This window comes from Acinetobacter sp. ACZLY 512 (genome assembly GCF_023614015.1).
GTDB lineage: Bacteria > Pseudomonadota > Gammaproteobacteria > Pseudomonadales > Moraxellaceae > Acinetobacter > Acinetobacter soli.
This window is the reverse complement of record NZ_JAKIVI010000007.1, coordinates 1-57,671: the sequence shown is the minus strand read 5'-3', so window position 1 is coordinate 57,671 and position 57,671 is coordinate 1. Positions and strand designations below refer to the sequence as shown.

The 57,671-nt window shown below is 43.4% G+C and carries 53 protein-coding genes (1 of these 53 running past the window's edge); 36 read left to right on the top strand and 17 right to left on the bottom strand.

What is annotated here, in order from left to right; genetic code table 11:
* The 3 genes from L2096_RS09270 to L2096_RS09260 form a co-directional block, all read left to right on the top strand.
* A protein-coding gene (locus L2096_RS09270) for a PhzF family phenazine biosynthesis protein (protein WP_250365276.1) crosses the window boundary here: on the top strand, positions 1 to 209 show its 3' portion. Its footprint begins 634 nt before the window's first position; 209 of the gene's 843 nt are visible here — the last part of the coding sequence; its start codon lies off the left edge, out of view; its stop codon occupies positions 207 to 209.
* Between the two features lie 132 nt (positions 210 to 341).
* Positions 342 to 1,571 carry a voltage-gated chloride channel family protein gene (locus L2096_RS09265; RefSeq protein WP_048765113.1) on the top strand — a complete coding sequence of 410 codons (1,230 nt, stop codon included), beginning with the start codon at positions 342 to 344 and terminating at the stop codon, positions 1,569 to 1,571.
* 107 nt (positions 1,572 to 1,678) lie between these two features.
* Complete coding sequence (locus L2096_RS09260; protein ID WP_250365275.1) at positions 1,679 to 4,456, top strand: M16 family metallopeptidase; 2,778 nt, start codon at positions 1,679 to 1,681, stop codon at positions 4,454 to 4,456.
* 39 nt (positions 4,457 to 4,495) lie between these two features.
* Here L2096_RS09260 and L2096_RS09255 read toward each other — a convergent pair whose 3' ends face one another.
* Entirely contained in the window at positions 4,496 to 4,879 is a 384-nt protein-coding gene (locus L2096_RS09255; protein WP_076033579.1) for a DUF3144 domain-containing protein, read from the bottom strand.
* Between the two features lie 104 nt (positions 4,880 to 4,983).
* Here L2096_RS09255 and L2096_RS09250 point away from each other — a divergent pair, with 104 nt between their 5' ends.
* On the top strand, positions 4,984 to 5,616 hold the full coding sequence (locus L2096_RS09250; RefSeq protein ID WP_025094264.1) for a hypothetical protein: 633 nt from the start codon (positions 4,984 to 4,986) through the stop codon (positions 5,614 to 5,616).
* Positions 5,617 to 5,637: 21 nt separating this feature from the next.
* On the opposite strand, the gene L2096_RS09245 is transcribed toward L2096_RS09250, so the two are convergent.
* On the bottom strand, positions 5,638 to 7,107 hold the full coding sequence (locus L2096_RS09245) for a CYTH and CHAD domain-containing protein (RefSeq protein WP_250365274.1): 1,470 nt from the start codon (positions 7,105 to 7,107) through the stop codon (positions 5,638 to 5,640).
* A gap of 230 nt (positions 7,108 to 7,337) precedes the next feature.
* Here L2096_RS09245 and L2096_RS09240 point away from each other — a divergent pair, with 230 nt between their 5' ends.
* From L2096_RS09240 to rapA, 7 genes are all read left to right on the top strand, one after another.
* Positions 7,338 to 7,718: an Mpo1-like protein gene (locus L2096_RS09240; protein ID WP_004946384.1), complete on the top strand. Its 381-nt coding sequence runs from the start codon at positions 7,338 to 7,340 to the stop codon at positions 7,716 to 7,718.
* 156 nt (positions 7,719 to 7,874) lie between these two features.
* Complete coding sequence (locus L2096_RS09235; protein WP_250365273.1) at positions 7,875 to 8,630, top strand: OmpW/AlkL family protein; 756 nt, start codon at positions 7,875 to 7,877, stop codon at positions 8,628 to 8,630.
* Between the two features lie 126 nt (positions 8,631 to 8,756).
* Complete coding sequence (gene thiE / locus L2096_RS09230; protein WP_004936400.1) at positions 8,757 to 9,392, top strand: thiamine phosphate synthase; 636 nt, start codon at positions 8,757 to 8,759, stop codon at positions 9,390 to 9,392.
* Positions 9,393 to 9,421: 29 nt separating this feature from the next.
* Positions 9,422 to 10,720: a glutamate-1-semialdehyde 2,1-aminomutase gene (gene hemL / locus L2096_RS09225; protein ID WP_004936403.1), complete on the top strand. Its 1,299-nt coding sequence runs from the start codon at positions 9,422 to 9,424 to the stop codon at positions 10,718 to 10,720.
* A 51-nt stretch (positions 10,721 to 10,771) separates the two neighbouring features.
* Positions 10,772 to 11,191 carry a GlcG/HbpS family heme-binding protein gene (locus L2096_RS09220; RefSeq protein WP_149930328.1) on the top strand — a complete coding sequence of 140 codons (420 nt, stop codon included), beginning with the start codon at positions 10,772 to 10,774 and terminating at the stop codon, positions 11,189 to 11,191.
* A gap of 140 nt (positions 11,192 to 11,331) precedes the next feature.
* A complete protein-coding gene (locus L2096_RS09215; protein ID WP_149930330.1) occupies positions 11,332 to 11,976 on the top strand; it encodes an RluA family pseudouridine synthase in 645 nt (214 codons plus the stop codon).
* Between the two features lie 141 nt (positions 11,977 to 12,117).
* The gene (rapA, locus tag L2096_RS09210; protein WP_004936414.1) at positions 12,118 to 14,955 is read left to right on the top strand and encodes an RNA polymerase-associated protein RapA; all 2,838 of its coding nucleotides are present in this window, start codon (positions 12,118 to 12,120) and stop codon (positions 14,953 to 14,955) included.
* A gap of 65 nt (positions 14,956 to 15,020) precedes the next feature.
* Here rapA and dps read toward each other — a convergent pair whose 3' ends face one another.
* Together dps and fabR are read right to left on the bottom strand one after the other, a co-directional pair.
* On the bottom strand, positions 15,021 to 15,527 hold the full coding sequence (gene dps, locus L2096_RS09205) for a DNA starvation/stationary phase protection protein Dps (RefSeq protein WP_004936417.1): 507 nt from the start codon (positions 15,525 to 15,527) through the stop codon (positions 15,021 to 15,023).
* Positions 15,528 to 15,685: 158 nt separating this feature from the next.
* Positions 15,686 to 16,378, bottom strand: coding sequence for an HTH-type transcriptional repressor FabR (gene fabR / locus L2096_RS09200; RefSeq protein ID WP_250365272.1), 693 nt, complete (start codon positions 16,376 to 16,378; stop codon positions 15,686 to 15,688).
* A 142-nt stretch (positions 16,379 to 16,520) separates the two neighbouring features.
* On the opposite strand from fabR, the gene L2096_RS09195 reads away from it, so the two are divergent.
* Positions 16,521 to 17,582 carry a ferredoxin reductase gene (locus L2096_RS09195; protein ID WP_004946394.1) on the top strand — a complete coding sequence of 354 codons (1,062 nt, stop codon included), beginning with the start codon at positions 16,521 to 16,523 and terminating at the stop codon, positions 17,580 to 17,582.
* A gap of 13 nt (positions 17,583 to 17,595) precedes the next feature.
* A complete protein-coding gene (locus L2096_RS09190) occupies positions 17,596 to 18,690 on the top strand; it encodes a fatty acid desaturase family protein (protein ID WP_004936426.1) in 1,095 nt (364 codons plus the stop codon).
* Between the two features lie 72 nt (positions 18,691 to 18,762).
* On the opposite strand, the gene L2096_RS09185 is transcribed toward L2096_RS09190, so the two are convergent.
* Positions 18,763 to 19,467, bottom strand: coding sequence for an SIMPL domain-containing protein (locus L2096_RS09185; RefSeq protein ID WP_048765093.1), 705 nt, complete (start codon positions 19,465 to 19,467; stop codon positions 18,763 to 18,765).
* A 475-nt stretch (positions 19,468 to 19,942) separates the two neighbouring features.
* Between L2096_RS09185 and L2096_RS09180 the strand changes: the two genes are divergently transcribed.
* Together L2096_RS09180 and L2096_RS09175 are read left to right on the top strand one after the other, a co-directional pair.
* On the top strand, positions 19,943 to 21,316 hold the full coding sequence (locus L2096_RS09180; RefSeq protein WP_218262147.1) for a diaminobutyrate--2-oxoglutarate transaminase: 1,374 nt from the start codon (positions 19,943 to 19,945) through the stop codon (positions 21,314 to 21,316).
* 3 nt (positions 21,317 to 21,319) lie between these two features.
* Positions 21,320 to 22,852 (top strand): pyridoxal phosphate-dependent decarboxylase family protein, encoded by a 1,533-nt coding sequence (locus L2096_RS09175; protein WP_004946409.1) that lies wholly within the window; start codon positions 21,320 to 21,322, stop codon positions 22,850 to 22,852.
* Positions 22,853 to 22,959: 107 nt separating this feature from the next.
* On the opposite strand, the gene L2096_RS09170 is transcribed toward L2096_RS09175, so the two are convergent.
* Entirely contained in the window at positions 22,960 to 23,445 is a 486-nt protein-coding gene (locus L2096_RS09170; RefSeq protein WP_250365271.1) for an Lrp/AsnC family transcriptional regulator, read from the bottom strand.
* A 132-nt stretch (positions 23,446 to 23,577) separates the two neighbouring features.
* Here L2096_RS09170 and L2096_RS09165 point away from each other — a divergent pair, with 132 nt between their 5' ends.
* Positions 23,578 to 25,299, top strand: coding sequence for an alpha-keto acid decarboxylase family protein (locus L2096_RS09165; protein WP_250365270.1), 1,722 nt, complete (start codon positions 23,578 to 23,580; stop codon positions 25,297 to 25,299).
* Between the two features lie 162 nt (positions 25,300 to 25,461).
* On the top strand, positions 25,462 to 26,844 hold the full coding sequence (locus tag L2096_RS09160) for an amino acid permease (RefSeq protein WP_250365269.1): 1,383 nt from the start codon (positions 25,462 to 25,464) through the stop codon (positions 26,842 to 26,844).
* 93 nt (positions 26,845 to 26,937) lie between these two features.
* On the opposite strand, the gene paaZ is transcribed toward L2096_RS09160, so the two are convergent.
* Positions 26,938 to 29,040 (bottom strand): phenylacetic acid degradation bifunctional protein PaaZ, encoded by a 2,103-nt coding sequence (gene paaZ, locus L2096_RS09155; RefSeq protein ID WP_250365268.1) that lies wholly within the window; start codon positions 29,038 to 29,040, stop codon positions 26,938 to 26,940.
* A 249-nt stretch (positions 29,041 to 29,289) separates the two neighbouring features.
* Between paaZ and paaA the strand changes: the two genes are divergently transcribed.
* From paaA to sohB, 14 genes are all read left to right on the top strand, one after another.
* Positions 29,290 to 30,219, top strand: a complete 930-nt coding sequence (paaA, locus tag L2096_RS09150) for a 1,2-phenylacetyl-CoA epoxidase subunit PaaA (protein WP_250365267.1) — start codon at positions 29,290 to 29,292, stop codon at positions 30,217 to 30,219.
* 40 nt (positions 30,220 to 30,259) lie between these two features.
* Entirely contained in the window at positions 30,260 to 30,550 is a 291-nt protein-coding gene (paaB, locus tag L2096_RS09145; protein ID WP_004936450.1) for a 1,2-phenylacetyl-CoA epoxidase subunit PaaB, read from the top strand.
* A gap of 14 nt (positions 30,551 to 30,564) precedes the next feature.
* Complete coding sequence (paaC, locus tag L2096_RS09140; RefSeq protein ID WP_250365266.1) at positions 30,565 to 31,320, top strand: 1,2-phenylacetyl-CoA epoxidase subunit PaaC; 756 nt, start codon at positions 30,565 to 30,567, stop codon at positions 31,318 to 31,320.
* A gap of 25 nt (positions 31,321 to 31,345) precedes the next feature.
* On the top strand, positions 31,346 to 31,846 hold the full coding sequence (paaD, locus tag L2096_RS09135) for a 1,2-phenylacetyl-CoA epoxidase subunit PaaD (RefSeq protein ID WP_250365265.1): 501 nt from the start codon (positions 31,346 to 31,348) through the stop codon (positions 31,844 to 31,846).
* Between the two features lie 49 nt (positions 31,847 to 31,895).
* Complete coding sequence (locus L2096_RS09130; protein WP_250365264.1) at positions 31,896 to 32,954, top strand: 2Fe-2S iron-sulfur cluster-binding protein; 1,059 nt, start codon at positions 31,896 to 31,898, stop codon at positions 32,952 to 32,954.
* Positions 32,955 to 33,037: 83 nt separating this feature from the next.
* Positions 33,038 to 33,829, top strand: coding sequence for a 2-(1,2-epoxy-1,2-dihydrophenyl)acetyl-CoA isomerase PaaG (gene paaG / locus L2096_RS09125; RefSeq protein WP_151977312.1), 792 nt, complete (start codon positions 33,038 to 33,040; stop codon positions 33,827 to 33,829).
* Positions 33,830 to 34,047: 218 nt separating this feature from the next.
* Positions 34,048 to 35,340 (top strand): phenylacetate--CoA ligase PaaK, encoded by a 1,293-nt coding sequence (gene paaK, locus L2096_RS09120; RefSeq protein ID WP_250365263.1) that lies wholly within the window; start codon positions 34,048 to 34,050, stop codon positions 35,338 to 35,340.
* Between the two features lie 63 nt (positions 35,341 to 35,403).
* Entirely contained in the window at positions 35,404 to 36,351 is a 948-nt protein-coding gene (gene paaX / locus L2096_RS09115; RefSeq protein ID WP_250365262.1) for a phenylacetic acid degradation operon negative regulatory protein PaaX, read from the top strand.
* Between the two features lie 34 nt (positions 36,352 to 36,385).
* The gene (locus L2096_RS09110) at positions 36,386 to 37,000 is read left to right on the top strand and encodes a gamma carbonic anhydrase family protein (RefSeq protein WP_025094248.1); all 615 of its coding nucleotides are present in this window, start codon (positions 36,386 to 36,388) and stop codon (positions 36,998 to 37,000) included.
* 272 nt (positions 37,001 to 37,272) lie between these two features.
* Complete coding sequence (locus L2096_RS09105) at positions 37,273 to 38,304, top strand: substrate-binding domain-containing protein (RefSeq protein WP_004936473.1); 1,032 nt, start codon at positions 37,273 to 37,275, stop codon at positions 38,302 to 38,304.
* A gap of 103 nt (positions 38,305 to 38,407) precedes the next feature.
* Complete coding sequence (gene pstC, locus L2096_RS09100; protein ID WP_004946438.1) at positions 38,408 to 39,787, top strand: phosphate ABC transporter permease subunit PstC; 1,380 nt, start codon at positions 38,408 to 38,410, stop codon at positions 39,785 to 39,787.
* Positions 39,784 to 41,181 (top strand): phosphate ABC transporter permease PstA, encoded by a 1,398-nt coding sequence (gene pstA / locus L2096_RS09095; protein ID WP_004936478.1) that lies wholly within the window; start codon positions 39,784 to 39,786, stop codon positions 41,179 to 41,181. Before pstC ends, pstA begins: the two co-directional genes overlap by 4 nt.
* Positions 41,182 to 41,195: 14 nt before the next feature.
* The gene (gene pstB, locus L2096_RS09090) at positions 41,196 to 42,104 is read left to right on the top strand and encodes a phosphate ABC transporter ATP-binding protein PstB (RefSeq protein WP_004936484.1); all 909 of its coding nucleotides are present in this window, start codon (positions 41,196 to 41,198) and stop codon (positions 42,102 to 42,104) included.
* Between the two features lie 146 nt (positions 42,105 to 42,250).
* A complete protein-coding gene (gene sohB, locus L2096_RS09085; RefSeq protein ID WP_004936485.1) occupies positions 42,251 to 43,213 on the top strand; it encodes a protease SohB in 963 nt (320 codons plus the stop codon).
* A gap of 101 nt (positions 43,214 to 43,314) precedes the next feature.
* Here sohB and purB read toward each other — a convergent pair whose 3' ends face one another.
* Genes purB through L2096_RS09065 form a run of 4 tightly spaced genes read right to left on the bottom strand, consistent with a single transcriptional unit; the run spans position 43,315 to position 47,130 of the window.
* Positions 43,315 to 44,703 carry an adenylosuccinate lyase gene (gene purB, locus L2096_RS09080; RefSeq protein WP_004936488.1) on the bottom strand — a complete coding sequence of 463 codons (1,389 nt, stop codon included), beginning with the start codon at positions 44,701 to 44,703 and terminating at the stop codon, positions 43,315 to 43,317.
* Positions 44,704 to 44,758: 55 nt separating this feature from the next.
* Positions 44,759 to 45,490, bottom strand: coding sequence for a high frequency lysogenization protein HflD (hflD, locus tag L2096_RS09075; protein WP_004936491.1), 732 nt, complete (start codon positions 45,488 to 45,490; stop codon positions 44,759 to 44,761).
* Positions 45,491 to 45,503: 13 nt separating this feature from the next.
* Positions 45,504 to 46,637: a tRNA 2-thiouridine(34) synthase MnmA gene (mnmA, locus tag L2096_RS09070; RefSeq protein WP_004936496.1), complete on the bottom strand. Its 1,134-nt coding sequence runs from the start codon at positions 46,635 to 46,637 to the stop codon at positions 45,504 to 45,506.
* Between the two features lie 4 nt (positions 46,638 to 46,641).
* Positions 46,642 to 47,130, bottom strand: a complete 489-nt coding sequence (locus L2096_RS09065; RefSeq protein ID WP_104125088.1) for an NUDIX hydrolase — start codon at positions 47,128 to 47,130, stop codon at positions 46,642 to 46,644.
* Between the two features lie 329 nt (positions 47,131 to 47,459).
* Here L2096_RS09065 and L2096_RS09060 point away from each other — a divergent pair, with 329 nt between their 5' ends.
* A complete protein-coding gene (locus L2096_RS09060; protein ID WP_250365261.1) occupies positions 47,460 to 48,755 on the top strand; it encodes an alpha/beta hydrolase in 1,296 nt (431 codons plus the stop codon).
* A gap of 46 nt (positions 48,756 to 48,801) precedes the next feature.
* On the opposite strand, the gene L2096_RS09055 is transcribed toward L2096_RS09060, so the two are convergent.
* The 3 genes from L2096_RS09055 to L2096_RS09045 form a co-directional block, all read right to left on the bottom strand.
* Positions 48,802 to 49,347, bottom strand: coding sequence for a gamma carbonic anhydrase family protein (locus L2096_RS09055; RefSeq protein WP_104125057.1), 546 nt, complete (start codon positions 49,345 to 49,347; stop codon positions 48,802 to 48,804).
* Positions 49,348 to 49,438: 91 nt separating this feature from the next.
* Complete coding sequence (dacC, locus tag L2096_RS09050) at positions 49,439 to 50,587, bottom strand: D-alanyl-D-alanine carboxypeptidase PBP5/6 (RefSeq protein WP_004936509.1); 1,149 nt, start codon at positions 50,585 to 50,587, stop codon at positions 49,439 to 49,441.
* A gap of 117 nt (positions 50,588 to 50,704) precedes the next feature.
* Complete coding sequence (locus L2096_RS09045) at positions 50,705 to 51,103, bottom strand: MCR_0457 family protein (protein ID WP_004946453.1); 399 nt, start codon at positions 51,101 to 51,103, stop codon at positions 50,705 to 50,707.
* Positions 51,104 to 51,351: 248 nt separating this feature from the next.
* Between L2096_RS09045 and surE the strand changes: the two genes are divergently transcribed.
* The 3 genes from surE to L2096_RS09030 all read left to right on the top strand — a co-directional run bounded on the left by surE (position 51,352) and on the right by L2096_RS09030 (position 54,122).
* Positions 51,352 to 52,119 (top strand): 5'/3'-nucleotidase SurE, encoded by a 768-nt coding sequence (gene surE / locus L2096_RS09040; protein ID WP_004946454.1) that lies wholly within the window; start codon positions 51,352 to 51,354, stop codon positions 52,117 to 52,119.
* 130 nt (positions 52,120 to 52,249) lie between these two features.
* The gene (locus L2096_RS09035) at positions 52,250 to 53,083 is read left to right on the top strand and encodes a peptidoglycan DD-metalloendopeptidase family protein (RefSeq protein ID WP_004936518.1); all 834 of its coding nucleotides are present in this window, start codon (positions 52,250 to 52,252) and stop codon (positions 53,081 to 53,083) included.
* Between the two features lie 109 nt (positions 53,084 to 53,192).
* The gene (locus L2096_RS09030; protein WP_004936521.1) at positions 53,193 to 54,122 is read left to right on the top strand and encodes a LysR family transcriptional regulator; all 930 of its coding nucleotides are present in this window, start codon (positions 53,193 to 53,195) and stop codon (positions 54,120 to 54,122) included.
* A 49-nt stretch (positions 54,123 to 54,171) separates the two neighbouring features.
* Here the strand turns inward: L2096_RS09030 and L2096_RS09025 are convergent, their stop codons facing one another.
* Entirely contained in the window at positions 54,172 to 55,386 is a 1,215-nt protein-coding gene (locus tag L2096_RS09025; protein WP_111812546.1) for an aspartate aminotransferase family protein, read from the bottom strand.
* A 165-nt stretch (positions 55,387 to 55,551) separates the two neighbouring features.
* On the opposite strand from L2096_RS09025, the gene grxD reads away from it, so the two are divergent.
* A complete protein-coding gene (gene grxD, locus L2096_RS09020) occupies positions 55,552 to 55,893 on the top strand; it encodes a Grx4 family monothiol glutaredoxin (protein ID WP_004936530.1) in 342 nt (113 codons plus the stop codon).
* A gap of 44 nt (positions 55,894 to 55,937) precedes the next feature.
* Here grxD and L2096_RS09015 read toward each other — a convergent pair whose 3' ends face one another.
* Together L2096_RS09015 and ahpF are read right to left on the bottom strand one after the other, a co-directional pair.
* Positions 55,938 to 56,279: a hypothetical protein gene (locus L2096_RS09015; protein ID WP_025094240.1), complete on the bottom strand. Its 342-nt coding sequence runs from the start codon at positions 56,277 to 56,279 to the stop codon at positions 55,938 to 55,940.
* Between the two features lie 182 nt (positions 56,280 to 56,461).
* Positions 56,462 to 57,671 (bottom strand): alkyl hydroperoxide reductase subunit F (ahpF, locus tag L2096_RS09010; RefSeq protein WP_250365260.1); only part of this gene is annotated, 1,210 nt, incomplete at its 5' end.

The window sequence follows — 57,671 nt, the reverse complement described above, 5'->3', positions numbered from 1 at the left end:
AAGATCCGGTCACCGGTTCGATTCATACCGCCGTAGCGCCGCTTTGGGCCGAGCGTCTGGGGAAACAGGAATTGGTTGCTTATCAGGCATCGACACGTGGTGGAACATTGTATTGCCGAATTTTAGATGACCAGCGCATTGAAATTTCTGGATATGCGGTGCTGTACATGCAAAGTGACATTACACTCGACGATGCTCAGCACACTTAAGTGTTCCACTTTACAAGTTTTCGCCCGCATTTAAGTTCAGATTAAGCGTGAAAGCTACAAAAGATGTTACACTTTTTCCTAGAACCTGAGCATTTATCATGCGTATTTAAATCGGCTTGCACACTGAGAGATATGAAAATTTTTCCATCGTCGGAATATCGTGAAATTATTCAATATACCGGGTATTGGATTGTGGTTTCGATCCTGATCGGGGTCATCTCTGGGGTTTCGTCGAGTCTGATTTTTGCGTGTTTTGATCTGGCCAATAAAGTTCGCGGTGTTTATCCGTGGTTGATTTATTTTTTACCCTTTATTGGCCTGATGTTGGGCTATCTGTTTTATTACTATGGTACGCCCATCGAAAAGGGCACACACTTGCTCATCGATGAAATTCATCAGCCTAAAGCCTTTATTCCAAAACGCATGAGTCCACTGATATTTGTCAGTGCGATTCTCACTCAGATTTTTGGTGGATCGGCGGGGCGTGAGGCGCCTGCTGTTCAGCTTTCCGGTGCACTAACCGATCATCTTACCCAAGTCTTTAAAGTACCACATGACAATCGAAAGATCTTTCTGATTGCCAGTATTGGCTCTGGCTTTGCCGCAATTTTTGGCTTGCCATTGGCAGGTGCCATTTATGGGCTTGAAATTACCGCACTTGGAAAACTGCGATATTCGGCAGTTTTTCCATGTTTTGTGTCGGCAGTGATTGCATCACAAGTACCCGAGTTTTTTCATATTGTGCACCCGCATCAGTATTATGTGGTGGCGAGTTTTCCAAAACTCACCAGCGAAGTGATCATTAGCCTGATTGTTGCAGGTGTGGTTTTTGGCATTATTGCACGTATCTTTATTGCCTCGATTCATTTTGTCAGTCAGCGTTTGAATCGTCATATTACCTTCATGCCATTTCGACCCATGGTGGGGGGAATTCTCATCATGTTGATGACGCTCATGGTCGGTCAGCAAACCTTTAACGGTTTAGGCGTGCATAGCATGATTGCTTCGTTTTATCATGAGTTGCCTGTCACCGATTTTATTGGCAAGCTGATTTTCACCGCGACCACCTTGGGCTCAGGTTTTAAAGGTGGCGAAATCACGCCGTTGTTTTTTGTGGGCACAACATTAGGCAATGCTTTAGGGCAGTTTTTACCGCTACCTATCTCGCTCTTGGCGGGGCTGGGGCTGGTGAGTTTATTTGCAGGGGCGAGTAAAGCACCCTTGACTTCTATTATCTTAGCCATTGAACTTTTTGGTGTTGCGATTGCCGAGTACGCCGTGATTACCTGCTTATTGGCCTATTTGTTTTCAGGCAATTGTGGTTTGTATCGTCATCTTAATTTAAAGCTCCACGATGACTAGACCATACACTGGCTTTTGTTTCAAAAAATCACTATGAATAGCGCGGGACATTTTTTAGTATAGAGTCGATTTTTAATGATTCTTATTACGATATTTTTGGAACAATTATGTTAACGCGCTTTAAACAGCTTAGTTTTTCTTTTGTTTTACTGGGTTTTAGTACCCTCAGTTGGTCTCAAGCTGTTTTAGTGAAGTCACAACACAATATTGAAGAATATAAACTTGATAACGGCTTACGTGTTGTTTTGGCACCTAACGAAAAAGCAAATAAAGTATTTATCAACACCATTTACTTAACGGGTTCGTTGAATGATCCTAAAGGTAAAGGGGGGATGGCACATCTGCTAGAGCATTTGGCATTTAAAGGCACTCAAGATGTTCAAGGAGAAGCCTTTCAGCGCCGTCTGGATCAGTATACGCTCTCCACCAATGCGAGTACGGAGTATTACACTACACGTTACACCAATATTGTACGTGCAGATCAGCAGGCGCTGGATCAGGTGTTGTACTTGGAATCGCAGCGTATGAACAAACTGGTGCTGCAAGACAAGTATGTTCCCTCCGAGATTGAAATTGTAAAGCGCGAACGTGAAGTGCGTTTAGATCAACCTTTTGCAGTGTTGATTGATCAGATGTTTAAGGCATTTTACGGCAATCGGTATCTGGGCCGTTTGCCGATTGGAGATTTACCTGAATTAAAATCCATCAATATGCAGGAACTTGAGCAGTTCTATCGTACATGGTATGCACCGAATAATGCTGTCATGGTTATTTCGGGAAAGTTTGACAAATCTTCAATTCTTCAGACCATCGACAAAAACTTTGCTCAAATACCGTCTCGGGCTGTACCCGCACCTGTTCAGGTACCAGCATTAGATCCAGCGAAAATCCAGCCGCGACAATTTTTAGTCGAGAAGGGCAGTGATCTGGCTAAATATAATATTTATAGCAACAAGAGTGAGCCTAAATTACAATCTGCATTAGCCCTTGCACCACTTTTGTATACCATGCAGCCAAGTGGCAGTCTTTATAAAAGTATTGTCGAAAAGGGCACCGCAACCAATGTGGAAGCTGCAACATGGCTTGATCAAAATTTTAATTTGGTCTTTTTAGGTGCTGTGTATTCACCTTCGCAAAATGCCACGACCGTTGAGTCGGCATTGGCCAAGCAAGTGGAGCAGTTTAAGCCATTTGATGATATTGAGCTCAAGCGTGTCAAGCAACTGATGCAGACCCAGATCGATCTGATTCAAAAAGATCCGATTGCACTTGGGTCGCGTTTAAGTGACTACATTGCTTCTACGCGAGGTGATTGGGGGCGCTACTACCAAGATGTCGATGATGTAAAAAAACTGGATACCACCACGGTCAATCAGATATATCGTGAGTTTTTTACAGCCTCACATCGTGTGGTGGGAGACATCAAACCTACGCCTGAAAGCCAGAAAAAAGCCATGGCGCAGCAAGCCGCTTCAAGCGTGAAAAAAACGCTTGATCAGCAAACTGAGGCACCTGAACCGCTCAAAGATATTTCAGAATATCAGCGTGAAATTCAGCAGTTTACTCAGCGCTCAAAACAAGAAATTGAAAGCAACGAAAAGAAAATTGTGCGGGGTCAACTCAGCAACGGCATGCAGTACGCACTGTTTCCGACTGAAACCCGAGATGATCGAACCTACGCAACATTGTCGGTCGATTTTGGTACAGAACAATCTCTTTTTGGAAAAAGTGCAATACTTGATTTAACGTCTTACTTATTGCTACGTGGTTCTGAACAATACAACTTGCAGCAAGTAGCAGACAAATCGATTGAGGCTGGTGGTAGTGCGTCAGCCGCCATGTCGGATAATGGTATGGTGATTAATATTCAGGCCAATAAAGATCAATTTAATGATTTCTTTCATTTTATAATTGAAATGATGAAAAAGCCGTCGTTTGAACAATCACAATTTGATCTGATTAAATCGCAAAGTTTGGCCAGTCTAGATCGTCCTTATACCGAGCCTGAAACGGTTGCTGCGCTCACTATGGCGCGCTTGGTTGAAACCTATCAACCTGGAGATTTACGCTACCATTTCGAACCTGAATTGGCTAAAACAGAAATTTCAAAAGCCACTCAAGCGCAAGTAAAAGCACTTTATGATCGCTTTTTTGCTATGAATCACGCACGTATTTCAGTCACTGGAGATTTCGATCCAGTGCGCATGAAACAGACGCTAAATCAGAATTTTGCAAACTGGAATAATCAAGAGCCTTATAAAAAACTGATGTCTGAATACACGGCTTATCCAGCGCAAAAAGTGCATGCTCTCTCTGAGCAACGTGAATTTGGTAACTACCAAGCACTGTTAACATTCCCTGTGGGTACAGAGCACCCCGATGCACCTGCAATGCTGGTTTTAGCGCAGATATTGGGTGATTCACAAATTTCATCGCGCTTGGCCGTTGCTTTACGTGAAAAAAATGCCTTGGTATATGGCTTTGGAAGTGATGTGGATCTCGATCCAGACCTGAACAATGGCGTATTGAGCATTAGCGCAAACTACACAGCGGGCAAGGCCGATCAGCTTTCATCGCTAATTCATGAAGTGCTGCAAGAAATGATTCAAAAGGGTGTAACAGATCAGGAAGTTGCGGCAGCAAAAGCCAATATCATGAAAAAACGTGTCACTTCACTTGAGGATGAGCGTAATATTCACCGAATGCTCAATGGGCAAATGGAATATAAAAAGACCTTAAAAGATCGCCTGAAACGTGATCAAGAGTATGCCACTATCACCAAAGCAGATGTAGATCGTGTGATTAAAAAATACATCCAGCTCGATCATTTGGTTGAAGTGATGGCCGACCAGTACGGTCAAGCACAGTCAGTTAAACGCTCTTAATTGAAACGGTATTAAAAAAAGCCCCATCTGGGGCTTTTTTTAATGATTGTGTTTGTGTGCGTGAAACTCTTCGTTTTTTCTAAAACGTAAGTAATTTTCGAACTGCTCACAATATTCGTCAAAGTTATCTTCAAGCATCATTTGGAATTGTTGCATCAGATACGTCATGATTTGCTCTTTGGCCTCACGCATTTCTTCGCCATCTTTAAAGTTATTTGCGGCAACCCAAGTATTAAAACGCGCAGTCGCAAATAACATTGCGGCACTGACTTGGCCACGTAGCTCAGCAGGGTCTGGCTTTTCACCTTTTTTAGGGCGGCAGAACTCATTGGCAAGCTTAATGAACTCATCCGCACGCTCAAAAAATACGGCATTTAAAGCCTCTTCTTCGGTGATATCAGCGGCATTAATCTTTTGAGACATGGTTTTTTCCAACACAAATGAGGCAAACATTATACGTGAAACCCTTGCAGAAACTAAACCTTTGTCATAGTCTTAAATAGCCTAAGCAGAGCACGAGATGATTAATGCAAGATGCCATAGCGGTTCAAAATCTCAAACAGGATATTCATCTGTTACGTCAGCATATCTGGCCACCTCAGTCGCTTGAGGTGGTGGACGGCTTACCCATTTATTATGGCTTACAAGCCGATGTTGAGCGTTATTACCAGCATTGGAAAGAACTTATTGAGCGTGCACAAAGTTTATTTCAGCCGTTTATGGAAGATGAAACAATCGATGCGATTCATTTACCGAGTCATTTGAATTTGCCGCTATTTTATTTTCATGTAGATCGCATCCGGATCAATAAAACCCGTGCCAAAGAATCAAAAACTTTTCGTGGTGTAGCGAGTTTGCAACAAAAGTGCGGTCATTTTGAACTGGATCAGGTACTGGCGATGCAGGAGTGGATCAATAGTGATGATACTGCGGCATTGGTGGCACATCGAGAATTTATCGATCTCAGAACCTATGTGTTTCAGCACGGGCAAAGCGACTATACCCGAACCCGATTTTATATGAATGGCATTGTACTCGGTGTAGAGCCGCACTTTAAACTGATCGATGCAAGAGACAAGCCGCGTAAACAGCGCAATGACAGTTATTCAGACCCCATTGCGGACAATGGTGTCTGGAAAATTTTTGGAAAGTATCGTTAGGTTTTGCTCAACAATCTGGCTCTATTTGGTCTTCCAAAAAGATGGTTGCTGACGAAAGCGCTCGAGTTGTTCACTTGCGTCTTTAATCAGTTGAGATTGTTGTCCGCGGCTCCATCCTACAGCAAACCAGTAGGTGGGGTCCTCAGTAGTCAGCGCTTCAAAGTAAGTTTCAGTCATATGCATATCATTATAATCCCCCAGAATTTCCTGAATGCTTTGCAGCTGACTCAAGTACTGGCTAACTCTTTTGCTCTTATAAAGACCTGAAACAAATTCAATGCTGTAACGTAATCGTTTGGCTCGCTTGCGTAGGCGGTGGCGTTGTTCGGTTTTCAATGAAGCAAACTTTGAGGCATCTTGAATAATTTTCTTGAGTAAGCGATCAAGTGTATCTGATGCTTGCTTTTTCAGATTTTTCTTCTTGCTTGATTTGTCATTATGAATACTAAACGCCAGCAATTGCAGTAGTAAACACACATGTTCAGGTTTTTCAAATGTTTGATACGCCTTGAGCTGACCGTATTTTTCTTTAGGAAGGCTCTTAAAGGGTGCACCCGATTCAACCAGTTTTGGCAAAATCTCATCGCGAAGGACATCTTGATCACGTGATACACCCAGTTCGCGCTGAAGATCGCCAAGAGCAGCTTCCCAACTGGTATCTACATCGCTCGACCAGCGACCAAATGTTTTTAACGCGCTTCGCATTCGACGAATGGCGACTCGTGCTTGATGAATGTGTTCAGGTGCTGCGATATCTTCAGCAATAAATGCAGCATTGGGGAGCAATTGTGCAAGTGCATTGCCAATCATTTGGCGCAGTGCCATATCGTTTGACATTTTTTTATCTAAAACCAGTGCCTTCGCTTTGGTGGCTGGCGAGGTTTTCTGATTGGTCGCGAGCAGATTGCCGCGTTCAGCTTTGCTTCTCACATCGAGCCAAAGTTTATATTTTTTCACCCACTCTTGTGTAAACAAGATCAACGTTTCGGCAGAGCCAGATTTAAGTTCAAATTCAACTTCACAGATTTTTTCAGCTCGCTCTGGTGTCGAAACTTCGCCATCATCCAGACAAATTTCAATATGCGTACCATCAACCTCAACCACGCGGTAGGTGCGCTGAACATCTGTTTTAAATTGCATGCAAAGCGTTTTCGCCTGATCGCCCAGTACAGCTTGAAGTCGTTGCATCACCTCTGGATAGGCTTGAAACAAACTTAGGTCAATTTCTGGCTCAGCATTCGACTTGCCTATTTTGACTTCACATTCAATGCGTTCAAGATGTGTTTTACCTGATGCTTTAAAGGTTTGCACCCATTCCTGACCTTCCAAGCGCAATCTTAAAGCTACATGCTGCTGTGCCAATAAACGATCAGGAGTATCGTAGTATTTCGCTTGTAGCCGAATTTTCTCTGCGGTCTTGGCCTTTAAGGCTTGTAAAACACTTTTTTTCTTATTTTCTGGAAGCTGAAATTTTAACTCGACTTCAATCATGATACACCTCCAACGCCTTGTTCATTCTCATCATGTCTTTAAATGAAGCATAGCACTAACGTGGCCATCTACGCTTGATGTTTGTATTGAATTCGCTCGTATCTTTTCACCTTAGATCTGCCACGCTTAGCACTACACTGTTGGCGTAAAACAGCATAAATTTCATCCGATTTTCTACATTTTTGTTTTGAAAAGGCGTATCTTGAATAAAAAAACTCAGGACACTACTCATGAATGCGCCAGTGAAGATGCACACGCCAGCTACGACTCAGCAACCCAACTTTCCCATTCGTAATTATTCCGAATTTTATCGTTTTTATCTCACCGAGCACCGTCATATGGTTAGCCGACGCCTGCATGTGGCAGGGAGTTCAATCGGATTGTATTTCTTTGCTAAAGCGATTCGTCAGCGCAAGCCGCGCTATGCACTTTATGGTTTGGTCTCAGGCTATGCCTGCGCATGGGTCGGGCATTTTGTATTTGAAAAGAATAAACCGGCGAGCTTTAAACAGCCACTGTATAGCTTTATTTCAGACTGGAAAATGTTTGCCGATGTACTCAGAGGGCAATTGAGCTTAAAACATCGTGATCATGACAAAATTCCCAGTTAAAAGTGTTGTACAGATTTTTTGATGAATTAAACGACTACGCAGTTACGAAATTTTGAGTTTTCTAGTTGATCTTTCATGTATTTCTTCTAATATCAAGATTATCTGTAGGGCTGGGATGCCTTGGCCTTTAGATTCAATAAAATAGGACATTTTTTGATGAAAAAATTAACAACAGCACTTTTACCACTTGCATTGATTGTTACAAGTTTTGGCGCACACGCAGCAACCTCAGATGGTAAATCATATGCTGTTTCGGCAGGTTGGGCGCACATTATGCCACAAGGCACTAAGCAAGGTGTCCAGTCGAATAGTAACTTTCCATTAATTCCATCAGGTTTTACAAGTAGTGCTGGTTTTGAGTTAGACAATGCAGACACAGCAGAATTCAAACTTGATTATTTGGTAAATGACAACGTAACCGTTGGTTTGATCTTGGGTGTGCCACCTAAAGTGGATATTCAAGGTAAAGGGAAACTGCTAGGGGATCGTTTAGACCTTGAGAGCTTTAGCAAAGTCGGTGATGTAAAAGTTTATAGCCCAGTATTGACAGGTAAATACACATTTGGCGATATCAACAATAAGTTCCGTCCATATGTGGGTGCGGGCTTTATGTATGCCAGCTTCCGTGATTTTAAATTGAATCCTGAAGTAAATGCTAAAATTGCGCTTCTTGGTGGTAGCATTCGCAGTGTAGATATTGATGACACAGTGGCACCAGTTGCTTTCGTTGGTGCAGATTACAATATTACGCCTAACTGGTTTGCAACGGCTTCTGTCAGCTATGTACACCTCAGCACGCATGCAAATCTCGATATCGTCAGCAATGCAACGAACGCAACTTTGGTTCAAGGTTCAAGCAAAATCGAAATTAACCCGATTGTGACTTATCTTGGTCTAGGTTACCGCTTCTAAGTCATCACGGCTTTAAAAAACCCCGAATCATTCGGGGTTTTTTATTACGAAAATACACGTATAAAAAAAATCAATGAAAGCAGATTTGCTATACTTTACAGGTCAGTACAGTTGAGAACGAAGTTCATGCGCGGTTTATACCTTATTACCAATGATGATCCGCTTGAGTTGTTATTGGATAAACTGGAAATTGCATTATCGACTGGTCATATCGCTATTTTGCAATACCGCCGAAAAAAGGTTGCCAAAACCGATCAATATTTTGAAGTAGAACAAATTAAAGTCTTGTGCGAAGCATATCATGTACCGTTTGTGATTAACGATGATCTTGATCTGGCGGTTCGCTATGGTCTGGGCGTACATCTGGGGCAATCTGATGGTGAAATTTCAGATGCTACACAGAAATTACCGCAAGGCGTGATTATTGGTCGTACTTGTCTGAACTCCTTGGCGCTTGCAGAAAAAGCCATTCAAGATGGTGCTACCTATGTGGCATTCGGTGCGATCTACGCCACCTCAACAAAGCCTGAAGCGGGCAATGTCGGTATTGAAGTGATTCGGCAGGCACGCCAGCAGTTTGATGTGCCAATTTGTGCCATTGGCGGCTTAACGGTTGAGAATGCGCAGGTGGTGATTGAGCAGGGGGCTGACCTGTGTGCGGTGATTAGTGATATATTAGGTCGACCCGTTCAGGATATTCCAGCGCGTATTCAAGCATGGGCTGCTTTATTTGCAGCGCCGTCATCTGCTGTAAATTCATAGTCAAATTTTATTAATCATCGAGAGTATTCATGCGTTTATCTCCAAAGCAAGTGCAATTGTTTGAGCAAGCCAGTAAACATATTCCAGGTGGAGTCAACTCGCCAGTTCGTGCGTTTAATGGCGTTGGCGGAACGCCTGTGTTTATTAAAAAAGCACAAGGTGCATATCTTTGGGATGAAGACGACAAGCGTTATGTCGATTATGTGGGTTCGTGGGGGCCAATGATCTTGGGTCACGCGCATCCAGATATTATTCAAGCCGTACAAACTGCGGCATTAGATGGTTTGAGCTTTGGTGCACCAACCGTACATGAAACCACTTTAGCTGATATTATTTGCGATATCATGCCGTCGATTGAAATGGTTCGTATGACCAACTCGGGTACAGAGGCGACCATGACGGCAATCCGTCTGGCACGTGGTTACACCGGACGTGACAAGATTGTTAAATTTGAAGGCTGTTACCACGGTCATTCCGATTCATTGTTGGTTAAGGCGGGTTCTGGTTTACTCACACTCGGTGAAGGTGAACCGACCTCAAAAGGTGTGCCAGTCGATTTTGCAAAGCATACCCTAACGCTTCCGTATAATAATATTGAAGCCTTAAAAGAATGTTTTGCCAAGTTTGGCCATGAAATTGCTGGAGTGATTGTTGAGCCTGTTGCTGGTAACATGAATCTGGTGACACCAATTGAGGGTTTCTTACAGGCGATTCGTGATGTCTGCGATCAATATGGCGCAGTATTTATTATCGATGAAGTCATGACGGGTTTTCGTGTTTCGCTGGGTGGTGCCCAAGCTGCATACAATGTTAAACCGGATTTAACCACTTTGGGTAAAATCATCGGTGCAGGTTTGCCTGTGGGTGCTTTCGGCGGAAAGCGTGAAATCATGGAATGTATCGCACCACTTGGTGGTGTGTACCAAGCGGGTACCTTGTCTGGTAATCCATTGGCCATGCGTGCCGGAATTGCCATGTTTAAGCATCTTCGTCAGCCAGATTTTTACAATAATCTGTTTAAAAAGCTTGAGAAACTGTTAAGTGGTTTACAGGCAGCGGCAGATGAGGCAGGCATTCCGTTTAAAACCCAGCAAGCCGGTGGTATGTTTGGTTTGTATTTTACAGATCAAGAAGATATCACCAGTTTCGATTCGATGCTGGCTTGCGACATTGGTGCATTCAAACAATTTTTCCACGGTATGCTTGAGCGTGGTGTAAATTTGGCGCCGTCTGCTTTTGAGGCTGGCTTTATCTCTGCTGCGCATAGCGATGAAGATATCGAATTTACACTTCAGGCTGCCAAAGAAACGTTTGCCGAAATGAAATAATTGATGTATCTAAAAAGCCCGGTTTCGGGCTTTTTTATTGGAGTAAACCTGATGAAAACGAAACATTACCTGACACTGAATGATGCCGAAATTCTGGTCGATGCCGCAATCAAATATGCACAAGAGCATCAGTTTAAGGTCAGTATTGCTATTGTCGATGATGCCGGTGCACTGTTGCTCATGAAGCGTATGGATGGAGCATCTGCACTCACGGCGGGTTTAAGCCTTGAAAAGGCCAAAGCTTCAGCTTTGAGCCGCCGTCCGACCAAAGCTTTTGAAGATCTGATTCGTAATGGTCAAATGGGCTTTTTAACAGTTGATACCTTTAAAGGCCAACTTGAAGGCGGTGAGCCGATTCTTTATTTGAACGATTTGGTGGGCGCGATTGGAATTTCTGGCGTAAAGTCTTATCAAGATGCTGAAATTGCACAATATGCAATTGCGCAATTACTTGCTCAGATAGAGAGCTAATGCTTGAAAGTCGCTAATCTGCTAAAATCAAGCGCTAATTTATGAAAAAGTTGCTGAAAAACGACAGATATGCATTGTATTTCCAAGCCAAGCTTTTTATTATTGCCGGCTGATTTTTACATCACCTCTGGAAGAAAACATTGAGTAATTTTCTCACTGATCACCTGATCCATCGCGATGAAGATTTCATGGTTGTCCATAAACCAGCAGGCATACTCAGTGTTCCGGGGAAAGGCGACGCATTATTCGATAGTTTACTCACGCGTTTAGTCGAAATCGAACCCAAAACATTACTTATTCATCGTCTAGATCGCGATACCTCCGGGATTTTGGTTTTTGCCTTGAATAAAGCGGCACAAAGTGCCATTTCAAAGCAGTTCCAGTCTCGTCAAACCGATAAAACTTATCAAGCTCTTGTGGTGGGTGAGCTTCACGGAAAAGGGCAGATCAATGTTCCCGTGGTGTATGATCCAGCACGTCCGCCATTGCATATTGCAGATCCAGATTTTAAAAAACCAGCGCTCACCGATTGGGAAGTGATGGAGCATCTGGAGATTGATGGCGTTGCGGTGACACGTGTGAAGCTCAAACCGATTACAGGGCGCTCGCATCAGCTGCGCGTACACATGCAATATCTGGGGCATCCGATTGTAGGCGATACCCTCTATGCAGAACTTGTGCATCAGCAATTGATGCCACGTTTGTGTCTGCATGCAGAGCAATTAAGTTTTTATCACCCAAAAACTGACGAGTTGATGAGCTTTCATTGTCCCGTTCCGTTTTAATGCGAAAACCCTACAACATTCGTTAAAAGTTCATTTTTTTTGATGAGCTTTATGTCAAAATACATTGCGTAAAGACTACACAAAACGACTGCCATTCATTTTTATGGCCAGCGTAAAATGTAGTGATAACTTGAGATAAAGGTGGAAAAATTGCAGCAGTTTGCTATTGGTCAACGTTGGTTGTCAGACACGGAAACTGAACTCGGCTTAGGTGTTTTAATTGATGTTGATGAGCGCTCTATCAGCATATTATTTCCTAAAAGTGATGAAACGCGTGTCTATGCACGCAACAATGCTCCTTTATCTCGGATTGTCTTCAATGTAAATGATGAAGTTCAAGACCAAGAAGGCGCCAAGTGGCAAGTCGAATCGATCGAAGATCGTAATGGTGTGTTGCGCTATAACGTGATGCGTACCCTTGCAAATGGCGAAGCAGAACGTAAAGCCTTAAACGAAACCCGTATTGGTGCTCACATTCAGCTTTCAAAACCACTCGATCGTTTACTGGCCAGCCAAATCGATTATAAAGAATGGTATGACCTGCGTATTGAAGCGTTGCGTTTACAAGCGCATATGCACAGCAGTCCATTGCGTGGTTTGATTGGTGCGCGAGTTGGGCTGATTCCGCATCAGCTTTATATTGCACATGAAGTGGGACAACGTTTTGCGCCGCGCGTATTACTGGCAGACGAAGTCGGCCTCGGTAAAACCATTGAAGCAGGCTTGATTATCCATCAGCAGTTAAAAACTGGTCGTGCCGAGCGTATCTTGATTTTGGTGCCAGATTCATTGCAGTATCAGTGGATGATTGAAATGCGCCGCCGTTTCAATTTGCAATTCTCATTGTTTGATCTGACCCGTACCGCTTCTATAAAAGAGCACGACCCAGAGCTTAATCCGTTCTTGACCGAGCAATGCATTATCGCCAGCGTCGATTTGATGATTGACCATGATGACCTCAGAGAACAGGCGCTTGAAGCTGGTTTTGATTTGTTGGTGGTCGATGAAGCACATCATCTGATGTGGAGCGAAGAAGAAGGGGGTAACGATCGTTACGACCTGATTGAAGAGCTTGCAGAGCAAACGCCGGGTGTCTTGTTACTCACCGCAACCCCTGAACAATTGGGTGTGGAAAGTCACTTCGCACGTTTGCGTTTATTAGATCCACAGCGCTTTAGCAGCTTAGACCGCTTCCTAGACGAAGAAGAGCAGTATCAACAAACCGCGAAAGTGGCTGAGGTATTGATGTCGGATGAGCCACTGGCTGAAGCGCATATTGGTGCAATTGAAAGCTTGCTCGGACATCGGATTGACGATATTCCAGAGCAACGCTACCGTGCCATTCATGAGTTACTCGACCGCCACGGAACTGGACGTATTTTGTTCCGTAATACCCGTGAAGCAATTCAGGGCTTTCCAGGGCGTGATTGCCAGCCTGCGGCATTGGAGGCACCAGCCGATTGGTCGCTCGACGGTAAATTACGTGAGCAAATGTGGCCTGAAGAAGGTCAGCTCGATGGTGCATGGATGCAAACCGATCCGCGTGTGCCATGGCTGATGGAGATCTTGAAAAAAGATTTAAAACACAAAAAAGTACTACTGATTGCACGTAGTGGCCCAGTGGTCGAAGCGCTAGAAAGTGCATTGCGCTTACATGCGGGTATTCGCACGGCAATGTTCCATGAAGGAATGAGCTTGCTTGAGCGCGATCAGGCGGCAGCGTATTTTGCTGAAGAAAGCTATGGTGCCCAGATTTTACTTTGCTCTGAAATTGGTTCTGAAGGTCGTAACTTCCAATTTGCCAGCGATTTGATTTTATTTGATTTACCGGCCAACCCAGATGTACTTGAGCAGCGTATTGGTCGTTTAGATCGAATTGGACAAGAAAACCGTATTCAGATTCATGTTCCTTATTTGATTGGAACAGCACAAGAACGCATGTTCCGCTGGTACAACGAAGCGCTCAATATTTTCAGTAGTATTTCGCCAACGGCACAAACCTTACAAGAAAACTTCATTGTGGACTTAAAAGAGTGTTTGCTGGCAGATTTAGGGCAAAAGTTTGAAGATTTGCTTGAAGAAGTGAATGTTCAGCGTCAGGCGCTTGAAAATGAATTGCAAGCTGGTCGAGATCGTTTACTTGAGTACAACTCATGTCGACCTGTTGTGGCACAAAAAATTGTTCAGGCACTCGAAGATTACGACGACAACACCACGCTCCCGATGTTTATGAAGCGTTTTATGTCGTCAACCAATATCGATTTTGATGAACAAAGTAACGGTACGGTGATTATTAAACCAACCGACCAGATGCAGGTACAAGGTCTGACCTTAGACGAAGATGGCATGACGGCAACCTTTTACCGTGACCAAGCGCAAATTCGTGAAGATGCACAGTATCTGACACTTGAGCATCCGTTTATCGAAAGCGTCATGGAAATGATCAATACGCAATCATTTGGTAGTACCAATGTGGCGTTGCTTAAATCGAATGCCTTGAAGCAAGGAACAATCTTGCTTGAAGTCTGGTTTAAAATAGACGTTGTGGCTCCTAAATCACTGAACTTGCAAGCGAGCCTACCAAAGCAATTGGTGCGCGTGCTGTTGAGTGAAACAGGACAAGACTTGTCTGAAAAAATTGATCCGGCTATTTTACGTCCGTATTTGCATCACCTCGATGGCAATAGCTGCCGTCAGGTTGTTAAGGCACGTCGTGATGTGATTGAGGAGCGTTATACGCAGGCACTTGGATCTGCCAAAGAAGAGTTGCCAAAACTCAAAGAGCAGGCCAAACAGCACTATAGCCAAAAATGGCAATACGAAATTGACCGTTTGACTTACTTGCAGCAATTCAATCCGAGCATTCGTCAAGACGAAATTGATCGACTGGTCAAACTGCAAAAAGAAGGAATTAGTTTGCTCGAAGAGATTTCGTTGACACCCAATGCGATTCAGGTGATGGTTGTAGTAAAACCATAAGCATCAACTAAAATGTTAGACAGTAAAAATGGGAGCAGATGCTCCCATTTTTTATACGACCCAAATTAGGTGGTTTGATCTTGCTCAATGTTGGCTTCGAGGAACCATAAATATTGGTCTAGATCTTCAAGCGCAGCATGAATGATGTCTTCAGAAATTGGATCTTTGATTTCTTCGATGGTATCACGTAGGTGGTTCGCCACTACGCCATAGCGATCTGCAAGTTCTTTCAAGTGATCTTGTACATCATGGATTTCAACTGGATACGCCTTAAGGTGCGACGTTTGGGAAACAGCTTGTGTGGTTCCGTAAGCGGTACCGCCAATCTGTACCGAACGTTCTGCAACGTTGTCTAGATGGGTAATGAGTGACGTTCTGAATGTATCAAGCATTTCGTGAACGGCAATAAAGTTACTGCCGCGCATGTTCCAGTGCGCTTGTTTGGTGATGAGAGAAAGGTCGATCAGGTTAGCCAGAATCTGGTTCAAGATTTTTACTGTAGATTCTTTAACCGCTGCATCTAGGTTGTTGCGGGTATATACTTTAAGTACTTTGCTTGTTGACTTAGCCATGAAAAACCTCTTTTTGTTATAAAGCATCAACCGACTCGAAAGTCGATTACGAAAAACACTTCATTAGGTTAATGGATAAATACGCGCTGAAATGTTTTGATTTTTAAAGTTTTTGTATAAGTTCGATAAATAAAGCGTCACATCCTGTGACATCACACTTAACGTATTTTGGCTTCATCGAGGTGTCTTGCACCTTCTAAAATCATGCGAATCATAATCATGGTTTGTTCAGCCATTGCTGTTCGTTCATCGATTGGTAAGTCAAGCACTTTGGCACCCATGGTAAACACCAGTTGGGTGATGGCACGTGACACAAGATCGGGGTGTGACAAACGGCTATGATTGAGCCGTTCAAGACGGATCAAGTCTTCTTGCAGTTCTTGCTGGAAAAAATTGAGCTGCCGCTCAACTGCTTCTTTATAAGATTTTGAGCCAGTATATGCTTCACGAAGCAGCAAGCTTAAATTGCCTTCATCTGCATCGAGCTGCTGAATAAACACCTCAACAGAGCTACGGATAATACTATTTTGCTTTGATGCTTGCAGGCGTGACTCACGAATGATCTGGCGCAACACCAGTCCGGCACGATTAATCAAATCGATTGCCAGTTCATCGATATCTCTAAAATGACGATAAAAACTATTGGGTGCAATGCCAGCTTCGCGTGCAACTTCTCTTAAGCTTAAAGACGATATACTTTTTTCGGGGCCAATTAAGTTCAGCGCGGCTTGAAATAACTCTTCTTTAGTGATGGTTGCCTTACGACCCACAGTACGAATTGGCGCTTTCTCAAAAATCTCGGGATTATGAGAAAGATTGTCGAGCACGTGAGAAAGAGAAGTTGACGCCATATTTTGCAAGAGTTTGGTAAGTTCATCTCATTATAACCACAGCAGCTTACGATTTGAAACGTAAATAAAAGGACAACTGTATATACAAATTTATATACAGGTGTATAATAATTAAAAAAGCGACACATCGAGTAGTATCAACATGCAATCTATCTCCAAGAGAAACACACTCTTACGCTCACTGACCGAATCAGTGTTCGACCCGCATGCGACTGATTTCTGGCTTCAAAAAATCAATCCTATCTGGTCTACACATCGTGCTCTTGCAAAAATTGTGCGTAAAGAGAACGTTGCAGCTGATACAGTGTCGTTGACACTCGAGCCAAACCGCCATGTGAATCTTGGCCAGCCAGGACAGCATCATCCTGTTCGCGTGAAGGTGCAGGGCCGTCTTTATGAGCGTAACTATAGTTTGACCGAGCGCGACAACACCCTTGTACTGACAGTAAAAAAAGTGGCTGATGGCATAGTAAGCCGCTGGTTGGTCGAGGATAGCCAGGTGGGGCAGGTGATCGAGCTGGGCCAACCTTTTGGTGACATGCTTATACCTGCTCAGTCACGCGTGGTGATGCTTGCAGCGGGAAGCGGTATTACCCCAATGTTGAGCTTGATTGAAGGTATGCAGGTCAAAAGTCAGCTTCAGCACACGCCAGTCGATTTGATGTACTGGGTAAAGCGACACGAAGATGCTGCATTCTTAAATGTATTTGAAGCATTGGCAGCACAATATCCATTATTTAAATTTCATGTATTTTATACCCAAGATCAGGAGCATGATTCGCGTTTAAATGTGACTCATCTTGCTGCAATTGATGATCTTGATCAATCGACAGTTTATGCATGTGGTCCTTCAGGATTTGTAGCAACAGCCGAAGACTTGTTTGGTCATGCACAGGTATTTATGAGCGAAGCATTCAGTATGAGTGCCATTGATACCAATGAAACAGGCTTTATCAATGTAACGCTCACTCAATCCAATAAGACCGTTGCTATTCCGAAAGGTCAGTCGATTCTGGCTGGGCTCGAACAGGCGAATGTGAAACCAACTTATGGTTGCCGTATGGGAATTTGCAACAAATGTGCGTGTCAAAAAGCCACAGGCGCCACCAAAAACTTGCTCAATGCCAGCGAAAATGCTGAGCCAAACAATTTGCTTAAAATTTGCGTAAATTCGGCAAAATCTGATCTTGTTATTGATCTTTAATGTGAGTACTCCCATGAATGCACCCGTTAAACTAGAATTTTTTAAAAATCCAAAAAACAGAGAATTAACTGCCGCTGAACTAGAGGCATTTGCGAAAGAACTTGACCAAATTAAACAAGATGTTTTGGATGATATTGGTGAAAAAGACGCACGTTATATCCGTCGCGTCTATTCCGCGATTCGTTACAGCAGTGTGCTCGGGCGTGCCTGTTTATTTGCAGGCTGGTTCCCACCAGCATGGATTTTAGGTACAGGCTTGCTAGGCTTTTCTAAAATTATGGAAAACATGGAACTCGGTCATAATGTCATGCATGGTCAATACGACTGGATGAATGACCCGAAATTCAATGGTCAGACATATGAATGGGACACTGTAGGTACAGCAGATAACTGGCGTCAGACGCATAATTTTAAGCATCATACATACACCAATATCAAAGGCATTGATGATGATATCGGTTATGGTTTATTGCGTTTATTCCCAGAGCAACGCTGGAAACCCGGCTTTTTGTTGCAACCGATTTATAGTATTCCGTTCTGCCTGTTGTTTCAGTGGGGCGTGGCCATTCAAAATCTTGAAATTGGTAAACTCATTTATAAGCGTAAAACGTGGAAACAGTTTGTCGAAGAATGGAAACCAACACAAAAGAAAATTGGCAAGCAATTGTTTAAAGACTATGTGTTTTTTCCATTGATTGCAGGCCCAGCGGCATTGCCAGTCTTTACAGGCAATCTGGTGGCAAACGGTATGCGAAATGTCTGGACTTTTAGTATTATTTTTTGTGGTCACTTCACTAAAGATGTAGAAGTATTTCCAAAAACAGTACTGAAAGACGAAAGCCGTGGTCACTGGTATATGCGTCAGATTCGTGGATCGTCTAATTTGACGGGTTCAGAAGCGTTTCATATTTTGACTGGGCACTTGAGCCACCAGATTGAACATCACTTATTTCCAGATATTCCGGCACGTCGTTATCGTCAGATGGCACCTAAAGTCGAGGCTGTATGTAAAAAGTATGGACTCAACTACAACAATGCTAGCCTGCTTAAACAATATGGTCAGGTATTGGGACGTATCGTGAAATACGCGTTTCCATTTAAAAAGTAATGGTTTACTCGTAAAAAAAAGCATGCCAGATCAATCTGGCATGCTTTTTTTGATTTAGAGTAATTACAGTGATTATTTCAATTGAATTGAACCATTGGCATTTACGGTAATTTTTGACTCTCCAGCGGCCACATCCTGAGCAGGTGCGGCTTCCGCATTTGAAAATTTGGCTAAGCTTGCACGCATCATCATCGGTTGTGGCACGTAATTACTGGTGTTCAAATTAAGACTAACAAGGTTATATCCTGATTTGTTCCATGCCTGACTCACCATTTGTGCACGTTGTTGAAAGCCCTTCGATGCTTCAATCATCAGCTCATTTTCAACTTTTTTACGTTGTTCATCGGAAACAGTGAAGTTGATCGATTCAGTTTGAAAGTTTTGCTGTAGTTCAGAAATCAGCTGACTGGTTGCCTTAAAGTCTTTGCTTTCAAGACGGATTTCGGCGCGCCCACGCCATTCTTTAAACTTACTGCTGTCGTTATCGTAAACTGGATACGTGGTTTGTGTGCCTGTTTCTACCTTAACTTGTGGATATTTACGCGCAATCGCTAAGCCTTGATTCATGGCTTGTGTAATTTGCGTAGAAAGTGCTGCCGGCTGTTTGTTACTACGTTCAATAAATAGCACGGCATGCATTTGATCATTTGAAACTTGGCGTGATGCATCTGACTGAATATTGATGACATTATAGTTTAAAGCCTCAGGTTCAGCCGCTGAAACATAACCCGAAATTGTTCCTGTAAGAAGCAAGGCTGAGAGTACTAAAGTACGCATATAAATTCCTTAAAATGTATGTTGTAAAAATTATTTTTTACTTAGAAAACATCTTAGTAATTAGTTTCATATTTTTTGAGAAGCTTTTGTGGTGAGTTTGTAATACTTTGCATCATTTTGCAATTTTAATTGATATAAATTCTATTTAAATACATAGGCTTAATGTTAGGGTTTATATCGAGAGTTCAAAAAAACACAAATCACACTCTAGATGAAAAAAAAAGCGGGTTTTCTTTAGGGTGTCACATAGTATGATGATAATTTAGGCAAGGAAAAACACGATCGTTTTTTTTGGACGAGTTATATGAAATTAAAGGCCAAAAGGTCTTTATTTTTATATAAAAAAGGGTATCATCGCCCTCCTAGTATCATAAAAGCAATCGCTGTTTTACTAGAATCCTACAAGCACCGAGTCAAAGGACCGCAAGTCACCAGACTTATTTCTTTCAACCCTTATCTGAGATGGTAATCCGATATGAGCGTTAATTCCGTAAATCCTGCCACCAATTCCACCAACGAATATTACCTGACTCGCCAAAGTCAGATGGAATCAAATGTTCGTAGCTATCCGCGCAAGTTACCTCTTGCGATAGCGCGTGCACAAGGTTGCTGGGTTACAGATGTTGAAGGTACACAATACCTCGATTGTTTAGCGGGGGCAGGGACATTGGCTCTTGGTCATAATCACCCTGCTGTTATTCAAAGTATTCAAGACACGCTAGCAAGTGGTCTGCCATTGCATACTTTGGATCTTACAACTCCTTTGAAAGATGCATTTACTGAAGCATTGCTGTCTTTTCTACCAGGTGGAAAAGAAGAATATTGCTTACAGTTCTGTGGTCCATCTGGTGCAGATGCCACTGAAGCAGCAATCAAACTTGCGAAAACCTATACAGGTCGCAGTTCAGTGATCAGTTTTTCAGGTGGCTACCATGGTATGACCCATGGTTCACTTGCAATGACTGGTAACTTAAGTGCAAAAAATGCAGTGAATAATTTAATGCCGGGCGTGCAGTTCATGCCGTATCCGCATGAATATCGTTGCCCACTTGGTTTAGGTGGTCAAGCGGGTGTCGATGCACTCACTTACTACTTCGAAAACTTTATTGAAGATGTTGAAAGCGGCGTAACCAAGCCTGCAGCTGTCATTCTTGAAGCAATTCAAGGTGAAGGCGGCGTGGTGACTGCACCAGTAAAATGGTTGCAAAAAATCCGTGAAGTGACTGAGCGTCATAACATCGTATTGATTTTAGATGAAGTTCAAGCAGGCTTTGGCCGTTCAGGTAAAATGTTTGCATTCGAACACGCAGGGATCGAGCCTGATGTTGTGGTGATGTCTAAAGCAGTGGGTGGTGGTTTACCGCTTGCCGTACTCGGTATCAAGCGCAAATTCGATGCATGGCAACCTGCTGGTCACACTGGAACATTCCGTGGTAACCAGTTAGCAATGGGTACAGGCTTGGTTGTTTTAGATACCATCAAAAATGACAAGCTTGCTCAAAATGCACATGAGCGTGGTGAATTTCTACAAGCAGAGCTGAAAAAGCTGGCACAAGAATTCCCATGTATCGGTAACGTGCGTGGCCGTGGTTTGATGGTGGGTGTCGAGATTGTCGACGAACGTAAACCAGCAGATCATATGGGTTCATTGCCTGCCGATGCACAATTGGCCGCAGCGATTCAAACTGCATGTTTTAACCATAAGTTACTGCTTGAAAAAGGTGGTCGCAACGGTACTGTGATCCGTTTACTTTGCCCGCTGATTATTAATCAAGATGAATGTGTTCAAGTCATTGAACGCTTCAAAAAAGCATTGGCGGATGCACTCAAAGCAGTTCGAGGCGAATAATCCATGGTTGATTTTGCAGAACACCGTAAAGCGTTGCTCTGTAACGATGCTGCATCTATTGCTGACTATCAGTCAGCAATGGACGACGCTGTAAAAGCTGTTGCAGCATGGCTACAAAACGACAAGATGTATACAGGTGGAAGTATCAAGGAATTGCGTTCGGCAATTGCCTTTAATCCATCTAAAGACGGATTGGGTTTACATCAGTCTCTTGAACGCATGGTTGAGCTTTTCTTAAATAAAAGCTTGAAAGTACACCATCCGTATTCGTTGGCACATTTACATTGTCCAACAATGGTGACCAGCCAGATTGCAGAAGTCTTGATCAATGCAACCAACCAATCGATGGACTCATGGGATCAAAGCCCAGCGGGTTCATTGATGGAAGTTCAGTTGATTGATTGGTTACGTAAAAAAGTAGGCTACGGATCAGGTCAAGCTGGCGTATTCACCTCAGGTGGCACGCAATCGAACCTGATGGGTGTGCTACTGGCGCGTGATTGGGCAATTGCTAAAAACTTTACAGACGAAAATGGTCAGCCGTGGTCTGTTCAGCGTGATGGTATTCCTGCCGAAGCAATGCGTAACATCAAAGTCATTTGTTCTGAAAATGCACATTTTTCTGTGCAAAAGAACATGGCGATGATGGGTATGGGCTTTCAGTCAGTAGTCACGGTGCCTGTCAATGAACTTGCTCAGATGGATGTCGATGCGCTGGAAAAAACCATGGCGCATTTGCAAGCCGAAGGCAAAATCGTGGCGTGTGTGGTGGCAACAGCAGGCACAACCGATGCCGGCGCAATTGATCCGCTGAAAGAAATCCGTGACATCACCACAAAATATGGCGCGTGGATGCATATCGATGCGGCATGGGGTGGTGCACTGATTTTGTCGAACGACTATCGCGAGATGTTGGCTGGAATTGAATTGTCTGATTCAATCACGCTCGATTTCCATAAGCATTATTTCCAAAGCATCAGCTGTGGCGCATTCTTGCTCAAAGATGAAGCCAACTATCGCTTTATGCATTATGAAGCGGAGTATTTAAACTCAGCTTATGATGAAGAGCATGGTGTACCCAACCTTGTGTCGAAGTCTTTGCAAACGACGCGTCGCTTCGATGCATTAAAGCTTTGGATGACCATTGAGGCACTTGGTGAAGAACTTTATGGCTCTATGATTGATCATGGTGTAAAACTGACGCGTGAAGTGGCAGATTATATCAAGGCAACTGACGGCCTAGAGTTGTTGGTTGAGCCACAATTTGCATCTGTACTGTTCCGTGTTGTACCGCAAGGTTATCCGGTTGAGTTGCTTGATACCCTGAACCAAAACGTTGCAGATGAATTGTTTGCGCGTGGTGATGCCAATATTGGTGTGACCAAAGTGGGTCAGGTGCAGTCGCTCAAAATGACTACGTTAAGCCCGGTTGCGACACTCGAAAACGTTCAAAATCTTTTGTCATTTGTATTGCAAGAAGCAGATCGCATTAAAGATGCAATTGCTTCAGGTACATATGTTCCAGCAATTGATTAATCGATGCGTATCAAAAAACCCAGTTTAGACTGGGTTTTTTTACGCCAATCTTTGCAGCGCAAGATTTTTAGCACATGATCTTCAACGCAAGATTTTAACACATTGACTTAAACTGCCAGTGGACTAGTCTGACGTTTATTTTTTCCTAAATATTGATTTTGTTCCTTCACTTTTTTTAGCACGATATAAGTTTTGATATGCCCGATTGCTTCACAAGTCAGGAGTCGTTCGGTCACAAAATTAGAAAGATCTTCAAGATTTTCTGCCACGACTTTTAAAATATAATCGGCATCACCGCTGATAGAAAAAGAATCATGAATTTTTTCTTCATGTTCGATCATCTCGAGAAAAGTGATTTGAGATTTGGCTTCATGAATTCTCAAATTGATATGCACCATCGCTGTGACTTTTAGCCCCACAGCTTGCTGATCGATACGCGCGGTATAGCCTAAAATAATCCCTTTTTGTTCAAGTATTTGCCGGCGACGTGAGCACTGCGATGCCGATAACCCGATCAGATCACCAATCTCCTGATTTGTTAACCGTCCATTTTTCTGTAAAGCACTGATGATTTTCCAATCAAATTTATCCATTGCATCAAATCCTTTTTTGATACACAAAATGTGCGTTTTTATAAAAATTAGTATCCATTATGCATGAAGATCAGTGAGCCGATCACCTATTATTTTTATAGAGACGAAAAAATAGTATCAAGGAGAAGAACAATGTTTATCGAGATTGGACAATTTTTAAATCAACGTTTAAGCGAGTTAGGAATAGATCATATATTCGGATTACCCGGAGATTTCAACCTGTCGTATCTAGAACAAATCGAAGAAGATACATCGCTAGAATTTATTGGAAACTGTAATGAGCTAAATGCCGCCTATGCGGCAGATGGTTACGCGCGTAGTAATGGTGTGGCTGCTCTTGTGACCACTTATGGTGTGGGTGATTTAAGTGCAATCAATGGCATTGCTGGTGCTTATGCTGAAAATGTCCCTGTGATCTTGATTTCAGGCATTCCGCCTCTGCATGCAGTCAATCGAGGGGAGTTAATTCATCACACCTTGGTTGATGGTAATTACGACAATATTATGAATTGCATGAAAGAGTTTACTGTTGCACAAACCCGTCTTACTCCAGAAAATGCAGCTTTTGAAATTGATCGTGTGCTCAAGCAGTGTTTGATCTCGCGCCGTCCAGTCTATATTCAGTTACCTTCCGATATCACTCATATCAAAATTGATGTTGATGCAAAGCCACTCGATAAACGTATTCCAAAAAGTGATCCGCAACTTTTAGAACTGGCATTAAATGAGTTTTGTGCTGAGCTTTATTCGGCCAAACGTCCAGCATTTCTGATCGATCAAACCGCCAAGGTGTATGGTTTAGGTAAAGTTTTGGCTCAAATTGCGGAAAAATACAATATTCCTTACGCGTGTCTTTGTACCGCAAAAAATGTAATTGATGAGTCATCAGATTTGTATGCAGGAATTTATGCTGGAAGTGCAAGCCAACCAAAAACTAAAGAGATTATTGAGCAGTCCGACTGCCTGATTGGAGTTGGTGCGCGTTTTAGCGATGTTGGGACTGGCTTTTTTTCACATCAGATTCGCAAAGATCGCTACATTGATTTAAAACAATACGATCTGACGATTTATGATCGTAACTTTGCCGGAATTGAAATCGCTGAATTTTTAACTGCATTATTACAGCGCTTAAAAACCCGTGAACGTGAACCAAAGAGTTGTTCAGCTCCCTCAGTTCAAGCGCCAGAATATTCAGAACAAGATTCGCTGACTCAAGCTGCGCTATGGCGTGCGATGTCAGGCTTTTTCAAAGCCAATGATGTGATTATAGGAGAGGTTGGCACTTCCAATTCCTCTATTTCTGGTATTTGTTTACCCGCGACTGCTGATTATATTGCGCAGCCAATCTGGGGATCAATCGGCTATACATTACCTGCGTTACTGGGCAGTATGCTAGCCCAGCCAAAACGCCGCCATATTTTATTTATTGGTGATGGTTCTATCCAGTTAACCGTACAAGAGCTTTCCACAATAATACGTCAAAAACTCAAACCGATTATTTTTGTTTTAAATAACGGGGGGTATACCATTGAGCGTTTAATTCTTGGCGAAAAATCATCGTATAACGATATCCAAAACTGGAACTATACCGAAGTAATGCGGGTGTTTAATGGAGCAGATGCCTACAGCACACATATCGTCGAGAGAGTAGGACAGTTACATACAGTACTGGATCAGCTTGAGTCGAGTCAAACGTTGGCGCTGATTGAGCTTAAACTTCCTGTAATGGATGCACCAGCCAGCCTGACCAAATTTGCCGATGTAGTGGCGCAATACGATTATGGTCATTATAGCTATCAACAACTCAAACCAAAGACCGCCGATATACTCAGCCCGGTCGGCACCTATAAATAAAAGACTATCAGGACACTGTGCGATAACCAATCACCACAGTGTCTTTTTTATTGAGATCAAGCATTTAAGGGATATTCATAAGAACTTTATTATTTAAATTCACATCGTAAAAGATTCAAAGGAACGCACAGGAGTGTGCAAATTGAACCATGGAGCGCAGTAATGGAAGCACAACAAACGAACGAGTTAAAACAAGGATTATCGAATCGGCATATTCAGTTAATTGCTCTAGGAGGAGCCGTAGGGACAGGGCTATTTTTAGGTATTTCACAAACCATTAAGTTGGCAGGGCCATCGGTTTTACTGGGTTATGCAATTGCAGGCATCATTGCATTTCTGATTATGCGACACTTGGGTGAAATGGTTGTCGAGGAACCGGTCAGTGGGTCTTTTAGCTATTTTGCCAACAAATACTGGGGTCCAATGGCCGGTTTTATGTCTGGCTGGAATTACTGGGTGTTATACGTGTTGGTCAGTATGGCCGAACTGAGTGCAATTGGTACCTTCATACAGTTTTGGTTGCCCGAATTACCCACATGGATCACTGCGCTTTTTTTCTTTATTGCCATTAATGCCATAAACCTCATCAATGTACGTTTTTTTGGTGAATCTGAGTTTTTATTTTCCTGTATCAAGATTATTGCGATTTTAAGCATGATCTTCTTCGGTTTATATTTGTTGATATCAGGCGATGCTGGACCTCAGGCCAGCGTGGCCAATCTCTGGCAATTTGGTGGCTTTTTTCCAAATGGTATCCAAGGCTTTATCATGTCCTTGGCCATTATCATGTTTGCCTTTGGTGGATTAGAGCTGATTGGTATTACGGCGGCGGAAACCAAAAATCCATCCAAGACTATTCCTAAAGCGGTCAATCAAATTGTGTATCGTATTCTGATTTTTTATATTGGTGCGATCGGAGTTTTGCTGTGCTTATTTCCATGGAATCAGTTGGCTCAAGGCGGTAGTCCTTTTGTTTTGATTTTTCAGTCGCTAAACAGCCACGGTGTCGCCAATGTTTTAAATTTTGTGGTGTTGGTGGCTGCAATCTCGGTATATAACAGTTGTATTTACTGTAACAGTCGAATGCTGCACGGTTTGGCCATGCAAGGTAATGCGCCACGAGTACTACAACGAGTGAATCATCGTGGTATTCCGGTATATGCTGCTGGTGTTTCAGCGTCTATTACAGCGCTTTGCGTATTAATTAATTACTTAATGCCAGGCAAAGCCTTTCAATTTTTGATGATGCTGGTGGTCGCAGCGCTAGTGGTCAACTGGCTCATGATTTCTTGGACACATCTGAAATTTCGAAAAGCGATGCAGCAACGACATCATCAAACGACGTTTCAAAGCATCATGAGTCCATGGAGTAACTATTTAACGATTGCCTTTATTTTTGGTATCCTGATCATTATGAGTATCACGCCAGATATGCGACTTGCCGTAATGCTGGTCCCTATCTGGTTGATCGTGCTGGCAGTGGTGTATCAGCTTAAATACCGTAAAAAAGACATCTTGGCGGCTGAAGCTCAAACGCATTCATAACTATAGCAAACAAAAAAAGAGTTCATTTCGAACTCTTTTTTCATGGATATTATCAGCTGATCTGCACCTCAGTGTTGCAGACCAGTCTTTTATTTAAGCTGCACGTTCAACCAGCGTTAAAATATCATAGGTTGCCACCAGCTCTTCGCGTTGATTTTTTACTTTAATGTCCCAGACCACCACACCGTGCGGTTTTTGCGTTGGATCGTTGAGTGTTTTTGGGGTTTTTTGTTTACAGGTCAACTCAACTTGAATGGTATCACCAATTTTTACAGGCTCAACAAAACGTAAATTGTCCATACCGTAATTGGCAATTACTGGCCCGGGAGCTGCATCGACAAATAACCCTGCAGCAGCGGAGACAATAAAGTAGCCATGTGCCACGCGCTCACCAAACAACGAGTCTTTGGCTGCAATTTGATCCATATGCGCATAAAAATGATCGCCACTTAAGCAAGCAAAATTGACAATATCGGCTTCAGTCACGGTACGGCGTGCAGTTTTTAAACGCTCACCTATTTCTAGCTCATCAAATGTTTTCCGGAACGGATGAACGCGATCTTCCACAATGTGGGCGCCTGCTGTCCAGCTTTGCCCCAGTTGGGTGAGTGCATTTGGCGATCCTTGTATGGCTGTACGTTGCATATAGTGTTTCACCGCACGTAGGCCACCCAGTTCTTCACCTCCACCCGCACGCCCCGGACCGCCATGTACCAATTGAGGCAATGGAGAGCCATGACCAGTACTTTCTTTAGCACTTTCCTGATCTAAAATATGAATTCTGCCATGCCATGGCGCAATTTTTGCAATCAGTGCTTCAATATTTTGATGACTTTCACGTACCACTGACGCGACTAAGCTACCTGCACCTTTGGCAACCAGTACTGCCAATTGCTCCAGATCATCGTACGGCATGAGCGTACATACGGGGCCAAATGCCTCTGTTTCATGTATGGATGTGGCTTGAACAGGATGATTGCACAGTAGTAGTGTTGGTGGGTAAAAGGCACCTAATGTGGCGTCTTCGGCATGAATTAGACAATCATTACGCAAGTGACTTCCAAACACAATTTGCGCTTCTTGAGCCAATACTTCAACACGAGCTGCAACGTCTTGCTGCTGTTTTTTGCTGGCCAAAGCGCCCATGGTAACCTCTGCTCGACTAGGGTCTCCAACCACAACCTTTTTTAGTTGCTCGATGAGCTGCTGTTGAACTGTCTCTAGCGCGGCTTTAGGTACAAAAGCACGTCGGATGGCGGTACATTTCTGGCCTGCTTTACTGGTCATTTCATTGACCACTTGCTGTACAAAAAGTGCAATAGTGGCTTCACTACAATCTTCAGTCAAGATGGCGCTATTGATTGAATCGGCTTCCATGCTAAAAGGAATTGAATGACGATTTAAATGTGGAAGCGCTCTGAGCTGCTGCCCGGTTTGTGCAGAACCCGTAAATGTAACGGTATCTTGAGCATTTAAATGATCAAGTAAGTCATGGATCTGCCCGCAAATGAGTTGTAAAGCACCATCGGGTAAGTATCCGCTCGCCAAGATATCCTGTACAACCGCATGGGTTAAAGCGGCACCTTCTGTGGCGGGTTTCACAATACAAGGTACACCTGCCAGTAACGTTGGGGCAATTTTTTCTAACATCCCCCAGATAGGAAAGTTAAACGCATTGATGTGTAGCGCAACGCCAGCTTTGGGATGCAAAATATGTTTAGCACCAAAGTTGCCTTTTTTTGATAGTGGAATCCACGCATCTTCGACCAATGTTGTAGCATCGCTTAGCTCGCGTCGAACGAGGCTAGAATACGCAAAAAGTGTACCGATACCGCCTTCGATATCAATCCAAGCATCTTTACGGGTACATCCCGTGGCTTGTGCCAATGTGTAATAGTGTTCTTTACGATCAAGTAAATATTGCGCCACCTTTTTAAGCGCATTCGCACGTTGATGAAATGTCCATTTCGCAAGTACTGCACCATGTTGTTTTGCATAATCCACTACAGCTTGAACATTTAGACCATCACTACTCACCCGATAAATAGCAGCACCGGTAATAGCATGATGCACTGTGCGAGTATTGGTATCTGAGGTGTAGGATTCACCACACACCAATGAACTTAATGCGGGCGCAAGTGATACATTTGGCTCTGAATGTGCAGAAACATGCGCGTCTGAATCAACCAGGTACATAGTTAAACTCCATTTATGATACGTTTTCATTCATTTTTTAATTATTGCGTTACTTAATTTCTAATAGAGCTATATAAAAGTCAATTAAAATTCGCTGTTGTAAAAATATTTAAAAAATAAAATTAATATAAAACAAAATCTTGATCAAGTTTCATTTTAAAAAATAAATGATACTAAAAATTAATATTGATTTTTATTTTGTATCAAATTAACTTAGGTGTATGGATACTTTTGACGAGTAAGTGAATCATGAGCACACAACAGGAACGGTTTGATCAGTGCATAAAACAAGACTCTTTTATTGAGCCCAAAGACTGGATGCCCGACGCATATCGCAAAACCTTGATTCGTCAGATTGGTCAGCATGGTCACTCTGAGGTGGTGGGTATGTTGCCAGAAGGGAACTGGATCACACGGGCACCCACGCTCAAACGTAAAGCGGTGTTGCTGGCGAAAGTTCAAGATGAAGCTGGTCATGGGCTTTACTTATACAGTGCGGCCGAAACACTCGGTGCAGATCGTGATGACATGATGCAAAAGCTGATCGATGGGAAAATGAAATATTCTTCAATTTTTAACTATCCGACGCTGACTTGGGCAGATGTGGCAGCCATTGGCTGGCTTGTCGATGGTGCAGCAATTGTCAATCAGGTCGCGCTATGTAGAACCTCGTACGGGCCTTATGCACGTGCCATGGTTCGCATTTGTAAAGAAGAAAGCTTTCATCAGCGCCAAGGCTTTGAAGCCATGATGCAACTGGCAAATGGTACTGAAGAACAAAAACAAATGGCACAAGATGCGGTTAATCGTTTCTGGTGGCCAGCCTTGATGATGTTTGGCCCAAGCGACGACAACTCGCCCAATAGTGCTCAGAGCATGTTCTGGAAAATTAAACTCTTTAGTAACGACGAGTTACGACAAAAATTTGTCGATAACACCGTACCGCAGGTTCATCAGCTTGGTCTGACTGTTCCGGATTCGAAATTACAGTGGAATGAAAGCACTCAGCATTATGAGTTTGGCGAAATTAATTGGAATGAATTTAATGCAGTGATCGCAGGAAAAGGACCTTGTAATCAGGAGCGTCTAGCAGCACGCCGTAAAGCATGGGAAGACGGCCAGTGGGTACGAGAGTCTGCAGCGGTTTATGCACAAAAACAAACTGCTAAAGTTGCATAACTGAGCGAAAGCACCAATAGGAAAACAAGGAATAACAATCATGGAATATAAAAATAACTGGTCATTGTATGAAGTGTTTATTCGCAGCAAACAAGGTTTAAGTCACCGGCATGTTGGCAGTTTACGCGCACCTGATGACGAAGTGGCGCTTCAAAATGCACGTGATGTTTATACGCGGCGTAATGAAGGAACGAGTATTTGGGTGGTGAAGTCTGAGTTAATTCGTTCATCTCAACCTGAAGAGAAGCCAGAATTTTTTGAACCGTCGCAAGACAAAGTCTACCGTCATCCGACTTTCTATACGATTCCCGATGGTATTGAGCACATGTAATGCGGAGACTACTAATGAACACTTCAGTATTTTCACAGTTTTTGCTGCACATTGGCGACAGTCATTTAATTTTATCTCATCGCTTGTCTGAGTGGTGTGGTCATGCACCCGAACTAGAGCTCGATATTGCACTTGCCAATATTGGTCTAGATTTATTGGGTCAGGCACGTACTGTATTGAGTCTGGCGGGAGAAATTGAAGGACAAGGACGCGATGAAGACCGTCTGGCTTATTTTCGTCATGAGCGAGAATATCGCAACTTATTGCTGACCGAGCAACCGAATGGCAATTTTGGGCAAACTATCGTCAGACAATGGTTGATGGATCATTATCATGCACTGCTTTTTCGTGCCTTAAGTGAGAGTAAGCATGAAGGGCTTGCAGCATTTGCAGTCAAGTCACTCAAAGAGGTGAATTATCATCTGCGTTTTTCAAGCACATGGATGGAGCGCTTGAGTCTGGGTACAACAACTGCACATGAGAAAATCCAACTTGGACTCGCACAGCTTTGGCGCTTTACCGATGAGCTTTTTGATCTGACCCCAGAAGAACATTCACTGGTCGAGGCAGAAATCATTCCAGATCTTGCACCGCTAAAACATATCTGGCAAACACGCGTAACCGAAGAGCTTACACGTTTGGGCTTACAAATACCTGAATTGGGTGCGTATCGTCGTGGAGCCAAGCAGGGCTTGCATACCGAGCATCTGGGTTATGTACTGGCAGAAATGCAATATATGCAGCGTAGTTATCCAAATATGGTGTGGTAAAACAGCCATATACAGGAGGTGTGACGTGAAAGAGATTCGATTACTCAACGATACTTGCTGGGACATATTGTCGCAGATTTCAGATCCAGAGATTCCAGTGCTTTCAATTACCGATTTAGGCATGATCCGGGGCGTTGAAATCAATAATCAAGACGAGATTATCATCAAGCTCACGCCAACCTATAGTGGTTGCCCAGCAATGGATTTACTCAAGGCTGAGATATTATCGGCATTTGAGCAGCAGGGTTTATCACCAGCGCAGGTGGTGATCGATCTGAGTCAAGCATGGACGACAGATTGGATGACAGATACAGGCAAGCGCAAGCTTAGAGCTTACGGCATTGCACCGCCACAAGGTGATGCTAACCAGTGTGGCACGCATGTCGCTTTGCAAGATGGCATCGAGTGTCCACATTGCCATAGCCGTCACACCAGATTAGTCAGTGAATTTGGTTCAACCGCATGTAAAGCGTTATACAAATGTCAAAGCTGCCTCGAGCCTTTTGATTACTTTAAATGTATCTGACGCTTAAACAAACAATAAAAATAGCGTCACGCTAAAAAGGAATTTTGATATGAACCCGTTTATTCCGCTCACCATTAAAGCAATACAGTATCTAACCGAGCAATCGATTTGTATTTCCTTTGATTTGCAAGATGATCAAAAGCACGCATTTGATTATATGCCGGGTCAGCATTTAACGATTCGCCATCAAAGCGAGCAAGGTGAACTACGCCGTTGTTATTCGATTTGCAGCGATCATGATGAAGATTTGAGTATTGCCATCAAAAAAATTGATCAGGGGCAATTCTCGACTTGGGCCAATGAACATTTGCATGTTGGGGATATACTCGATGTGATGCCACCACAAGGCATTTTTTATCAAAAAGCCGCAAAAGCGGGTGGTCGTCACTTTTTATGCATCGCGGCTGGTAGTGGAATCACACCAATTTTATCTATTATCAAATCGGTGTTGAAGCATCAACCTGATGCGTTTGTCACCTTGATTTATGGCAATCGATCTTGGAAACAGACCATGTTTTCAGAGCAAATTATGGATTTGAAAGATACATTTAAAGGTCGTATGCAACTGATCAATGTATTCTCAAGAGAGTTCAATGACAGCGAGATTTTTAATGGTCGTATCGATGCTGTTAAGCTACAGCAATTGGCCACTGCCGGATTGATTCCACGCGATGCCGATCACTGTTTTGCCTGTGGCCCTGAAAGTATGCTCGATGCGATTGAGACCTATTTGCCTCAACTGGGTATCGCGTCAGAAAAAATTCATACTGAACGCTTTAATACGGGCACATCCGCGTCTTCGTCTCGTGAGCAGATCGAACAGCGCAGCGAAGAAACCGTCAATATTATATTAGATGGTCGTGAGCTACTAATTGAGGTGAGCAAAGAAGATGACAGTATTTTAGATGCAGCTTTGCGTGCTGGAGCCGATTTGCCTTATGCGTGCAAAGGCGGCGTATGTGCAACCTGCAAATGCAAGGTGCTCAGCGGTGAGGTGGAAATGACACTTAACTACAGTCTGGAACCAGAGGAAATTGCAAAAGGGTATGTATTGAGCTGTCAGGCACGGCCAATCAGCGCAAATGTCAGAATGAGTTTTGATGAATAAATCGCCCAGACCAGCTTAAAAGCATGCCTGATGCCCTGAATAAAAGACCGGATGAAACAAGAATCAGAAAATTGGAGAATAAAATGGAATTTCAAACCATAATTGTGCAAGAACACAATGCGGTGGGTTATCTCACCTTAAACCGACCACAGCAACTCAACAGCTTTAACGAAATCATGCATCATGAAGTATCAAAAGTGATGCAGCAATGGACCACTAATCCTCAGATTCGCGCCGTGGTAATCACAGGATCTGGCCGAGGATTTTGTGCTGGACAAGACCTCAATGATCGCGTAGTCGATCCAGATGTCGATGCGCCCGATCTAGGTTTATCGATTGAAAAATATTACAACCCGTTGATTCAGTGCATTACCGAAATGCCAAAACCAGTGATTTGTGCGGTAAATGGTGTGGCTGCGGGTGCAGGTGCCAATATCGCGTTGGCATGTGATATTGTGGTTGCGGCTGAATCTGCCACCTTTATACAAGCATTTTGTCGCTTGGGACTGGTACCGGACTCAGGTGGCACATGGTTTTTACCTCGTTTGGTTGGTCGAGCACAAGCCATGGGACTGGCAATGCTGGGCGATAAAGTGACGGCACAACGTGCGCTTGAGCTCGGCATGATCTGGCAGGTCGTACCCGATGATCAATTACAGCAGACCACCACAGATCTGGCTGAGCATTTGGCCAAGCAACCGACGTATGGTTTGTCGCTGATTAAAAAAGCAATCCATGCCTCGGCGCATAACCCACTAGAAACACAGCTACTTTTGGAGCGTGATTATCAACGCCTTGCAGGTCGCTCAAATGATTACCGCGAGGGCGTGCAGGCGTTTATGCAAAAACGTGTGCCGCAGTATTCTGGCTGCTAGTAAATTGTAAAGCTTTGCACATGCAACAATGAATGAAAAACACGATACTGTAGCCCAAATGACATTCCATAACGATGAAATGGTCTGAATCAAAATGTACGAGTTTCGGTTTGTGCTTATGTTTTTGGCTATAACCTAATACCAATGACGATTGAATTGATGACAACAACTCGCATGATCGAGATAAATAGCAGTCAGGATGACTGAGGAGCCAGACGGTGAATAAGAATGCATTAGATGCGATTGAAACAGCCTCAATCGATGAATTGCGCAGTGTACAGTTTGAGCGTATGCAAAAAACATTGCGTCACGCCTACCAAAACAGTCCAGCGTACCAAAAAAAGTTTGATGAAGCAGGTGTACATCCCGACGATTTTAAACAACTGGAAGATTTAGCAAAATTTCCATTTACTACAAAAAAAGATCTGCGTGACAATTATCCGTTTGGAATGTTTGCGGTGCCACAAGAACAAATTGTGCGTGTGCATGCCTCTTCAGGTACAACGGGGCAACCCACTGTGGTTGGTTACACCCAGCAAGATATTCATTTATGGGCAGATGTCGTGGCACGTTCTTTGCGCGCTGCCGGATTGACTGCAAAGGATGTGATACAGGTTTCCTACGGCTATGGCCTGTTTACAGGTGGGCTAGGTGCCCATTATGGTGCTGAGCGTTTAGGCGCTACCGTCATCCCGATGTCGGGAGGTCAAACCGAACGTCAGGTACAATTGATTCAAGATTTTAAACCAACTGCACTTATGGTGACGCCATCTTATTGCCTGAATATTATTGAAGGGCTTGAAAAGCAAATGGGCAATGCCAGAGCGTGCTCAATCAAGACGGGCATATTTGGAGCAGAGCCGTGGACCAATGAAATGCGCCATGAAATCGAACAGCGCTTGGGTATTGATGCACTCGATATCTACGGATTGTCTGAGGTGATGGGTCCTGGTGTGGCAATGGAATGTCTGGAAAGTAAAGATGGACCAACCATTTGGGAAGATCATTTTTATCCGGAAATTATACATCCAGAAACAGGTGAGGTTTTGCCGGATGGCGAATTAGGTGAGCTGGTTTTTACCACGATTACCAAAGAGGGAATGCCGTTGATTCGTTACAGTACGCGTGATTTGACCCGTCTTTTACCCGGTACAGCACGCACAATGCGCCGAATGGATAAAATTATTGGGCGCAGTGACGATATGATGATTATTCGTGGTGTAAATGTGTTTCCATCACAAATTGAGGAACAGATTTTACATATTCCGCAATTGGTGCCAAATTATCAGATCCAGATTTGTAAACATGGTCACTTGGATACCTTGCATATTCGTGCTGAAATGCGAAGTGAGCTTAGTGACGCGCTGGCGCCCCAACTGTGCGTACAATTGCAAAACCGGATCAAAACCATGGTGGGAATTTCAGTAAAAGTCGAGATTTTATGTGAGGGAAGTTTACCTCGCTCCGAAGGTAAGGCTCAGCGTGTGTTCGATACCCGAAAATCGGCGTAATTCAATCAAAATGATCCGTCACGGGATGGATCATTTTTTTCTAAACAAGGTGTAAGAAACGAAATGAATCAGAAATTAAAACAAATTATCGATGAATTCGTTCAGAAAGAAGCTTTAAGTGTCACCTCACTGATCATGACTATTTTTGGTGATTGTATTTTTCACCGTGGAGGAATGATCAGTCTGGCCAGTTTGATACAGCTCATTGAAACCTTGGGCGTAAATGAACGTTCTGTTCGTACCGCCGTATTTCGTCTGGTCAAAAATGGTTGGCTGGTTTCCGAGAAAGTTGGTCGTACCAGTTATTATCGAATTACTGAAAGTAGCCGTCAGCGCTTTATCAATGCAGACCAAAAAATTTATAGCCTGAGCCACCATGAATGGGATCAGCAATGGGATTTGGTTCTGCTCAGTTCGGTAGAAATTGAAAATAAGATTCAACTAAAAAAAGAGCTCGAGTGGTTGGGTTTTGCCAATATTGCGACAAATCTGATGGCTTATCCAGGGTGTGATCATTTAAAACTGCAAAGTTTACTCATGAATTTGAGCATGATCGATCAGGTTGTTATTTTTAAAGCGCAAACTCTTAAATTGTGGCAAGAATCGAACCAAACTGTAAAACGTATGGTCGAAAGTAATTGGCCAGTTCAGGAGTTACATGAGCGCTATGGAAAGTTTATTGGTGATTTTCGTGAGCTACTCGGTATCATTGAAAATGAAGATGCATTAGATCCATTGCAGGCGTTTCAAATCCGTATTTTATTGATTCACCAATATCGCCGTATTTTACTGAAAGATCCAAATTTACCATTTGAACTGCTGCCGTCTCACTGGCTATCACTCAATGCACGTAACCTGACTGGCAACTTATATCAAGTGGTGTTTAATGAGGCAGAAAGCTTCTTTTTACATACTGCACGCACATCAGAAGGGGCGATGCCGTCAGCGCATCCGCAGTTTTATAAGCGCTTTGGTGGACTGGTTCTGGAAAAAAATGAGCCTGTTGCCTAAGTGTAATGGCTGTTTCATGTAATGGAGCAAAGTGATGCCGTGTTATTCAATTGATGGTGTGATTCCTGTGATTAGTCCGCATGCCTATGTGCATCCTACTGCGGTATTGATTGGGGATGTGATTATTGAAGACGGCGTGTATGTTGGGCCGCTTGCCTCACTGCGTGCCGACTTTGGTCGCATTCATGTACAGGCCAATGCCAACATCCAAGATGCGTGCGTGATTCATGGTTTTCCAAACAGTATTACCCAAGTTGCAGAGCGCGCGCATGTGGGTCATGGTGCGATATTACATGGTTGTACATTGCATCATAATGTTTTGATTGGTATGCACAGCGTCATTCTTGACGGGGCTGTTATTGGGGAAAATACAATTGTCGGCGCGCACAGTTTGGTAAAGGCAAAGATGCAAGTACCTGCGAATGTGATGCTGGTAGGTAGCCCAGCCAAGGTCATTCGAGAATTAACTGAGGCAGAAAAAAACTGGAAACAGCAGGGAACACAAACTTACATCGAGTTAGCACAGCGCTGCTTACACAGCATGCAGGAAGTGCAGCCGCACGCGCAGATACATTCACATCGACGCGATTATCGCGATTTTTTTTCGCAACATGTCACAAAACATGAATATTTGACCAAGCAGCCTTGATCCCTAATTGAGAGTTCTGAGTTGAGTGAAATTCAGCCATTTGAAGGTGTTCTGAGCGAATCCTTGATTTTAAAAATATTTTTACATTAGCAATAAATTAAGCGCAGATTCTGTTTGATTGAAAAAAATGACAATAAAAATTTATCATCATAAAAGCGTCATAAAGTTGTCACTTAATTGTCATATTATCTGCTCAGAATGCAGTTAACCAAAGTACAACACTTAAATAAAGAAAGCGTTGTCATTAAATTGCACAAATGAGAGAAAACAGAATGCGCTTAAATCCACGTCACATCGCCATCGCATTAGCAGTATCTGGGGCAACTTTAGCGACAGCTGCAAATGCAGCCCGCGACACGATTCAGATTGCAGGATCTTCTACCGTATTGCCATATGCAAGTATTGTGGCAGAAGAATTTGGTAATACATTCCCTCAATTTAAAACACCTGTAGTAGGCTCAGGCGGTACTTCAGGCGGCTTAAAGCAGTTTTGTCAAGGCGTGGGCGACAACACCATTGATATCGCGAATGCATCTCGTAAAATTAAAGATACTGAGTTGGCAGCATGTAAAAAATCTGGCGTAAATCAAGTCCAAGAAATCAAAATTGGTTACGACGGTATCGTGTTTGCATCGAACTCATCCAAACCGGCTTACAAACTGAAACCAGCTTTTGTTTTCGCTGCATTGGCAGAAAAACTCCCGTCGAATGGTCAGTTGGTTCCAAACCCGTATACACGTTGGAATCAAATTGACAAATCGCTTCCAAACGAACCGATTACTTTAGTCATTCCAGCGTCTAACCACGGTACACGTGAAGTGTTCCAAGAAAAAATGGTTGAAGCAGGCTGTGAATCATACGAATATTTCAAGAAGTTAGATAAAGACGACCAGAAGAAAGCATGTTCGGCATTCCGTAAAGACGGACGTGTGATCGAAATTTCAGGCGACTACACAGAAACACTTGCGCGCCTTAAAACATCACCAAGTGCGGTGGGTGTATTTGGTTTAGGTTTCTACGATCAAAACCGTGACAAGCTACGTGTTGCGACTGTAAATAACGTGGCACCATCTGAAAAAACCATTTTGAATGGCAGCTACCCAGTTTCTCGTCCGTTGTTCTTCTATGTAAAAGGTGAACACTTAAAATCAATCAAAGGTTTACCACAATACGTTGAGTTCTTTATCAACAAGAAAACATCGGGTAAAGGTTCTAAACTTGAGAAAGCGGGTTTGATTTCAATGTCTGATTCAGAGCGTGCAAAAGTCTTGGCAGACTTTAAAGCGGGTAAATCAGTTAAGTAATTTGTTTAACATTGGAAAGCTGATGGTGATTCAACAACACCATCAGCTTTTTTCTAGCAAAGTTTTTTCAAAGAATCAAAATTGAAAAAACGGTGGAGATTACATGAATCTGCTATTGATTGGCGTGCTATTGGCTTTGATTGCTATAGCTTATCAAATCGGGTTATCTAAAAGCCGTAGCCTAGCAGGTAAGGGAAATAATTCCGCGTTATTGCACTCACGCCCGGGTTATTACGGTGCGCTGGTGGCGTTATGGTGTGGTATCCCTGCGTTTTTAATTTTAATTGTTTGGAATATTGCTGAACCGCATTTTTTAAAACAAATTGTACTCAATCAGGTACCTGCTTCCATTTATGCAGGTATGGATCAAGCCAGTGTTGAAGTGCTGCTCAATCGTGTAAAAGCCATTGCATCAGGTTTTGGAGTAACCGATCAGCCTGCCGCATATGAGCTGGCTGCAGCGCAGCAACTGGCAAAATTCCAGACTATTGGCTCTTATGCCAAGCTGGCTGTGGTGTTGTGTGCTGCTATTGCAGGCCTTCTTTTTGCCAAGAAACGCATCGGTCAAAGCTACCGTGCGCGAAATAAAGTCGAGCGCGTGATTAACATTACCTTAGCGCTGTGTTCAGGTGTGGCGATTTTAACCACTTTGGGCATTGTGATGTCGATGTTTAGTGAGGCATTGCGCTTTTTCAGTTTTGTTAGTCCCTTTGATTTCTTCTTCGGTACCGAATGGAATCCGGGCTTTAGCACATCAGGGAATGCCGAAGGGAGTTATGGCCTGTTGCCTTTACTCTGGGGCACCCTCATGGTGAGTGGTATTGCACTATTGGTGTCTGTTCCGCTAGGCCTGATGATTGCGATTTACTTATCTGAGTATGCATCTTCAACGTTGCGTTCATGGGCAAAACCAACCATCGAGATTCTGGCTGGTATTCCCACCATTGTATATGGTGTGTTTGCACTGATGGTGATTGGGCCGTTCTTTAAAGAAGCGGGTGAAATGATTGGTCTTAATATCACCGCAACCAGCGCACTTACAGCCGGTTTCGTTATGGGTATCATGATCATTCCGTTTGTTTCTTCACTTTCAGATGACATTATTACCCAAGTTCCTCGCGCACTTCGTGATGGCTCTTTAGGTTTGGGTGCAACCAAATCGGAAACCATCCGTCAGGTGGTCTTGCCAGCTGCATTACCCGGTATTATTGGTGCATTTTTGCTCGCGGCATCTCGTGCGATTGGTGAAACCATGATTGTGGTATTGGCCGCAGGTAACAGCCCGCTGTTGCATATCAATCCGCTTGAAGCAGTATCGACCGTTACGGTGACGATTGTGAATCAGCTCACTGGTGATACCGACTTTGCAAGTCCACAGGCTTTGGTGGCTTTTGCCCTTGGTTTAACCCTTTTTGTGATCACGCTTGGTCTCAACATTATTGCACTCTACATCGTGCGTAAATATCGTGAGCAATACGAATGAGTCTATCCAATACATCTACACCAGTGGATCAGAATGCATTTGATCCACAAGTTGCCGCCGAATTACGTGCGAAGCGCAAAAGTAAAATTCAAAAGTCGCTGGCAAAACGTCATCGCAAAGAAAAGTCGTTTCGTATATTCGGCTTATCCGCAGTGGTCATTGGTTTGCTGTTTGTTGCTTTATTATTCGGCAGTATTTTGGCCAAAGGCTTACCTGCATTTTGGCAAACCAGCGTGACTGTTCCTGTTTATTTCGACCCGACGATTATCAATGCTGGCCCTAAGCCTACTCAAGCAGCAGGTGAGACCCCAGCGCACTTTCAGGAACGCTATATCGATTGGCAAACCAAAATGGGCATGGTCGATTGGGATGCACTCATCGTAAACGGCATGATTGCTAAAGATCCAGCTTTGGCTGCCAAACGTGATGATCTCACCAGTTTATATACCAGTTCGGAAGCCTATCGTTTACGCGATATGGTATTTCAAGATCCGTCATTAGTGGGTAAGCGCGAAGAGATCAAGTTCTTGGCCGATGCCAACATTGATGTCTGGCTGACAGGTAAAATTGACCGTTCTTTACCAGACGATCAACAACAGCTCAGCCCGGAAGTTCGACAGCTGGCCGATCAGCTTGAAGCAAAAGGCATTTTGTCACATACCTTTAATACCAGTTTGTTTACCAACCCAGACTCGCGTAGCTCTCCTGCAACGAGTGGTTTAGCTGGTGCATTCATGGGCTCGTTGTTCATGATGCTGATCGTGATTTTTATCTCTATCCCGATTGGTGTGGCCAGTGCGATTTATCTGGAAGAGTTTGCTAAACAAAATATCTTAACCGACACCATCGAAGTCAATATCAACAACTTAGCGGCGGTACCTTCAATCGTATTTGGTTTGCTCGGGGCTGCCATCTTTATTAACTGGATGCATCTACCACTTTCTGCGCCGCTGGTTGGGGGCTTGGTACTGAGTTTAATGACTTTGCCGACAGTGATTATTACCACGCGTGCATCTTTAAAAGCGGTACCGCCTTCGATTCGTCAGGCTGCACTCGGTCTAGGTGCATCAAAAGTACAAACCGTTTTTCATCATGTTTTACCATTGGCGCTTCCTGGTATTTTAACCGGTGCCATCATTGGTGTGGCACAGGCTTTAGGTGAAACAGCACCACTGTTATTGATCGGGATGAGTGCTTTCGTTGCCAGTGTACCGACTTCTCCACTGGATCAATCTACTGCGCTTCCAGTCCAAATTTTCTTGTGGCAGGGTAACGAGCTGCGCAATTTCTTCGAAGGCCGAACCGCCGCTGCGATTATTGTGTTGCTGGTGATGATGATTGGCTTAAACAGCCTTGCCATTTGGTTACGTAAAAAGTTTGAAGTGCGTTGGTAATTGAGGAACAGATCATGAATACTATGAATACAACCCGTCCCGTAGAAAAGGATACGACAGTGACCTCAGAACAAATGCAGTCTACTGGTACAGATACACCACAAAAACGTCATGGTTCATTTGTGTCAATCGATCCGAACACATCACCTAAAAAAGACGTAAACAAAACCATTAAGATCAGCACCAGCGATGTGCATGTATATTATGGCGAAAGTGAAGCCATTAAAGGGATCGATCTGGAAGTTTACGAAAACGAAGTGATTGCCTTTATCGGACCATCGGGCTGTGGTAAATCGACCTTTTTGCGTACCTTAAACCGCATGAATGACACGATTGATAGTTGCCGAGTGACAGGTAAAGTGTTGCTCGACAACCAAGACATTTATGATCCAAATCTGGATGTTGTGTTGCTTCGTGCTCAAGTGGGCATGGTGTTCCAAAAGCCAAACCCATTTCCAAAATCTATTTTTGAAAATGTTGCATATGGTCCGAAGCTTCACGGTTTGGCGCGCGATAAATACGACCTTGAAGAAATTGTTGAAAATAGCTTGCATAAAGCAGGTTTGTGGGATGAAGTGAAAGATCGTCTGAATCAGCCGGGTACTGGTCTTTCGGGTGGTCAGCAACAGCGTTTATGTATTGCACGAACCATTGCGGTAAGTCCAGATGTGATTTTAATGGATGAGCCATGTTCGGCACTAGATCCGATTGCAACGGCAAAAATTGAAGAACTGATTTCAGAGCTTTCGCATCAGTACACTATCGCCATTGTTACCCACTCGATGCAGCAGGCGGCACGTGTTTCAGATCGTACGGCGTACTTCCATTTGGGTGATTTGATCGAAGTGAACTCAACTGAAAAAGTCTTCACGCAGCCAGATCATCAATTGACAGAGGCTTACATTACCGGACGCTTCGGTTGATGAAACGTATAAGAGAAGGCCTTCGGGCCTTTTTTTATGCCTAAAAATAGGGCGTAAACTCGACTGTTTTCAAAATAGATATTGAATTTTCTAAAGAATGTCCTCATCTTTATCTAAATAATGTGCAATTAGAGAATGGCCGAACTATGTTATTTCATTTACCTAAATTACCAGCCGAATTACGTGTCACACATTTAAATGCACGTGTAAATGAACAACGAAAAAAGATTGCACAAACCACTGCATCTAAACTTGAGCTGTTACAGCTCACACAACAACTTGCCAAAGAAGCCAAAGCACGTAAGAAAAAGAACCAGAAAGTGTATGTACTCGATTTTAAAGGTGATGTACAAGCTTCTGCTGTTGAGCAGCTTCGTGAAGAAATCACGCTCATTCTGGCGACTGCAAAATCTGGTAAAGATCGTGTGGTACTGCGTTTAGAAAGCCCGGGTGGCATGGTGCATGGTTATGGTCTGGCAGCTGCGCAGTTGGTACGTTTGCGTGATGCGGGCTTTCATCTGACCATCGTGGTCGATAAAGTGGCGGCGAGTGGCGGCTACATGATGGCGTGTATTGCGAGTGAAATTATTTCTGCGCCTTTTGCCATTTTAGGCTCGATTGGTGTGGTGGCTCAGGTGCCAAATTTCAATCGATTACTCAAAGAACATAATGTAGATTTTGAGCTGTATACTGCTGGTGAATATAAACGTACCGTGACCATGTTTGGTGAAAATACCCCTGAAGGAAAAGCCAAATTCGAGCAAGAACTTCAACAAACCCATGCATTATTTAAGCATTTTGTAGAAAAGTATCGTCCACAGCTCAATGTTGAAAAAGTTGCAACGGGTGAGCATTGGTATGGTCAAGATGCACTTGATCTGAATCTGGTCGACAAGCTGCAAACCTCAGATGAATATTTATTGAGCTTGTTGCCGCAGCATGATGTATTTGTGATTACAACACGTAAAAAACCAACCCTTGGTGAAAAATTAGGTCTTCAAGCTGCCCAGATTGCAGATACACTGATTCCTGCTGTAGTGTCCAAACTTACCGACACCTTGATCAAAGCCAATGGTCATTTGGTACAGCTACGCGATCCTAAGCTTTAATCTTGCGCGTAATATTTTTTTTAAAAAACGTGTAGTAACTCACGAATGCAATAAAAAAAGCGGAATTTAAATTCCGCTTTTTTTATGACTAGAAGACCAACTTAGAGTTTGGCAATGAGGTCATGAATTTGTTTTGCTTGATCTGCTGCATTGCCGGTATAGCTTGCTGGCGTCATTTCGGCCAAACGTGCACGATCTTCACTCGGTACTTGAGTCAATTCATCACCATTGACGAAGTTTACCATCATATCGCGTGTCATGGCTTGACCACGTGTTAAAGCTTTTAGCTTTTCATATGGTTTTTCAACGTTGTAACGACGCATTACAGTTTGAATTGGCTCAGCCAATACTTCCTGTGCTTGATCTAGATCTTCAGCAAGACGAGCAGCGTTGAGTTCAAGTTTACCAATACCTTTTAAGCAAGCTTCAAAAGCAATTAAACTTTGAGCAAAACCGACACCCATATTACGTAATACGGTTGAATCGGTCAGATCACGCTGCCAGCGTGACACTGGAAGTTTCTCGCCCAAATGTGCCAGTACCGCATTGGCAATACCGAGGTTACCTTCTGAGTTTTCAAAGTCGATCGGATTGACCTTGTGTGGCATAGTTGAAGAACCTACTTCGCCATCTTTAAGCTTTTGCTTGAAATAACCCAACGAAATATAACCCCAAACGTCGCGGTTAAAATCGATCAAGATGGTGTTGTAACGACGTAGCGCATCAAACAATTCGGCCATATAATCGTGTGGCTCGATTTGCGTGGTGTACGGGTTGAAGTTCAAGCCTAAAGATTCAACAAATGCTTGCGCATGCGCAGCCCAGTCAATCGATGGATACGCCGACAAGTGTGCATTGTAGTTACCGACCGCGCCATTGATTTTGCCAAGCAATTCGACATTTTCAAATTGTTTAATCTGACGTGCCAAACGGTAAGCCACGTTTGCCATTTCTTTACCAAGCGTGGTTGGGCTGGCAGTCTGGCCATGTGTACGAGACAACATTGGTTGTTCGGCATGCGTGGTTGCAAGCGCAGCAATTGCATTTAAGATGTCTTTCATGCTCGCCACAAGTACATCACGACCATTTTTAAGCATTAAAGCATGTGATAAGTTATTGATGTCTTCAGAAGTACATGCAAAGTGAATGAATTCACCTGCATTTTTGAGTTCATCAATATTTGCAATTTTTTCTTTCAAGAAATACTCAACTGCTTTCACATCGTGGTTGGTGGTGCGTTCGATTTCTTTAATGCGGTTCGCATCATCTTCAGAAAAATCTGCAACGATTGCGTCGAGTGCTGCATTGGTTTGAGCTGAAAAAGGAGCAATCTCAATGATTTCGGCGTGGTTCGCAAGTGCTTGTAACCAGCGAACTTCAACTGTCACACGAGCATGAATCAAACCAAACTCAGAAAGAAAAGGGCGCAAAGCATCACATTTGCTGGCATAACGTCCGTCTAATGGAGAGAGGGCAGTTAAAGCGTTCATAGAGATTCCTTAAACAGGGAATTGACGTAAAACGAAAATCGCAGCAGCATCAGATCTAGACCATTTGATACTGTAAGCGAGCGAGAGTTTGAATATCTTGAAGCAATTTACGTTTGCTAAAAATCATGTTCCATGAACTACCACCGAGCTGGCGCCACAGATGTGCAAGTTGCAAGCCGGTAAACAAGCAGGCACGAATGCGATTGGTATGATTGGCATCTTTAAATGCTTCTGCATTGCCGCGTACCAAAATACGCGGGTTAATCTGACCTGCGGTATCGACATAGGCTTGGGCAAGATTTGCAATAATGCTGGAGTGTAAGTAGTTATGATCAAAAAAAGACAATTGCTTGAGAATTTTTTGCTGTGATTTTTCAATAATTGCCACATATTCGGGATTGCTATACACCTTTTTTTCAAGATGAAGCAGCGCCATGGCATACGACATAGGTAGCTTGGCGCTTGGCATTTTGGGGATTTTTGTTTTTGGCGTGGGACTAAATGGTTGGTTGATACTGCTTTCAAGCGTTTTAAGGCCAAGAGCGATATCGCCGAGTTGATTGAAAAAGTCCAGTGTTTGTGTTGAGGAGTTCACCGCAGGTCGGATATTTAGGCTGGCTTTAATGAGTTGCTCAAAATAAAAATTCCCGCTTTCCCCAATACTTTGCTGTCCGGTCATGGCGGTCATATGAGTCAGCTGGGTGGCTTGAAAGACACCCGCCAACGCTAACGCACGGTTCTGACGAACATTCAATGATTGAGGCTGTTGAAAAGGGGTATCAACCATGCCTAAGATCCCTTTATATAAAATCAGGTTTTGGGGCGTTGGTATTGAGGATTACACCACCACCCAAACAAATTTCATCCGAATAAAAAACAACACTTTGACCCGGTGTAACGGCGCGTTGCGGTTGGTCAAACTCAACTCTTATACGGTTTTCGTTGTGTTCATCACGGTAAATTGTACACGCTTGATCTGGCTGACGGTAGCGAGTTTTTGCAGTACATCGGAAACCTGTAGCAGGAATTTCCTGTTCACCCGCCACCCAATCAATATTTTCACTCCAAAGTGCGGTACTTTGCATCAAAGGATGTTCATGACCTTGACCAACCACCAAACGGTTGTTTTCCAAGTCTTTGTGCAATACAAACCAAGCACCTTCGCTTGCTCCTTTCATGCCACCCAAGCCAATACCACCACGCTGACCCAGCGTATAGTACATCAAGCCATGATGTTCACCAACGTCTTTACCATTATCGAGTACAATTTTACCCGGCTGAGCTGGCAGATATTGCTTTAAGAAGTCATTGAATCGGCGTTCACCAATAAAGCAGATACCCGTCGAATCTTTTTTCTTGGCAGTGGCTAAATCTAACTGTTCAGCGATCTTGCGAACTTCAGGCTTTTCGATTTCACCTACTGGGAACAAAGTTTTATTAATTTCGCGACCATGTACAGCATGCAAGAAGTAGGTCTGATCTTTATTGTTGTCTACACCACGCAATAACGGTGCATACGTTTCACCACGTGAGTTTTGCATACTTGAACCACGGCGTGCATAGTGGCCTGTTGCAATAAAATCTGCACCGAGTGTCATGGCGTGATCTAAAAATGCACGAAACTTGATTTCTTTATTGCACAAAATATCCGGGTTAGGCGTACGCCCAGCAGCATATTCTGCTAAAAAGTGTTCAAATACGCGGTCCCAATATTCCATTGCAAAATTTGCAGTATGTAGCTTGATCCCAATTTTGTCGGCCACAGCCTGAGCATCAGCCAAATCTTCTAGTGCTGTGCAATACTCGGTTCCATCATCTTCTTCCCAGTTTTTCATGAAAAGACCTTCAACCTGATAACCCTGTTGAAGTAAAAGTGCAGCAGAAACAGATGAATCTACACCACCAGACATACCGACGATGACACGTTGTTGCATAGGACTAGGCATCCAATTGAGAAGTGAGGGGAGAAGCGAAGGGATGCTCATATACGAGCGATAAAGGATATTTCTTTCCAGCCAAGGCATCTTGAATGGCTTTTAACACCAGCGGGCTTCGAGCACGTGCCGAAATTTCAAGCTCATCTGGCGTCATCCAGACTGCAGCGACGATATCGGTGTCGAGTTGTGCTTCTGTATCGACATCTAGCACATGCGCCAAAAAGCAAAATCGATAATAGGTGTGATCTGGAAACATGGGCGGCGTATAGCTGTAAATGCCAAGTAAATGGTCGATTGCCACGCGATGCGCTGTTTCTTCAAAAGTCTCACGAATCGCGGCATCAATAAGCGTTTCGCCAGCTTCGACATGGCCTGCAGGCTGGTTAAACACGGTATGTACGAAGCCTTCGCTGTGTTCTTCAACCAATAAGAATCGGCCATTTTTTTCGACAACAGTGGCAACGGTGACATGAGGTGTCCAAGCAGTCATAAACAGCACCATGATTTTAAAACGCATATTCTACAAAATTTGCACCTTTGTGGCTAGGCTATAACGCGGTGCAGTGAGCCATTAAGGTAAAAAGCACGCAAAAACTCACATTCAAGGTGCATTAAAAATAGTGTTAAAGCAATCTTTTAAGTCTAAATATAGAATCTCCAGTATTTGCTAAGACCTTTAGAATGACTACAGAGTAATGCAAAAACATGAAGGAGTAGACAGATTTAATTTCTATTAATGTTTCAAGTATCATCAAAATGTGATTTTATAATGAAGCCCCTAAGGATTAGGGTATAAATTAAAATAACTGGAATAATATCATGCAAAAAATATTGAAAAAACGGATGCTTGCACTTTCATGCTTATCGGTATTCATGCTGGCGGCTTGTAATGATGATGACAATTCATCTGGTAGCGTGGGTTCATCTACATATGTATCAGAATCGGCTTACGCAAAGGATTCACTAAGTGAAGCCGCTTCAATCACGGTCATGACGTATAAAATGCAAAGCGTCAGAAATGTCGCTGTCAATGCAACCGCAATGGTTTTATTCCCGAAAACTGCGCAGCCGGCAGATGGCTATCGCGTTGTGGTCTGGGAACACGGAACCTTAGGTGTCGGCGATAGCTGTGCACCTACCAATAATCTACTTGGGCCACGCTTTAAAGATCCATTGGCTAAAAGTCTTTTGGCTGCAGGGTACGTGATTGTAGCACCAGATTATGAAGGACTTGGAACGCCAGGAATACATCCTTATTTGCATCTTGAAAGTGAAGCACGTTCTGCAATTTCGGCTGTTAAGGCAGCACAGGAACATTATGGCAGCAAGCTTAATAAACAATGGATGTCGATTGGTCAGTCACAAGGTGGTCAGGCATCATTGGGAACAGCTGAATTTGCCAATAGTGATGCTAACTTTAAGGGCGCTGTGGCAGGCGCACCTGCATCGAGTTTGGGTCAGATTATTTTTAGTGTTGCCCCAGCTGCACTTGCGGCTGCCGAACAAAAAGAATTAGATGCCGGTGCAAGTTTGGCCTATCGTGCAGAAAATGGCTCTATTGGGGCTTATGCAACTTTACTGACCTATGCTGCATTTGCTGCAGTTGGAATTAAGGCATCCGATCCAAGTTTCAACTACAGAGAAATCTTTAGTGATACGCGCTCACAACTGATTGCTGAAATGGCAGAAGGAAGTACGGGTGAAAACGGATTGTGTCTTGACAGTACAGATCTGGTGAATGCGCCACAAGACAGTCTACGCTATCGATTTGCTCAAGATATTGTTAAGTTTTTAAGTGACAATCCAAGTAAAAAACTTCTGGATTATCCTGGATTAAATCAGCAGAAATTTGAAGCTAGTGCGCAAATCAAATCATTCTTGGCGGCAAGTCAGCCGGGCACAAAAAAGATTGATAAACCGATCATGATTATTCAGGGAACCGCAGATATGAGTGTGCCGTATCCTGTTACGCTCGCGCTCTATAACGCCATGAAAGCACAGGGAACTAATGTGCAGTTACTCACCGTACCAGGTGCTACACATACCCAAGCGATCGTCGATAAAAACGCCGATGCAGTGAACTTTATTCAGACTTATATGCCGGCTCGTCCTTAAGCAAACATCCCCCCAAGATTTTAAACGCCAATCTTAGGGGGATAGCTTAGGCTTCTAATTGATTTAAATAGTTATTTTTAACCTTCACATAATGCTGTGCCGAATAAGGCAAAAATGCTTTTTCTTTTTCGGTTAATGGACGCACTTGAACCACAGGGCTACCTACATACAAATAACCACTTTCAAGTCGTTTACGTGGTGGAACCAAGCTTCCTGCACCAATCATGACATCATCTTCAATCATCGCGTCATCTAAAATCACGGTATTAATTCCAACCAAAACACGATTTCCGATGGTACAGCCATGCAAGGTTACATGATGGCCAATGGTAACGTCTTCCCCAATGGTTAGGGGGGAACCATTGGGTTTGGTCTCATTTTTATGGCTTACGTGCAGCATGCAGTGATCTTGTACATTACTGTTGCGACCAATCCGAATCTGATTCACATCGCCCCGAATCACAGCAAATGGCCAGACCGACGCATGTTCAGCCAGTTGAACATCACCAATCACAACCGACATTTCATCGACGTAACAGCTTGAGTCGATTTTAGGTTGATGTTCGAGATAAGGACGTATATTTTTTTTCATTAGTGATCAATATCGTTGAGTTTTATACAGTATAAAAGAAAAAAGGCACTCATGTTTAAAACAAGAATGCCTTCATTTTTATTACAACCAATTAAAACAGGTTGCTAAAAAACTGCTTGATATGGTCGATCAAACGCGAGAAAAAGCCCGCTTCTTCGACTGGTTTTAGTGCCACCAATGGTTTTTCTGCAATCACTTTACCATCAAGCGTAGCAACTAATTTGCCCACAACCTGACCTTTTTGTAGCGGTGCATTCAATTTTGGTTGTACAACCAATTGGGTTTTAATGTTGTCTGCCTGACCTTTTGGCATGGTGACATTGAAGTTTTCTGCCAAACCAATCTGCACTTCATTTTCTTTACCAAACCATACTTTGGCCTTGGCAAGCACTTGATTTGCAGGTTGAACGTTTACCGTTTCAAAGTTTGAAAAGCCCCACGCTAAAAGGGTACGGGTTTGGTTGGCACGCTCATTAACACTGTTGGTTCCAAAAATAACTGAAATCAAGCGCATTGGCCCACGTTTACTCGATGTGGTGAGGCAGTAACCTGCTTCCGAGGTGTGTCCAGTTTTCAGACCGTCTACACTAGGGTCGGTGTATAGCAATGCATTACGGTTACCTTGCTTAATACCGTTAAAGGTGAATTCTTTTTCTGAATAAATTGGGTAGTACTTTGAACTGTCTTTAATGATGTGCTGTGCAAGCAGTGCCATATCTTTGGCAGATGAATAATGACCTTCTGCCGGTAAGCCAGTCGAGTTCATAAAGTGGGTATTCACCATACCTAAACGCTTGGCTTCTTGGTTCATCATGTGGGCAAATGTACCTTCATTGCCTGCCACATGCTCTGCCATGGCTTTAGAAGCATCATTACCCGATTGCACAATAATACCACGCAACATTTCAAGGACTGTTGCCGTGCCATTTAATGGTACATACATACACGATTCTGAACTACTTCCGCGGCACCATGCAGATTCATTCATACGAACCTGTTCGCCTTCGGTTAATTCGCCTTTTAAAAGCTTCTGCTCAATGATGTAACTGGTCATCATTTTGGTCATTGAAGCCGGTGCAAGATGCTCATTTTCATTTTTAGATGCAAGAATTTGACCGGTTTCATAATCCATCAGGACATAGGATTTGTTATTTAATTCTGGTGGTGTGGATAACACAGTTGCTGCATAGGAAAATGAGGGTAAAAGAACGAGTGCAGCAAGGGCGCTTTTTAGAGTCATTTCTAGTTGGTCCAATATCTTGAGTAAAGCAGAAGAGCCTAGCATTTTAGGATAAAGCAAAGCCGACTTCTACGGGAAAGTCGGCTTATTTCACACAGTATTGTAAATACGATTAAATTATGACTTATATGCTTTTACATCTTCGCAAACAGCACGATTTTGCTCATCACCAGCCTTTTTGGCATCAGCACGCGCTTCTTTTAAAAACTTCTGGAAATTTTTTTGTTTGCTGAGTTTTTCTAATGCCTCATCTGGATTACTTTCGTTTGGCATATAGTCTTTAACCAAACGTGAGTAGCCAGATTCAAATGCAGCTTTGTCTTGTGCAACCAATTTTGGGCAAATTTCATGCAGTACACGGATTGCTGCGAGCTCTTCTTGCGTAATGCCTTCTTGCGGTGTCACTTCAATATTTTCAGACATGTCTTTCGCATCGGCAGCGTGAACCACGGGTAATAGGGCACTCGATACAACAAGCAAAGCGGAGGAAATACGTAAAGCAATCGATTTTTTCATTGTTGACCTAAATCACATCTAAAATACAGTAATTTCACTAGAGTACCGTGATCTGAAAAGAATAAAAGTCAAAAATGTATACTTGATGTTGGTTTATCGAAAAATCATACAGATGAAAAGAGTACATAATCATCTTAAAAATCAGCATGATTTTTGCGCAGTGCATCGCTTTGGGGCTTGAATATTGATAAGAACATGGCGATATAATCGGAGCCTTGTTTTCGTTGATTAGATAGAGTCTGCTTGAAGTGAATATTTTAATAGCCAATGACGACGGTGTGTTTGCTCCCGGAATTCAAGCATTAGCCAAAGCATTACGTCCGCTGGGGCGGGTGGTCATCGTAGCACCAGAAAGTGAGCGCAGTGGCTACTCGAGTGCCTTAACGCTTGACCGACCACTGCGTCCGATTCAAATTGCACAAGATGTCTGGGCGGTCAACGGTACTCCTGCCGACTGTGTATATCTGTCAATGAACGGCTTGTTTGATTTTGAGTTTGATCTGGTCGTGAGCGGAATTAACAGCGGCGCCAATTTAGGTGACGATGTACTGTACTCGGGTACGGTGGGTGCTGCATTTGAAGGACGCTTGATGAAGCAGCCAGCGATTGCGGTGTCTCTGGCAGGCAGTAATGTGCGTTCTTATGAAAATATCAACGACTATGCCGTTGCTGCACAATGGGTTCATGACTTTATTAAAAAAGGACTGCCAAATTTACCGGCACGTCATATTCTCAATATCAATATTCCAGACGTGCCTGAGCTAAAAGGCGAAAAAGTCACCTATCAGGGGCTACGTGGTCAAGCCAAGCCAATTACCAGTCATGTCGATCCGCGTGGACGTCAGGTCTATTGGATTGGTCTTGCTGGGGAAGCTGTTACAGATCCAAGAAAAACGCCGTCACATATCCAGTCAGATTTCTTTGCAGTCGCCAATGGTTATGTCAGCATTACCCCGATTCAGATGGATGCAACCAATTATAATATTTTAGAAGACTTACAAACATATATAGGCTAGAGCTATAACTGACCGCGCTGTAAGTGTTGTAACTTTGTGAAAAAAAGGTGAAGAGACTCGTTTCTTCATCCTTTTTTGGTAATCTTAGTGCAACGATTTGTTAGTGTTGCTTGATTCGAGAGGGAGATAAATGCAATTGCTTCGACAACAACGGGATTTTAATGCTTCGGCCCATACTTTCATCAAAACAATAATGTTGTCTGCTGCGGTTGCTGGTACACTTGCAATCACCGGATGTGCCTCAAAACCTCAGATAAATCAGCAAGTTCGATATACGAGTGCGCCAGATTACTATACGGTGCGTTCAGGTGATACATTAAGCGGGATTGCCGCACGCTATGGTTTAAATTATTTAAATGTGGCAGAGCTCAATGATATTGCGCCGCCATATCGCATTTACGTAAATCAATCTTTACGTTTGAAAGGCTCGGCAAGCCGTCGCTCTGTGACTACTCAGCCAATGGTTCAATCTGCACCTATTCAACGCCAGAGTATTAATTTACCGACCACAACGGCGCAAACCACTCCACCAAGAACCACCACGCCTGTAAATACTGTACCAGCGCCAGTTGTTCCTGTTTCGCCTGTACCAAGTACTTTGCGCTGGATGAAACCATCGAATGGTCCAGTCATTCAAAGTTTTAATTTGGCAAGTAATATCAAAGGGATACGCTATGGTGGAAACCAAGGTGATCCAGTCTTCGCAGCAGCAAACGGTCAGGTGGTATATGCGGCAGATGGCTTGAAAGAATATGGAAACTTGGTGCTTGTTAAACATGTCGATGGCTATATTACAGCGTATGCACATAACAGCAAGATGCTCGTAAAAAGCGGAGATAATGTAACGGCCGGTCAAAAAATTGCTGAAATGGGTTCTTCAGGTACAAACCGCGTGATGCTTGAGTTTCAGGTGCGTTTAGATGGTAAACCGATTAATCCTGCCAACATTATCCCAATTAACTAATAGGAATTATGAATTAGATAATGCAAAGCATAGATTTCTCCGTATAATACAACGAGTTGCTTTTATCATATTTAGATAAGGAGCATCTCATAAGTTCAGAGGGAAATTTATGTTAGATCAACTTCGAGCAATGGGAGTATTTGCTTGTGTTGTAGAGAAAAGTTCGTTCAGTGGTGCAGCCCGAAATTTAGGTATCACCACCAGTGCAGTCAGTCAGCAAATTCGGTCACTAGAGCAAGAGATGGATGTTACACTGCTACATCGCTCTACCCGAAAGTTAAGCTTAACTGAGGCTGGACAAGCTTTTTTCCACAGTTGTCAAGAAATGCTCGCTGCTGCAGAGCGTGGAAAAATTCGGATCAACGAATTAAGGGATGATTTAATCGGGGATCTTCGCATTGCGACGACACCAGAGTTAGGTGCATTCCACGTGATTCCTGCATTGTCACATTGGATGTCTGCTCATCGCGGATTGTCCGTTCATTTTGAAGCTGATCATCGGTATATAGATCTTATTGAAGGGCGGATTGATATAGCCATTCGGATGAGCCAACGTATAGACGATCAGAGTTTAAATGCCATTCCGATGGCGCGTGTCGATCAAGTATTGGTCGCCTCGCCAAGTTATTTAAATCAATCGGCTCCAATTTCGCGCCCAGAAGATTTGGCGAATCATGATCTCATTCCAATTAATCTGATGAATGGTTATCAAGATTTTTCGTTTCAACACGCATCAAGTGGTGAACGCGTCGATCTTCAGATGAAAAATCGTTTGCAAACAAATAACGTATTTATCGCCAAAGCGCTATGCCAGCAAGGCCACGGCGTTGCCAGAATATTGTATTTGGATGTTCAAAAAGAATTGATCAATGGCTCGCTGGTCGAGGTTTTACCTGATTGGAACCTTCCTGCATTTAATTTGTATGCACTGACTCAAAAGCGCGAACAGCAACCGATGAAAATTCATCGTTGTCTAGATGCCCTCAAACAATATTTTGGCCAGCTTCCAGGCGGTCGTAATTTGTTAGAAGCATGCTAAGCGCAGAATAAAAAAAGCCGCATCAGCGGCTTTTTTTGATTGATTTAACTTAGGCCTTGATAAAATCTGTAATGGCCGGCACTAAGCGCGCCAAAAGGTCATCGGCTTGTTCAAATGTCATATTGAGTGGTGGGAGTAAACGGACTACGTTTCCTGCGGTCACATTGACAATCAGCTTATAATTGTCACGTGCACTATGCACGATATCTGCACATGGCATAGGTAATTCAATACCAATCATCATACCGAAGCCACGCACCTGAACTGAAAACTCTCCGAGACGTTCGCGTAACTGTTCAACAATATAACTGCCCACTTTTTCCGCATTTTCAATGACATTCTCTTTTTGAATGGTATCAATTACGGTGTAAACCACTCGTGAACCCAGCACTGTTCCACCATATGTCGAACCATGGCTACCTGGCCCAAGCAGACCAACAGCTTTGCCTTGCGTCATCACAGCACCTACCGGAAAACCATTGCCTAAGCCTTTAGCTGTTGTCAGAACATCGGGAACAATATTGGTGTGCTGGTAAGCAAAGTACTTTCCTGTACGGCCGTTTCCAGTTTGAATCTCGTCTAGCATCATCAGCCAATTGTGTTGATTACACAATGCACGCACTTCTTCAAGATAGCTAAAACCTTGAGGTGCAGTATTAATACCGCCTTCGCCCTGAATCGGTTCAATTAAAATAGCCACGATATCAGGATGATGAAGTGCAGCTTCTTGAATCGCTTCAACATCACCAAAAGGAACGCGTATAAAGCCTTCTACCAATGGATAAAAGCCTTCTTGTACTTTACTGTTGCCAGTTGCAGATAAAGTGGCGAGGGTACGGCCATGAAAAGATTTTTCGGCCACAATAATTTTAGGCTGGCGAATTCCTTGCTGTGCGCCAAACTTACGCGCAATCTTGATTGCGCCTTCGTTGGACTCGGCACCACTGTTTGAAAAGAAAATTTCGTGCATGCCTGAAACTTCGGCCAGCTTTTGTGCTGCTGCCGTTTGCCATGGAATTTCGAAGATATTACTGGTATGTACCAACGTCGCGGCCTGTTCGGCGATCGCCTCGGCAATGACAGGGTGTGCATGACCCAGTCCACAGACCGCAATCCCGGTTAAGGCATCGAGATACTCGGTTCCATCTTCCGTATAAAGATAAGATCCTCGGCCTCGCACAAAACTGATCGCTTGGCGGCCATAGGTTGCCATCAAATGAGTGGGTTGATCAGGTTGTACAGGGGCGAGGGTGATGTGATTCATATCGTACTCTTATCTGTGAAAAGAAATGAATTAAAAAGGGTATATAAGCAAAAACTCTTCAGGAAAGAAAGTATAAAACGAAAATTAAGCGAGAAATCTTAGGATCAGGCACACGGATTGTATACTTTTAGGTATAATGCCCTGAGAATAGTTGAGGATTTATCTATGACTGAACAAGCGCGTGATACAGAAGCGTTAATTCGTGACCAAATTGCTAAACATGCAGTGTTACTTTACATGAAAGGTACGCCACAATTTCCACAGTGTGGTTTTTCTGCGCGTGCAGTTGAAGCGCTGAGTCAAATTGGGCGACCATTTGCTTATGTCAATATTCTCGAAAATCCAGATATTCGTGCAACATTGCCGGGCATTGCAAACTGGCCGACATTCCCTCAATTGTGGGTCAATGGCGAACTTGTTGGTGGCAGCGACATCATGCTCGAAATGTTCCAAAATGGTGAGTTAAAGCCATTAATCGAGCAGCATAGTCCAGCTCCAGAAGCATAATGCTGATATAAAAAATCCCACATTATTGTGGGATTTTTTTGTTTTTATTTACTGTCTTCTTTCACATCTTTCGCTGCTTTCTCGACATGTGCAGCGGCATCATGAGTCGCATCACGTGTTGCAGCTTCAGTTTTTTGAGCTGCATTTTCAGTTGAAGCAGCTGCTTTATCGGCAGCAGCATCGATTTTAGCCGCAGCGTTGTCTGTAGCCGATTCAATTTTTTGAGCTGCGTTGTGTGAAGCATCTTTAATATCGTGGCCTGCTTGATTTGCTGCATTTTCCAAATGCTGGCCTGTTGTTGCGCCTGTCTCAGGGGTTTTTTCTTTACTACAACCCACCAGTGCCACAGCGGCCGCCAAGCTTGCAATCATCATCAGTTTTTTCATTGTATATTTCCTTTTTGTGAGGCATCCGATTGATATCGAAGTTAATTCATTATGCTAAAAATTATGCTATCTACTGATTTAAATTTGTAATTAAAATGTTTAAAAATGCAATAAAAAAAAAGGCTTATCCATCGGGGAAGATAAGCCTTATAAAAAGGTAAAACTACACTTGCGTTAAAAAATTAACCATTGCGAATAATATAATCGAAGGCAGACAATGCGGCTTTTGCCCCTTCACCTGTTGCAATAATGATCTGCTTGTACGGTACCGTGGTACAGTCACCCGCAGCAAATACACCCTTCACATTGGTTTCGTTACGCTCATCAATAATGATCTCACCGCGTACATTTAAATCCACTGTGCCTTTTAAGAAATCGGTGTTCGGCAACAATCCGATCTGTACAAAAATACCAGACAGCTCAAGCGTATGCTCGGTATCAGTGCCACGGTCTTTATATTTCAGACCCGTCACCTGACTACCGTCTCCCACCACTTCAGTGGATAAGGCATGCGTGATCACGGTGGCATTGCTCAAACTGTTCAGCTTGTCTTGCAATACCTGATCGGCACGAAGTTTGGTATCAAACTCAATCAGCGTCACATGCTCAACAATTCCCGCCAGATCAATCGCAGCTTCAACACCCGAGTTACCGCCACCAATCACCGCTACTTTCTTGCCTTTAAACAGCGGACCATCGCAGTGTGGGCAGTATGCAACACCACGGGTGGCATATTCATCCTCACCCGGAACATTCATCTTTCTCCAGCGCGCACCAGTAGAAAGAATGACGGTTTTCGATTCAACTGTAGCGCCATTTTCAAGTTCAAGATGTACCAGACCATTTATGGTTTGGTCTGCACCGGTGATCTTGCTCACACGCTGCAAGTTCATGATATCGACATCGTATTCACGAATATGTGCTTCCATATCGGTGGCAAACTTCGGCCCCAAGGTTTTTTGCACTGAGGTAAAGTTTTCAATGTCCATGGTGTCCATGACCTGACCGCCAAAGCGCTCTGCGATCATACCGGTACGAATGCCTTTACGTGCGGCATAAATGGCCGAGGTTCCACCCGCAGGGCCGGCACCGACCACCAGCACATCAAAGGCAGCTTTGGCATTGATGGCCGCAGCGTCTTTTTCAGCCGAATTATTGTCGAGTTTAGCTACAATCTCTTCAAGCGTCATACGGCCCTGACCAATATGCTGACCGTTTTGGAACACCATCGGCACAGCCATGATCTTGCGTTCTTCAACCTCATCCTGGAAGAAGGCACCGTCAATCATGGTGGCTGTTGCATTCGGGTTATAAATGGCAATCAGGTTGAGGGCCTGTACCACATCTGGACAGTTATGGCAGCTTAACGACACAAATACATCAAAATGATCG

Coding starts and splice junctions, on each gene's coding strand:
- L2096_RS09265 (WP_048765113.1), top strand. CDS start 342: ATGAAAATTTTTCCATCGTCGGAATATCGTGAAATTATTCAATATACC.
- L2096_RS09260 (WP_250365275.1), top strand. CDS start 1,679: ATGTTAACGCGCTTTAAACAGCTTAGTTTTTCTTTTGTTTTACTGGGT.
- L2096_RS09255 (WP_076033579.1), bottom strand. CDS start 4,879: ATGTCTCAAAAGATTAATGCCGCTGATATCACCGAAGAAGAGGCTTTA.
- L2096_RS09250 (WP_025094264.1), top strand. CDS start 4,984: ATGCAAGATGCCATAGCGGTTCAAAATCTCAAACAGGATATTCATCTG.
- L2096_RS09245 (WP_250365274.1), bottom strand. CDS start 7,107: ATGATTGAAGTCGAGTTAAAATTTCAGCTTCCAGAAAATAAGAAAAAA.
- L2096_RS09240 (WP_004946384.1), top strand. CDS start 7,338: ATGAATGCGCCAGTGAAGATGCACACGCCAGCTACGACTCAGCAACCC.
- L2096_RS09235 (WP_250365273.1), top strand. CDS start 7,875: ATGAAAAAATTAACAACAGCACTTTTACCACTTGCATTGATTGTTACA.
- thiE (WP_004936400.1), top strand. CDS start 8,757: ATGCGCGGTTTATACCTTATTACCAATGATGATCCGCTTGAGTTGTTA.
- hemL (WP_004936403.1), top strand. CDS start 9,422: ATGCGTTTATCTCCAAAGCAAGTGCAATTGTTTGAGCAAGCCAGTAAA.
- L2096_RS09220 (WP_149930328.1), top strand. CDS start 10,772: ATGAAAACGAAACATTACCTGACACTGAATGATGCCGAAATTCTGGTC.
- dps (WP_004936417.1), bottom strand. CDS start 15,527: ATGGCTAAGTCAACAAGCAAAGTACTTAAAGTATATACCCGCAACAAC.
- fabR (WP_250365272.1), bottom strand. CDS start 16,378: ATGGCGTCAACTTCTCTTTCTCACGTGCTCGACAATCTTTCTCATAAT.
- L2096_RS09195 (WP_004946394.1), top strand. CDS start 16,521: ATGCAATCTATCTCCAAGAGAAACACACTCTTACGCTCACTGACCGAA.
- L2096_RS09190 (WP_004936426.1), top strand. CDS start 17,596: ATGAATGCACCCGTTAAACTAGAATTTTTTAAAAATCCAAAAAACAGA.
- L2096_RS09185 (WP_048765093.1), bottom strand. CDS start 19,467: ATGCGTACTTTAGTACTCTCAGCCTTGCTTCTTACAGGAACAATTTCG.
- L2096_RS09180 (WP_218262147.1), top strand. CDS start 19,943: ATGAGCGTTAATTCCGTAAATCCTGCCACCAATTCCACCAACGAATAT.
- L2096_RS09175 (WP_004946409.1), top strand. CDS start 21,320: ATGGTTGATTTTGCAGAACACCGTAAAGCGTTGCTCTGTAACGATGCT.
- L2096_RS09170 (WP_250365271.1), bottom strand. CDS start 23,445: ATGGATAAATTTGATTGGAAAATCATCAGTGCTTTACAGAAAAATGGA.
- L2096_RS09165 (WP_250365270.1), top strand. CDS start 23,578: ATGTTTATCGAGATTGGACAATTTTTAAATCAACGTTTAAGCGAGTTA.
- L2096_RS09160 (WP_250365269.1), top strand. CDS start 25,462: ATGGAAGCACAACAAACGAACGAGTTAAAACAAGGATTATCGAATCGG.
- paaZ (WP_250365268.1), bottom strand. CDS start 29,040: ATGTACCTGGTTGATTCAGACGCGCATGTTTCTGCACATTCAGAGCCA.
- paaA (WP_250365267.1), top strand. CDS start 29,290: ATGAGCACACAACAGGAACGGTTTGATCAGTGCATAAAACAAGACTCT.
- paaB (WP_004936450.1), top strand. CDS start 30,260: ATGGAATATAAAAATAACTGGTCATTGTATGAAGTGTTTATTCGCAGC.
- paaC (WP_250365266.1), top strand. CDS start 30,565: ATGAACACTTCAGTATTTTCACAGTTTTTGCTGCACATTGGCGACAGT.
- L2096_RS09130 (WP_250365264.1), top strand. CDS start 31,896: ATGAACCCGTTTATTCCGCTCACCATTAAAGCAATACAGTATCTAACC.
- paaG (WP_151977312.1), top strand. CDS start 33,038: ATGGAATTTCAAACCATAATTGTGCAAGAACACAATGCGGTGGGTTAT.
- paaX (WP_250365262.1), top strand. CDS start 35,404: ATGAATCAGAAATTAAAACAAATTATCGATGAATTCGTTCAGAAAGAA.
- L2096_RS09110 (WP_025094248.1), top strand. CDS start 36,386: ATGCCGTGTTATTCAATTGATGGTGTGATTCCTGTGATTAGTCCGCAT.
- L2096_RS09105 (WP_004936473.1), top strand. CDS start 37,273: ATGCGCTTAAATCCACGTCACATCGCCATCGCATTAGCAGTATCTGGG.
- pstC (WP_004946438.1), top strand. CDS start 38,408: ATGAATCTGCTATTGATTGGCGTGCTATTGGCTTTGATTGCTATAGCT.
- pstA (WP_004936478.1), top strand. CDS start 39,784: ATGAGTCTATCCAATACATCTACACCAGTGGATCAGAATGCATTTGAT.
- pstB (WP_004936484.1), top strand. CDS start 41,196: ATGAATACTATGAATACAACCCGTCCCGTAGAAAAGGATACGACAGTG.
- sohB (WP_004936485.1), top strand. CDS start 42,251: ATGTTATTTCATTTACCTAAATTACCAGCCGAATTACGTGTCACACAT.
- purB (WP_004936488.1), bottom strand. CDS start 44,703: ATGAACGCTTTAACTGCCCTCTCTCCATTAGACGGACGTTATGCCAGC.
- hflD (WP_004936491.1), bottom strand. CDS start 45,490: ATGGTTGATACCCCTTTTCAACAGCCTCAATCATTGAATGTTCGTCAG.
- mnmA (WP_004936496.1), bottom strand. CDS start 46,637: ATGCAACAACGTGTCATCGTCGGTATGTCTGGTGGTGTAGATTCATCT.
- L2096_RS09065 (WP_104125088.1), bottom strand. CDS start 47,130: ATGACTGCTTGGACACCTCATGTCACCGTTGCCACTGTTGTCGAAAAA.
- L2096_RS09060 (WP_250365261.1), top strand. CDS start 47,460: ATGCAAAAAATATTGAAAAAACGGATGCTTGCACTTTCATGCTTATCG.
- L2096_RS09055 (WP_104125057.1), bottom strand. CDS start 49,347: ATGAAAAAAAATATACGTCCTTATCTCGAACATCAACCTAAAATCGAC.
- dacC (WP_004936509.1), bottom strand. CDS start 50,587: ATGACTCTAAAAAGCGCCCTTGCTGCACTCGTTCTTTTACCCTCATTT.
- L2096_RS09045 (WP_004946453.1), bottom strand. CDS start 51,103: ATGAAAAAATCGATTGCTTTACGTATTTCCTCCGCTTTGCTTGTTGTA.
- L2096_RS09035 (WP_004936518.1), top strand. CDS start 52,250: ATGCAATTGCTTCGACAACAACGGGATTTTAATGCTTCGGCCCATACT.
- L2096_RS09030 (WP_004936521.1), top strand. CDS start 53,193: ATGTTAGATCAACTTCGAGCAATGGGAGTATTTGCTTGTGTTGTAGAG.
- L2096_RS09025 (WP_111812546.1), bottom strand. CDS start 55,386: ATGAATCACATCACCCTCGCCCCTGTACAACCTGATCAACCCACTCAT.
- grxD (WP_004936530.1), top strand. CDS start 55,552: ATGACTGAACAAGCGCGTGATACAGAAGCGTTAATTCGTGACCAAATT.
- L2096_RS09015 (WP_025094240.1), bottom strand. CDS start 56,279: ATGAAAAAACTGATGATGATTGCAAGCTTGGCGGCCGCTGTGGCACTG.